Origin of the sequence: Streptomyces sp. NPDC004647 (assembly GCF_040609575.1) — a bacterium.
GTDB lineage: Bacteria > Actinomycetota > Actinomycetes > Streptomycetales > Streptomycetaceae > Streptomyces.
This window is the reverse complement of sequence record NZ_JBEXKU010000065.1, coordinates 1-45111: the sequence shown is the minus strand read 5'-3', so window position 1 is coordinate 45111 and position 45111 is coordinate 1. Positions and strand designations below refer to the sequence as shown.

The 45111-nt window shown below is 71.3% G+C and carries 34 protein-coding genes, 2 pseudogenes and 1 riboswitch; of the genes and pseudogenes, 11 read left to right on the top strand and 25 right to left on the bottom strand.

Annotation, left to right across the window (positions count from 1 at the left end):
• Positions 1 to 104: 104 nt before the first annotated feature.
• The 3 genes from ABZW18_RS25465 to ABZW18_RS25455 form a co-directional block, all read right to left on the bottom strand.
• Positions 105 to 1550 (bottom strand): aldehyde dehydrogenase family protein, encoded by a 1446-nt coding sequence (locus ABZW18_RS25465; protein ID WP_356191394.1) that lies wholly within the window; start codon positions 1548 to 1550, stop codon positions 105 to 107.
• A 401-nt stretch (positions 1551 to 1951) separates the two neighbouring features.
• Positions 1952 to 3601 (bottom strand): PucR family transcriptional regulator, encoded by a 1650-nt coding sequence (locus ABZW18_RS25460; protein WP_356191392.1) that lies wholly within the window; start codon positions 3599 to 3601, stop codon positions 1952 to 1954.
• 140 nt (positions 3602 to 3741) lie between these two features.
• Positions 3742 to 5877, bottom strand: coding sequence for an ATP-binding protein (locus ABZW18_RS25455; RefSeq protein WP_356191390.1), 2136 nt, complete (start codon positions 5875 to 5877; stop codon positions 3742 to 3744).
• A gap of 366 nt (positions 5878 to 6243) precedes the next feature.
• Here ABZW18_RS25455 and gabT point away from each other — a divergent pair, with 366 nt between their 5' ends.
• Positions 6244 to 7593: a 4-aminobutyrate--2-oxoglutarate transaminase gene (gabT, locus tag ABZW18_RS25450; RefSeq protein ID WP_356191387.1), complete on the top strand. Its 1350-nt coding sequence runs from the start codon at positions 6244 to 6246 to the stop codon at positions 7591 to 7593.
• A gap of 389 nt (positions 7594 to 7982) precedes the next feature.
• Positions 7983 to 8618: a phosphatase PAP2 family protein gene (locus ABZW18_RS25445; protein ID WP_356191385.1), complete on the top strand. Its 636-nt coding sequence runs from the start codon at positions 7983 to 7985 to the stop codon at positions 8616 to 8618.
• A 10-nt stretch (positions 8619 to 8628) separates the two neighbouring features.
• Here the strand turns inward: ABZW18_RS25445 and ABZW18_RS25440 are convergent, their stop codons facing one another.
• The 7 genes from ABZW18_RS25440 to ABZW18_RS25410 all read right to left on the bottom strand — a co-directional run bounded on the left by ABZW18_RS25440 (position 8629) and on the right by ABZW18_RS25410 (position 17036).
• The gene (locus ABZW18_RS25440) at positions 8629 to 10038 is read right to left on the bottom strand and encodes an FAD-dependent oxidoreductase (RefSeq protein ID WP_356191383.1); all 1410 of its coding nucleotides are present in this window, start codon (positions 10036 to 10038) and stop codon (positions 8629 to 8631) included.
• 5 nt (positions 10039 to 10043) lie between these two features.
• Complete coding sequence (locus ABZW18_RS25435) at positions 10044 to 10829, bottom strand: ABC transporter permease (RefSeq protein WP_356191381.1); 786 nt, start codon at positions 10827 to 10829, stop codon at positions 10044 to 10046.
• Positions 10829 to 11746, bottom strand: coding sequence for an ABC transporter permease (locus ABZW18_RS25430; RefSeq protein WP_356191379.1), 918 nt, complete (start codon positions 11744 to 11746; stop codon positions 10829 to 10831). Before ABZW18_RS25430 ends, ABZW18_RS25435 begins: the two co-directional genes overlap by 1 nt.
• Entirely contained in the window at positions 11743 to 12891 is a 1149-nt protein-coding gene (locus ABZW18_RS25425) for an ABC transporter ATP-binding protein (protein WP_356191377.1), read from the bottom strand. Before ABZW18_RS25425 ends, ABZW18_RS25430 begins: the two co-directional genes overlap by 4 nt.
• 41 nt (positions 12892 to 12932) lie before the next feature.
• Positions 12933 to 14180, bottom strand: coding sequence for a spermidine/putrescine ABC transporter substrate-binding protein (locus tag ABZW18_RS25420; protein ID WP_356191375.1), 1248 nt, complete (start codon positions 14178 to 14180; stop codon positions 12933 to 12935).
• A gap of 153 nt (positions 14181 to 14333) precedes the next feature.
• Positions 14334 to 15848 carry a gamma-aminobutyraldehyde dehydrogenase gene (locus ABZW18_RS25415; protein WP_356191372.1) on the bottom strand — a complete coding sequence of 505 codons (1515 nt, stop codon included), beginning with the start codon at positions 15846 to 15848 and terminating at the stop codon, positions 14334 to 14336.
• 495 nt (positions 15849 to 16343) lie between these two features.
• The gene (locus tag ABZW18_RS25410) at positions 16344 to 17036 is read right to left on the bottom strand and encodes a DUF4190 domain-containing protein (protein WP_356191370.1); all 693 of its coding nucleotides are present in this window, start codon (positions 17034 to 17036) and stop codon (positions 16344 to 16346) included.
• A gap of 120 nt (positions 17037 to 17156) precedes the next feature.
• Between ABZW18_RS25410 and ABZW18_RS25405 the strand changes: the two genes are divergently transcribed.
• Together ABZW18_RS25405 and ABZW18_RS25400 are read left to right on the top strand one after the other, a co-directional pair.
• Positions 17157 to 18179, top strand: a complete 1023-nt coding sequence (locus ABZW18_RS25405) for an adenosine deaminase (protein WP_356191368.1) — start codon at positions 17157 to 17159, stop codon at positions 18177 to 18179.
• Positions 18167 to 18856 carry a glycerophosphodiester phosphodiesterase gene (locus ABZW18_RS25400; protein ID WP_356191365.1) on the top strand — a complete coding sequence of 230 codons (690 nt, stop codon included), beginning with the start codon at positions 18167 to 18169 and terminating at the stop codon, positions 18854 to 18856. Before ABZW18_RS25405 ends, ABZW18_RS25400 begins: the two co-directional genes overlap by 13 nt.
• Before the next feature lie 57 nt (positions 18857 to 18913).
• On the opposite strand, the gene ABZW18_RS25395 is transcribed toward ABZW18_RS25400, so the two are convergent.
• Positions 18914 to 20353: a gamma-aminobutyraldehyde dehydrogenase gene (locus ABZW18_RS25395; protein ID WP_356191364.1), complete on the bottom strand. Its 1440-nt coding sequence runs from the start codon at positions 20351 to 20353 to the stop codon at positions 18914 to 18916.
• Positions 20354 to 20532: 179 nt separating this feature from the next.
• On the opposite strand from ABZW18_RS25395, the gene ABZW18_RS25390 reads away from it, so the two are divergent.
• Positions 20533 to 21021, top strand: a complete 489-nt coding sequence (locus ABZW18_RS25390) for an Lrp/AsnC family transcriptional regulator (RefSeq protein WP_356191362.1) — start codon at positions 20533 to 20535, stop codon at positions 21019 to 21021.
• Positions 21006 to 22385 carry an aspartate aminotransferase family protein gene (locus ABZW18_RS25385; protein WP_356191360.1) on the top strand — a complete coding sequence of 460 codons (1380 nt, stop codon included), beginning with the start codon at positions 21006 to 21008 and terminating at the stop codon, positions 22383 to 22385. The genes ABZW18_RS25390 and ABZW18_RS25385 overlap by 16 nt, the downstream gene beginning before the upstream one ends.
• 58 nt (positions 22386 to 22443) lie before the next feature.
• Here the strand turns inward: ABZW18_RS25385 and ABZW18_RS25380 are convergent, their stop codons facing one another.
• Positions 22444 to 24153 (bottom strand): PucR family transcriptional regulator, encoded by a 1710-nt coding sequence (locus ABZW18_RS25380; RefSeq protein WP_356191358.1) that lies wholly within the window; start codon positions 24151 to 24153, stop codon positions 22444 to 22446.
• A 145-nt stretch (positions 24154 to 24298) separates the two neighbouring features.
• Between ABZW18_RS25380 and ABZW18_RS25375 the strand changes: the two genes are divergently transcribed.
• The 4 genes from ABZW18_RS25375 to ABZW18_RS25360 all read left to right on the top strand — a co-directional run bounded on the left by ABZW18_RS25375 (position 24299) and on the right by ABZW18_RS25360 (position 29724).
• The gene (locus ABZW18_RS25375; RefSeq protein WP_356191356.1) at positions 24299 to 25774 is read left to right on the top strand and encodes a sodium:solute symporter; all 1476 of its coding nucleotides are present in this window, start codon (positions 24299 to 24301) and stop codon (positions 25772 to 25774) included.
• 94 nt (positions 25775 to 25868) lie between these two features.
• The gene (locus tag ABZW18_RS25370; RefSeq protein ID WP_356191354.1) at positions 25869 to 27503 is read left to right on the top strand and encodes a thiamine pyrophosphate-binding protein; all 1635 of its coding nucleotides are present in this window, start codon (positions 25869 to 25871) and stop codon (positions 27501 to 27503) included.
• Between the two features lie 296 nt (positions 27504 to 27799).
• Complete coding sequence (locus ABZW18_RS25365; protein WP_356191351.1) at positions 27800 to 28528, top strand: ATP-binding cassette domain-containing protein; 729 nt, start codon at positions 27800 to 27802, stop codon at positions 28526 to 28528.
• Positions 28510 to 29724, top strand: coding sequence for a hypothetical protein (locus ABZW18_RS25360; protein WP_356191349.1), 1215 nt, complete (start codon positions 28510 to 28512; stop codon positions 29722 to 29724). Before ABZW18_RS25365 ends, ABZW18_RS25360 begins: the two co-directional genes overlap by 19 nt.
• 228 nt (positions 29725 to 29952) lie before the next feature.
• On the opposite strand, the gene ABZW18_RS25355 is transcribed toward ABZW18_RS25360, so the two are convergent.
• From ABZW18_RS25355 to rpsB, 9 genes are all read right to left on the bottom strand, one after another.
• Positions 29953 to 30984, bottom strand: a complete 1032-nt coding sequence (locus ABZW18_RS25355) for an ABC transporter ATP-binding protein (RefSeq protein ID WP_356191347.1) — start codon at positions 30982 to 30984, stop codon at positions 29953 to 29955.
• Positions 30985 to 32649, bottom strand: a complete 1665-nt coding sequence (locus tag ABZW18_RS25350; RefSeq protein ID WP_356191405.1) for an iron ABC transporter permease — start codon at positions 32647 to 32649, stop codon at positions 30985 to 30987.
• A gap of 74 nt (positions 32650 to 32723) precedes the next feature.
• A complete protein-coding gene (locus tag ABZW18_RS25345; RefSeq protein WP_356191403.1) occupies positions 32724 to 33752 on the bottom strand; it encodes a thiamine ABC transporter substrate-binding protein in 1029 nt (342 codons plus the stop codon).
• A 149-nt stretch (positions 33753 to 33901) separates the two neighbouring features.
• Positions 33902 to 34011: riboswitch (TPP riboswitch) on the bottom strand.
• An 88-nt stretch (positions 34012 to 34099) separates the two neighbouring features.
• Complete coding sequence (gene rlmN, locus ABZW18_RS25340) at positions 34100 to 35206, bottom strand: 23S rRNA (adenine(2503)-C(2))-methyltransferase RlmN (RefSeq protein ID WP_356191344.1); 1107 nt, start codon at positions 35204 to 35206, stop codon at positions 34100 to 34102.
• 231 nt (positions 35207 to 35437) lie between these two features.
• Entirely contained in the window at positions 35438 to 36532 is a 1095-nt protein-coding gene (locus tag ABZW18_RS25335) for a phosphatidate cytidylyltransferase (RefSeq protein WP_356191342.1), read from the bottom strand.
• Positions 36532 to 37089 carry a ribosome recycling factor gene (gene frr, locus ABZW18_RS25330; RefSeq protein WP_356191339.1) on the bottom strand — a complete coding sequence of 186 codons (558 nt, stop codon included), beginning with the start codon at positions 37087 to 37089 and terminating at the stop codon, positions 36532 to 36534. The genes ABZW18_RS25335 and frr overlap by 1 nt, the downstream gene beginning before the upstream one ends.
• A gap of 154 nt (positions 37090 to 37243) precedes the next feature.
• Positions 37244 to 38011: a UMP kinase gene (gene pyrH / locus ABZW18_RS25325; protein WP_356191401.1), complete on the bottom strand. Its 768-nt coding sequence runs from the start codon at positions 38009 to 38011 to the stop codon at positions 37244 to 37246.
• 168 nt (positions 38012 to 38179) lie between these two features.
• Positions 38180 to 39016, bottom strand: a complete 837-nt coding sequence (tsf, locus tag ABZW18_RS25320; RefSeq protein WP_356191337.1) for a translation elongation factor Ts — start codon at positions 39014 to 39016, stop codon at positions 38180 to 38182.
• 127 nt (positions 39017 to 39143) lie between these two features.
• Positions 39144 to 40094 carry a 30S ribosomal protein S2 gene (gene rpsB, locus ABZW18_RS25315; protein WP_356191334.1) on the bottom strand — a complete coding sequence of 317 codons (951 nt, stop codon included), beginning with the start codon at positions 40092 to 40094 and terminating at the stop codon, positions 39144 to 39146.
• A gap of 467 nt (positions 40095 to 40561) precedes the next feature.
• Between rpsB and ABZW18_RS25310 the strand changes: the two are divergent.
• Positions 40562 to 41305 (top strand): annotated as a pseudogene (locus ABZW18_RS25310) (M23 family metallopeptidase); the annotation flags it as partial.
• Between the two features lie 159 nt (positions 41306 to 41464).
• Here ABZW18_RS25310 and ABZW18_RS25305 read toward each other — a convergent pair.
• The 4 genes and pseudogenes from ABZW18_RS25305 to ABZW18_RS25290 form a co-directional block, all read right to left on the bottom strand.
• Entirely contained in the window at positions 41465 to 42022 is a 558-nt protein-coding gene (locus tag ABZW18_RS25305; protein ID WP_356191399.1) for a helix-turn-helix domain-containing protein, read from the bottom strand.
• Positions 42023 to 42150: 128 nt separating this feature from the next.
• Positions 42151 to 42987: an RNA polymerase sigma factor WhiG gene (whiG, locus tag ABZW18_RS25300; protein WP_356191332.1), complete on the bottom strand. Its 837-nt coding sequence runs from the start codon at positions 42985 to 42987 to the stop codon at positions 42151 to 42153.
• A 242-nt stretch (positions 42988 to 43229) separates the two neighbouring features.
• Positions 43230 to 44333 (bottom strand): DNA-processing protein DprA, encoded by a 1104-nt coding sequence (dprA, locus tag ABZW18_RS25295; RefSeq protein ID WP_356191397.1) that lies wholly within the window; start codon positions 44331 to 44333, stop codon positions 43230 to 43232.
• A gap of 167 nt (positions 44334 to 44500) precedes the next feature.
• Positions 44501 to 45016: pseudogene (locus tag ABZW18_RS25290) on the bottom strand (ATP-binding protein); the annotation flags it as partial.
• Between the last annotated feature and the right edge of the window lie 95 nt (positions 45017 to 45111).

Below are 45111 nucleotides of genomic sequence, written 5' to 3'. Positions count from 1 at the left end.
CTTTTTGGTTTTACATTAACCGGGGGGGGGGGGGGCCCTGGTTGTGGGGCGCGCCCCCGGCCGCCGGAGTTACTGCCGGAGTTGCCGGACCTCGGGGAGGTGGCTCAGAGGTCGAGGCCGGTCAGGACCATGACCCGCTCGTAGGTGTAGTCGTCCATCGCGAAGCGCACGCCCTCACGGCCGACACCGGACTGCTTGACGCCGCCGTACGGCATCTGGTCCGCGCGGTACGAGGGGACGTCGCCGATGATGACGCCGCCGACCTCGAGCGCACGGTGTGCCCGGAAGGCGGTCTGCAGGTCGTGCGTGAACACGCCCGCCTGGAGGCCGTACTTGGAGTCGTTGGCGGCGGCGAAGGCGGCGGCCTCGCCGTCGACCTTCTGCAGGGTCAGCACCGGACCGAAGACCTCCTCGCAGGAGATCGTGACATCGGCCGGTACGTCGGCGAGCACGGTCGGGGTGTAGGAGGCACCGTCGCGCTTGCCGCCGGTGAGCAGCTGCGCGCCGGCCTGCACGGCCTCGTCGACCCAGGACTCCACGCGCTTGGCCGCGTCCTCGCTGACCAGCGGGCCGACATCGGTCGCGCCGTCCGAGGGGTCGCCGGTGACCTGGGCCTCGACGGCCGCGATCACCTTCGGCACGAGCCGGTCGTACACGGAGGCGTCGGCGATGACCCGCTGCACCGAGATGCAGGACTGGCCGCCCTGGTAGTTGGAGAAGGTCCCGATACGGGTCGCGGCCCAGTCCAGGTCGGCCTCGGAGGAGAAGTCCGGCAGGACGATGGCCGCGCCGTTGCCGCCGAGCTCCAGGGTGCAGTGCTTGCGCGGCACCGACTCCATGATCGCGTAACCGACCTTGTCGGAGCCGGTGAAGGAGATGACCGGCAGCCGCTCGTCCTGGACGAGAGCGGGCATGCGGTCGTTGGCCACCGGGAGCACGCTCCAGGAGCCTGCCGGGAGCTCGGTCTCGGCAAGCAGCTCGCCGAGGAGCAGACCGGACAGCGGGGTCGCCGGAGCGGGCTTGAGGATGATCGGCGCGCCGACCGCGATTGCCGGGGCGATCTTGTGCGCGCAGAGATTGAGCGGGAAGTTGAACGGTGCGATGCCGAGCACGGCGCCGCGGGGGAAACGACGGGTCAGGGCGAGCCTGCCGACGCCACCGGCGTCGGAGTCCAGCCGCTGAGCCTCACCGCCGTTGAAGCGGCGGGCCTCCTCGGCCGCGAACCGGAACACCGAGATGGCGCGGCCGACCTCGCCGCGCGCCCACTTCAGGGGCTTGCCGTTCTCGGCGGAGACAAGGCGGGCGATCTCCTCGGTGCGCTCGACGAGCCGGCGCGACACATGGTCGAGCGCGGCAGCCCGTACGTGGGCCGGTGTCGCGGCGAACTCGTCGCGCACCGCGTGCGCGGCGGCCACGGCCTCCTCGACCTGGGCCTCGGTGGGAACGCTCACCGTGCCGACGAGACTGCCGTCCCAGGGGGAAGTGACGTCGAACGTATCGTCGCCGGTCGCCTCGCGGCCGGCGAGCCAGAACGCGTGGTGTGTGGTCACAGCGGATCCCGGCCCTTCCGAAGTGGTGGGGATGTGCGGTGGGCTAGCGCAGAGCGGGTGTGCCGGCGTCGCGGGCCCGGCCCGAGCATCCGGACAACGCTCTGGCCCCCACCGTAGGGGTCGGGACGGCAAATGGCGTTTGTCCGAGGTGGAGTGATGGCGACGGGTTCCCGCGCCGCTTTGTCACCTGCGGTGGGCTTCGGGGTCTGAGCCTGTCCGGGCTGCTGCGCGGCGGACGATTCGCCGGGCCCCGCGAGATGCGGGGCGGGCCGCGGATGCGGGGCGGGCGGTCTGCGCCGGCCGCCCGGCGCACCCGGCCACCCGCTCCCGCACTCGCCTCGGCGGCCACCCGCACGCCACCGGCAGCGCGTCCGCCGGGCCGACGCATGGCCGGGCGCGGGTCAATCCGTTGGCGACGAGGTGGCCTTCAGGGCCAGCCAGAGCTCCATGCGGACGTCGGGGTCGTCCAGGGAGCGGCCGAGGATCTCCTCCACGCGGCGCATCCGGTAGCGCAGTGTGTGGCGGTGGACGCCGAGGTCGGCGGCGGCCGCGTCCCACTGGCCGTGGCGGGAGAGCCAGGCGCGCAGCGAGGCGACCAGGTCACCGCGGCCGGTCGCGTCGTGCTCGTGGAGGGCGCGGAGCATGCCGTCGGCGAAGGCCCGTACGGCGTCGTCCGCGAGGAGCGGCAGGACGGATCCGGCGGCGACCTGCTCGTGCTCCACCAGGACCCGGCCGCGGCGGCGGGCCACGGACAGGGCCTGTTCCGCCTGCCGGTAGGCGTTCGCCGCCGCTATGGGGCCCGCCGGGGCGGAGAGGCCTATGACCGGTTCGTGGTCCTCGGCCGCGCCGCTCGGCTCATGCGACCGGCCGGCCACGGCGCGCCGGGTCTCCAGGGCCGCGGCGTGCTCCGCGCAGGCCGCGACGGCCGCCCCGCCGTCGGGCGCCAGCACGGTCAGGCGTGTACCGGCCGGTACGGCCAGCACGGGTTCGCCGTTGCGGGCAGCGGCCGACTCCAGGGCATCGGCGAGCGTGCCGAGGGGGTCGGGGTCGGGCTCGCCCTCCCCGGACCTCGTGGCGCCTTCGGCCGAGGGTGCGGCGCCGGGTGCGACTTCGGCGGCGAGCACCCGGAACGGCGCGTCGAGCAGGCCGCCGTACAGCTCGCCCGCCACGGTCCGGGCGTGCTCGGGCTCGCCGGCCAGCAGCATCCGCAGCACGGCGGCGCCGAGCCGCTGTTCCGCCTCGAACAGGGCGCGCGAGCGCTCGGTGGTGAGGGTGAGCAGGGCGATCGCGGAGTGCACGGCGTACCGCTCGGCTGTCCCCAGCGGTGCGCCGGTGCCGACGGCGAGTACGCCGCGGGCCCGGCGGCCGGTCCCGAGCGACTGCAGTTCGACCCGGTCCTCACGGTCGTCGCCGACGCCGACCACCGCGCTGGCGGGGGCGGGCCGCTCGCGCAGCCGCTCGACATCGCCCGCGAGCCGGGCGGCGCGGCGGGCCGCCCACTCGGGGGCGGCGGCGACCACCGCGCCGGAGGCGTCGTACAGCGCCGCCCACCCGTCCGTGTGCGCGGCCAGCCGGGAGAGGAGAGCGGTCGGGCCCTCGGCGCTCAAAGCGGCCCGGGTCAGCTCCCGTTGGGCCTCGAACCCCGCGGTGACGGCCCGGTACTGGTCGGCGGCGATGGCCGCCGAGACGGCCTTGCTGATCGCGATGAAGGGCGTGCGCCGCGGGACCTCCAGCAGCGGCAGATCCTGCTCCCGGGCCGCGTCGACCAGTGCCTGCGGGATGTCCTCATAGTTGACGCCGACGGCGAAGCCGAGGCCGACGACGCCCGAGTCGGCGAGCCGCCGCACGTACCGGCGCATCGCGTCCGCGTCCGTGGCGTCGAGCTTCATGGCGGTGGTGAGCAGCAGTTCCCCGCCCTCCATGTACGGGACGGGATCGTCCAGCTCGCTGACGTGCGCCCAGCGCACAGCCGTCTCCAGCCGGTCCTCCCCCGCGCGGACGACCAGCTTGAGCGCGGAGTGGTGGACGAGGGAGGCAAGCGTGGGAGGCATGGCACCTTCAGCGACGATTTCGCCGTCCCGTATGAACGGCTGCTACCGATTCTGCCTCAGCGGATGAATCCGCGGGACCCGTCCACGGACTCGGCAGGCGAGTGCGCTTCGAGCGCGCTGCGCGTGCCCTTGCTTGCCCTTCAGGACCGCAGGTCGACCAGGACCGGCGCGGCGTGCGCGCCGCGGACCGTGGTCAGCGAGAGGACCCCATGGCCGGCGGGAACCGAGTGCGCCAGCTCGGAGGCGGACCAGCGCTCGCGCTCCACCTTCCGTACGGTTACGGACTCGGCCGTCACGGCCCGCCCGGTCACCAGCCGGCGCACGGTGTGCACCACCCGCGTGAACGGCTCGTCCGCGATGATCTGGCGGTTGGTGACATCGCGGGTCTCGACCCACTCCTTGCCCCACACCTCGGCGAACCGAGCGCCGTCCCAGGTCGTCACCCCGGCCAGGGCCATCCGGCAGCCCACCGCTCCGAGCAGCGCGGTGCGCAGCGTCTCGGGCACGTCATCGAGGGTCCGCAGGGTCAGCACCGCCCCGGCGTTGGCCGAGCGGAGCCGCTGGATGCCGCGCAGCGCGTCCGCGGTGACGGTGTGCGTCGCGTCGTCCAGGAGGACGCAGGCGAAGAGCGACCGGTCCGTACGGGCCGCGGTGCACTCGGTGAACTGGGCGAGCACCAGGCGGGCGAGCATCCTCGAGGCCTCGGCGTGGCCGCGCTCGGGCAGGTCGATACGGACCCGCAGCGGGTGTTCGAGGGCGCGCAGCGAGAACGGACGGCTCTCCCCCGTCGGGTCGAAGAAACCCGCGAAGGCGGGCCGGTCGAGGAGGGCGATCCGGTCGGCGAGCAGCGCCCCCGCGTCTCCCGGACGGCCCGACTGCCGCTCGCGCGCGTCGAGTTCGCGCAGCTGTGCGGCCTGCCCGGCCTCCTCGAGTGCGGTACGGAGGGCGTCCAGGGCCGCGGCCGAGCCGTCGAGGAGTTCCCGCAGCTCCGGCACGGACGGGAACCGGTCGTGGACGGCGCGGTACGGCCCGAGGAGTTGGGCGAGTGCGGTGGCGGCGCGGCGGCTGTCTGCCGCGGGATCGGTCGCGGCGAGGTCTCCGATGAGCCCCTCGGCGAGGACCGCGGCCGCCTCGTCGGGATCAGTGGTGCCGCCGTAGAGGTCGAGGTCGTAATCGGAGTCAGTCCGTCCGATCTTGATCACGACATCGAACGCGTCATCGGGCGCGAGTCCGGCCCCCGCGGCCCCGACGGCGACGACCGCCGCCTGACCGGCGAGCGCCTGGAGGCACAGCGACTCCAGTACCGGCCGCACCACATGGCTGGTCTTCCCGCAGCCGGGCGGGCCGACGGCCAGCAGCGAGGTGCCCAGGAGGCCGGGGTCGAGAGCGAAGCCCGCACCCCGGTGCTGGTGCGGGTTGCGCTGGTCGTCCGCCGCGGTGCCGATGCGGACCTGGCGGGCGAGCAGGTCGTGGCGGGCGGTGCGGAGGGGCAGGTCACGCGCGCCGGACGGGTGCGCGCACGCCGCCGCTCCGTGGCGCTGCACGGTGTCCGTGAAGGCCGCCAGGCGCGTCGGCCGGGCACGTACGGACTGCCAGGCGCGGTCGATCCGGGCGTGGTCCACATCGTTCATCCGGCCGGAGCGTGCCTCGTCCGCGAGCCGGTCGGCGGCCGCCCCGGCTCCGGCTTCCCGCAGCTCCGGCCACTCGGCGGGGTCGCTCTGCGGGCTCACGGGGAGCTGGGCGGAGGTGTCGTCCCACATCCGGTGCAGCACCGGCGCCCCGTACCGGCGCCAGATCTCCGCCCAGCGGCCGAGGCGAGCGGAGAAGACGGCCAGACCGGCCACCCACAGCGCGTAGTAGACGTACGTGACGACCGCGTAGGCCACCTCTTTGCCCGCTGTCTCCCCCACTTGCCACGCATGGGGAGTGAGGACCGCGAGCGGCCAGGTCCAGTACGACCCCAGATAGCCGTTCCACAGCAGGGACCAGATGAGCCACCCGATGAGAAAGGCGATGACCGCGCCGCTGATCAGCTGTCGGCCCGGGATGCGGTCCGGCTCCTCGCGGGGCCTGGGCCGGTGGCCGTACCTCCAGATGCCGGGCTCGGTCTCTGCACGCGGGGTGCGCAGCCACGTGGTGAACGCCTGGCCCGGGTGCTCGGGCGGGGCGGCCGGACGGGGCGGCGGTACGGGGCGCGGGGGCGGACCGGCGGGCCGGGGCCGTGGCACGTGGCTGGATCGCGTTTCGCGTGAGTCGTGGGTGCCCTCGGTGTCCATGTACTGCCCTCGTCCCCTCACCAGCCAGGCGTCTGCTTACGCGCCAAGCCTCAATCTAGTGCCCCTGCCAGGGGAGTTCACCGGTCCTGAAGGAGCGACGAGCGCCTGCCGGCCGCCGGCGGGAGAGGACGGGCCCGGCACCCGGCCCCGGGAGCGGCCGTGACGCCCAGGCCGGGACCGACGTGGATCCGGCCCCGCCGGAGAAGGCCCGGCGGCCGCCTGGGCGCCGGTATATCCGCCACGGACAAGGTGACACGCCCAGATCTACCGAACGGAGCATGCACCGCACCGCTCCCCGGCCCTAGCCTGCGTGAGTAAGACCACGTTCATCCCCGTACGAAGCACCCACGAGCACAGGAGATCACCATGACCGCAACCGCCGGAGGCCCCACGCTCCCGCAGGAGCGCCGTGTCGTCACCTCGATCCCCGGGCCCAAGTCCCAGGAGCTGCAGGCCCGCCGGAACGCAGCGGTCGCCGCCGGTGTCGGGTCCGTGCTGCCGGTCTTCGCCAAGCGCGCGGGCGGCGGTGTCCTCGAGGACGTGGACGGCAACTCGCTCATCGACTTCGGCTCCGGCATCGCCGTGACCTCGGTCGGCAACAGCGCCGAGGCCGTCGTACGCCGTGCCTCCGCCCAGCTCGCCGACTTCACGCACACCTGTTTCATGGTGGCCCCCTACGAGGGCTACGTGGAGGTCTGCGAGGAGCTGGCCAAGCTCACTCCCGGGGACCACGCGAAGAAGTCGGCGCTGTTCAACTCCGGCGCCGAGGCGGTGGAGAACGCGGTGAAGATCGCCCGAGCCCACACCAGGCGCCAGGCGGTCGTCGTGTTCGACCACGGCTACCACGGCCGGACGAACCTCACGATGGCGCTCACCTCCAAGAACATGCCGTACAAGCACTCCTTCGGCCCGTTCGCGCCCGAGGTCTACCGCGTGCCGGTGGCCTACCCCTACCGCTGGCTGACCGGCCCGGAGAACTGCGCCGAGGAGGCTGCGGCCCAGGCCATCGACATGATCACCAAGCAGGTCGGCGCGGAGAACGTCGCCGCGATCGTGATCGAGCCGGTCCTCGGCGAGGGCGGCTTCATCGAGCCGGCCAAGGGCTTCCTCCCCGCGCTGGTGAAGTTCGCAGGCGACAACGGCATCGTCTTCGTCGCGGACGAGATCCAGTCCGGCTTCTGCCGCACCGGCCAGTGGTTCGCGTGTGAGGACGAGGGCATCGTCCCGGACCTGATCACCACCGCCAAGGGCATCGCGGGCGGTCTGCCGCTCGCCGCCGTCACGGGCCGCGCCGAGATCATGGACGCCGCGCACAGCGGCGGCCTGGGCGGTACGTACGGCGGCAACCCGGTGGCCTGCGCCGCAGCCCTCGGTGCCATCGAGACCATGCGCGAGCTGGACCTCAAGGCCAAGGCCCAGCGGATCGAGCAGATCATGAAGCCGCGCCTCACCGCCATCCAGGAGAAGTACGACGTCATCGGCGATGTCCGCGGCCGTGGCGCGATGATCGCGATCGAGCTGGTGAAGTCCGGTTCGAAGGACCCCAACCCGGAGGCGACGGCCGCGCTCGCCAAGGCGTGCCACTCCGAGGGGCTGCTCGTCCTCACCACCGGCACGTACGGCAACGTCCTGCGCTTCCTGCCGCCGCTGGTCATCGGCGAGGACCTGCTGAACGAAGGCCTGGACATCCTCGAGAGCGCGTTCGCCAGGCTCTGATCCGCACGCCGCGCCGGTCCGGCCGCGCCCCGGCTTCCCGGGTCGTGGCCGGGCATCATGGGACTCGTGAAGAATGTGTGGGAAGCCCATGGTGGACGGGTGTTTCACCTGTCCGGTCCGCTCCTGGAAGCGTACGGTCTCAGCAGATGAGAGAAACACCCCGCTCGCAGGAGACTGCGGGCGATGTCGAGTCGGTGCATCCCCAGCTCCGGCCCGGCTGTGCCCTCGCGCACACGACTGGAGCCTCTGGCTCCGGAACTCCTCACCGATCGGATGGCCGCCCGCCCCACACCCCCCGGGGCGCGCGGCACACCGATCGCAACGGACGCCCCGGAACTCTCCCCCCTGTTCCGGGGCGTCCGGCATTTCTCCCTCTTCTGGTTCCGGCCTTGTGCGCGGTCCTCTTCACCCTGGTCACCTGGCAGGTGGCGGCCGATGGCCCACTGCTTGCCCCGGACGAGCGGGCGGGGCGGATCCTGTCCCGTCCGCACAGCTACTCGCCCATCGCCGAGTTCTGCGCCGACCTGGGCAACGCGCCGATCGCCGTGTCCGTACTGGGAGCGGCGATCTGCTGGGCCGCCTGGCGCGGCTTCCGCACCCGGGTACGCCGCTGGTGGCTGCCTCCCCTGGCCGCGGCCCTGGCGATGGGGGCCGTCCCGGCGGTCGTCGTCCCCCTCAAGCTCTGGATCGGGCGCCCGGGACTGCTGGGCCCGGCGGAGGGGTACGGCTGGTACCCCTCCGGCCACGCGGCGACGGCCACCGTCGCCTACGGCATGGCGGCCCTGCTGCTCGCCGCTGTGCCGCGGCGGCGGGCCCGGGCCCGCCGCCTGCTCGCGGCCGCGGCCGTCCTGCTGAACCTCGTGGTCGCCGCCGGACTGATCCGCCGTGGCTACCACTGGCCCCTGGACGTCCTCGCCAGCTGGCTCCTCTTCGGGGCGCTGCTGTACGCCGTCAGCCGTCCGGTCCTCGGACGAGCCGCGCCGCGGCCGCACACCTCACCCGCTCCGGAACCGTCGGACCGGTGAGATACGGGCCCTAGGAATCGAAGCCCAGACCGATCCGGTCCATCGTCCTGAGCCAGAGATTGCGCCGCCCGCCGCCCGCGTCCGCCCGGGCGAGCGACCACTGCGTGATGCCGATACCCGCCCAGCGCACCGGCTCCGGCGGGAACGGCAGCGGCTTCGAACGGACCATCTCCGACTCCGTGCGCTCGGTGCGCTCGCCGCTCAGCAGGTCGAGCATCACGTCCGCGCCGAAGCGGGTCGCGCCGACGCCCAGTCCCGTGTAGCCGAGGGCGTAGGCGACGCGGCCGCCGTGGGCCGTGCCGAAGAACGGTGAGAAGCGGGAGCAGGTGTCGATGGCGCCGCCCCAGGTGTGGCTGAAGCGCAGGCCCTCGAGCTGCGGGAAGCAGCGGAAGAAGTGCCCGGCGAGCTTGAGATACGTCTCCGGGCGCTGGTGGTAGTCCTCGGCGATCCTGCCGCCGAAGTGGTAGATGACGTCGTAACCGCCCCAGAGGATCCGGTTGTCCGCCGTCAGCCGGAAGTAGTGGAAGTGGTTGGCGCTGTCGGCGAGTCCCTGGCGGTTCTTCCAGCCGATCGACGCCAGCTGCTCGTCGCTCAGCGGCTCGGTCATCAGCGCGTAGTCGTACACCGGGACGATGTACGGGCGCACCCGCCGCACCAGGGACGGGAAGGCGTTGGTGCCGAGCGCCACCCTGCGGGCGAGGACCCGGCCGTACGGCGTGGTCACGGACATCCCCCCGCCGCGTGCGGTGAGTTCACCGGCGGGCGAGTGCTCGTAGATCCGTACGCCCAGGTCGAGGCAGGCGCGCTTGAGGCCCCAGGCCAGCCGGGCGGGGTTGAGCATCGCCACGCCCGTACGGTTCCAGACGCCGGCCCGGAAGGTCGGCGAGTCGACCTCGGCCCGTACCTGGTCCCGGTCCAGATACGACAGGTCGATGCCGAGCTCGGCGGCCTTTTCGGCCGACTCGCGCAACTCGGCGACCTGGTGCGGATCGGTGGCGAGGTCGATCTCACCCGTGCGTTCGAAGGCGCAGTCGATGGAGTGGCGGGCCACGGCGGACTCGATCTCGTCGAGGTTGCGGTGGCCGAGCAGCTCCAGCTTGGCCAGCTCGTCCGGCCAGCGGGCGAGCCCGTTGGCGAAGCCGTGGGTGAGGGAGGCTGCGCAGAATCCCCCGTTCCGGCCGGAGGCGGCCCATCCGGCCTCCTTGCCCTCGACGAGCACCACGTCCCGGGCGGGGTCACGTTCCTTGGCGAGGAGCGCGGTCCACAGTCCGGAGTACCCGCCGCCGACGACGAGCAGGTCACAGTGCTCGTCGCCGACGAGGGCGGGGCGGGCGCGCGGCTTGTCCGGGTCGTCGAGCCAGTACGGCACCGGCTGGGCGTCGGCCAGGGACATGGCGGGATTCATGGCGGCTGTGGCCATGATTTTCAGCTCCTCTTGCGGCGTTTGCCGAGCAGTTGACCGGTGAGTACGCACAGGACCGCGACCGCGAACATCGCCGTTCCGACGACGTTGACCTGCACGGGCGTACCGCGCTGCGCCGATCCCCAGACGAACATGGGGAAGGTCACGGTCGAGCCCGAGTTGAAGTTGGTGATGATGAAGTCGTCGAAGGACAGGGCGAAGGAGAGCAGCGCGCCGGCCGCGATGCCGGGCGCGGCAATGGGCAGGGTGACGCGCAGGAACGTCTGCAGCGGCGAGGCGTAGAGATCCTGTGCGGCCTGCTCGAGCCGGGGGTCCATGCTCATCACACGTGCCTTGACCGCCGTCACGACGAAGCTCAGGCAGAACATGATGTGCGCGATGAGGACGGTCCAGAAGCCGAAGTCGGCCCCGACGTTGAGGAACAGCGTGCCGAGCGAGGCGGCCATGACCACCTCGGGCATCGCCATCGGCAGAAAGATCAGGGTGTTCACCACGCCCCGCGCCTTGAAGCGGTAGCGGGCGAGGGCGAAGGCGATCATCGTGCCGAGCAGGGTCGCGCCGAGGGTCGCCCACACCGCGATCTGGAGGCTGAGGGAGAGCGATCCGCAGAGGTCGGCGACACCGCACGGGTCGGACCAGGCGTCGGTGGAGAACTGCTGCCACTCGTAGTTGAACCTGCCGCGCGGCTTGTTGAAGGAGAAGACCATGACGATGACGTTCGGCAGGATCAGATAGGCGAGCGTCAGCGCGCCCGCGATCACCACCAGATTGCGTCGGAGCCGGCGCATCAGACGAGGTCCTCCGTCCCGGACTTGCGGATGTAGACGGTCACCATCGCGAGGATCGCCGCCATGAGGATGAAGGACAGCGCGGCGGCCGTCGGGTAGTCGAGCACCCGCAGGAACTGCGACTGGATGACGTTGCCGACCATCTTCTGGTCGGTGGAGCCCAGCAGTTCGGCGTTGATGTAGTCACCGGTCGCCGGGATGAAGGTGAGCAGCGTGCCCGCGACGACGCCCGGCATGGACAGCGGGAACGTCACCTTGCGGAAGGCCGTGAAGGGCTTGGCGTAGAGATCGCCGGCCGCCTCGTGCAGCCGCCCGTCGATCCGCTCCAGGGAGGTGTAGAGCGGCAGGATCATGAACGGCAGGAAGTTGTACGTGAGTCCGCAGATCACGGCGAGCGGCGTGGCCAGTACCCGCTCGCCCTCGGTGACGCCGAGCCAGGAGGTGACATCCAGGATGTGCAGGGTGTTGAGCACCTCGACCACCGGGCCGCCGTCGGCGAGGATCGTCTTCCAGGCGAGCGTACGGATCAGGAAGCTGGTGAAGAACGGTGCGATGACCAGGATCAGCACCAGGTTTCGCCAGCGTCCCGCCCGGAAGGCGATGGTGTACGCGAGCGGGTAGCCGACCAGCAGGCAGAGCAGGGTGGCCGTGCCGGAGTACAGCACCGAGCGCAGGAACTGCGGGTAGTACTCGCCCAGCGCGTCCGCATAGGTCGCGAAGTGCCAGGTGACCTTGAACCCCTCTTCGAGGGAGCCGGTCTGCACGGAGGTGGAGGCCTGGTAGACGAGCGGTGCGGCGAAGAACACCAGCAGCCACAGGATGCCGGGGAGCAGCAGCCAGTACGGGACCAGCCGCTTGCGTCCGGAGGGCTTCCGTACGGCGGGCGCGGGCTCCGGGGGCGCGTCGGTGACGGTCACGAGCCCTCCTCGATGTCCGTGCCCGCCTCGATGTCCTGGGTGGCGTCGAGACCGAAGGTGTGGGCCGGGTTCCAGTGCAGGACGACGTCGGCTCCGGGCACGAGACGGGCGTCGCGCTCGATGTTCTGCTCGTAGACGGACAGCTCACCGGCGGCCGGGCTGTGGACGACGTACTGCGTGGAGTGGCCGACGAAGCTCGCGTCCGCGATACGGCCGGTGATCCGGTTCCGCCCCTCGGGTAGGGAGCCCTCCTCGTCGGCGTGGGCCAGGGACACCTTCTCGGGACGTACGCCGGCCAGGATCCTCCCGCCGGTGCGGGCCGCGGTGGAACAGCGCTGCGCGGGCAGCCGGAGCTTGGCATCCCCGGCCTTGAGCAGCAGGTCGTCGCCGGTGGCCTCGGCGACCTCGGTCTCGATGAGGTTGGAGGTGCCGAGGAAGTTGGCGACGAAGGTGGTGTTCGGGTTCTCGTAGAGATCGGCGGGGGCACCCAGCTGCTCGACGCGGCCGGCGTTCATCACCGCGACGGTGTCGGCCATGGTCATGGCCTCTTCCTGGTCGTGGGTGACGTGCACGAAAGTGATGCCGACCTCGGTCTGGATGCGCTTGAGCTCGAGCTGCATCTGGCGGCGCAGCTTCAGGTCCAGGGCGCCCAGCGGCTCGTCGAGCAGCAGCACCTGGGGGTGGTTGATGAGCGCGCGGGCGACGGCGACCCGCTGCTGCTGGCCACCGGAGAGCTGGTGCGGCTTGCGGCGCGCCATCGGCCCGAGCTCGACGAGCTCGAGCATCTCCTCGACCTGCTTCTTCACGGACTTGATGCGGCGGCGGCGCAGCCCGAAGGCGACGTTCTCGTAGATGTCGAGGTGCGGGAAGAGCGCGTAGTTCTGGAAGACGGTGTTGGCCGGGCGCTTGTACGGCGGCAGGGCGGTGACGTCCTTGCCGGCGATCTCCACCGTCCCTGTCGTCGGCTCCTCCAGACCCGCGATCATGCGCAGGGTGGTGGTCTTGCCGCAACCCGATGCCCCGAGCAGGGCGAAGAAGGAGCCCGCGGGCACGGAGAGGTCGAGCGGGTGGACGGCGGTGAAGGTGCCGTACGTCTTGCTGATCCCGGTGAGGCGGACGTCTCCGCCGGTGTTCTCTGTCGTCATGGGTGGCAGTCCAGGTTCGTTTGGGCGGGAAGTCCGGGCCGTCAGGCGCCGATGAGCTTGGCGAACTTCTCTTCGAACGCCGTCTCTTCCTTGGAGGAGAGGAGCCGGAAGTTGTGCGCCTTCTCGGCCATCGCCTTGTCGGGGAGGATCAGCGGATTGCTCGCGAGTTCCTTGTCGATCTTCGCCAGCTCTTCCCGTACGCCGTCGACCGGGCACACGTAGTTGATGTAGGCAGCGATCTTCGCGGCGACCTCTGGCTCGTAGACGTAGTCGATGAACCGCTCGGCGTTCTTCTTGTGCCGGGCCTTGTTGGGGACCAGCAGGTTGTCGCTGGACATCATGAAACCGGCGTCGGGGATGGCGAACTTGATCGCCGGATTGTCCGCCTGGAGCTGGACGAGGTCGCCGGCCCAGGCGATACAGGCCGCGAGGTCGCCCTTGTTGAGGTCGTCGATGTAGTCGTTACCGGTGAAGCGGCGGATCTGCTTGCGGTCGACGCCCTTCTGGAGCCGGTCGAGCGCGGCGTCGTAGTCGTCGGCCGTGAAGTCCTCGGGCTTCCTGCCCATGTCGAGAAGGGTCAGGCCGACGGTGTCGCGCATCTCCGTCAGCATGCCGATCCGGCCCTTGAGCCGGGGATCTTCGAGGAGCTGGGATATGGAGGTGACCTTGCGGCCGCCCGTGGCCTTCTCGTTGTACGCGACGACGGTGGGGATGCCGGTCCACGCGTAGGAGTGGGCGCGGACGGGGTCCCAGTCGGGGCTGCGGAAGGTCTCGGCCAGGTTCGCGTACGCGTTCGGCACGTTGGCCTGGTCCAGCTTCTGCATCCAGCCCAGCCGGATCATCCGGCCCGCGAGCCAGTCGGTCACACAGATCAGGTCGCGGCCGGTGTCCTGCCCGGCGGCGAGCTGCGGCTTGATCTTGCCGAAGAATTCGACGTTGTCGTTGATGTCCTCGGTGTACTTCACCGAGATCCCGGTGCGGCGCTTGAACTCCTCCAGCGACGGCCGGCGCTTGTTGTCGTCGCTGACGTCGATGTACTCCGTCCAGTTGGAGAAGGTGAGTCGCTTCTCCTCGTCGGAGTGGTCGTCGGACGCGGCCGCGTTCTCGCTGCGGCCCGCGGGCGGGATGCCGCAGCCGGAGAGCGCCCCGAGCCCGCCGAGAGCGAGCGCGCCGGCGCCGGTGGTGCGCAGCATCGACCGGCGGGTCATGGCCATACGGCCGTTGGTCATGCTCCGCCGGATGGCGGCGAGCTGGGGCGCGGACAGGGTCTCGGGCTCGTACTGCTCCATGTGCTGTGCCCTTTCACGGGTGTCAGCCGGTGGTCATCCGGTGGCTCGGGTCAGCCGGTCTCTCGGTTTCGGTGGCTCGGCGGGCTCGGTGGCCCGGCGCCTCTGTTGCTCGGTTCGGGTCAGCGGTCGGCGTCGGCGGGCAGCGGCCAGCGGTCAGCGGTCGCCGAAGACGGTGCGGTGCCAGTCCTTCCTGGCCACCGCGGTGTTGTCGTACATCACATGCTTGACCTGCGTGTATTCCTCGAAGGAGTACGCGGACATGTCCTTGCCGAAGCCGGATGCCTTGTATCCGCCGTGCGGCATCTCGCTGAGAATCGGGATGTGGTCGTTGATCCACACGCAACCCGCCTTGATGTCCCGGGTCGCCCGGCCCGTGCGGTAGACGTCGCGGCTCCAGGCGGAGGCGGCGAGACCGTACGGGGTGTCGTTGGCCAGCGCGATGCCCTCGTCGTCGCTGTCGAAGGGCAGGACGACGAGGACCGGGCCGAAGATCTCGGACTGGACGATCTCGCTGTCCTGAGCGGCGCCGGTGACCAGGGTGGGGCGGTAGTACGCGCCCTCGGCCAGCTCTCCCTGCGGTGCTTCGCCGCCGGTGACGACGGTCGCGTAGGAGCGGGCCCGCTCCACGAATGCGGCGACGCGGTCGCGCTGGGCGTGCGAGATGAGCGGCCCGAGGTCGGTCACCGGGTCGAAGGGGTCGCCGAGGCGGACGGTGGCCATCAGATCGGCGACACCGGAGACGAAGGCGTCGTAGAGCGGGCGCTGGATGTACGCGCGCGTGGCGGCGGTGCAGTCCTGGCCGGTGTTGATCAGGGCACCCGCGACGGCGCCGTGCACCGCGGCTTCGAGGTCGGCGTCGTCGAAGACGACGAAGGGGGCCTTGCCGCCGAGTTCGAGGTGGAGGCGCTTGACCGTGCCGGTGGCGATCTCGGCGACCCGCTTGCCGACCTGGGTCGAGCCGGTGAAGGAGGTCATGGCGATGTCCGGGTGACCGACCAGGTGTTCGCCCGCGTCCTTGCCCGCGCCGCTGATGATGTTGACGACGCCGTCCGGGATACCGGCCTCGGTGGCGGCCTGGGCGAACATCAGCGAGGTGAGCGGAGTCAGTTCGGCGGGCTTGAGTACGACGGTGTTGCCCGCGGCGATGGCCGGAAGGACCTTCCACGCGGCCATCTGGAGCGGGTAGTTCCAGGGGGCGATGGAGCCGACGACACCGATCGGCTCGCGGCGGATGTAGGAGGTGTGGTCGGCGCTGTACTCCCCCGCGGACTTCCCCTCCAGTTGGCGGGCGGCCCCGGCGAAGAAGGCGGCGTTGTCCACGGTGCCGGGCACATCGAACTCGGTGGAGAGCCGGATCGGTTTGCCGCACTGCAGCGACTCGGCGTCCGCGAAGTCCTCGGCCCGCTCGGCGAGTACGGCCGCGAAGCGGTGCATCGCGTCGGAGCGCTCGCCCGGGGTGGCACCTGCCCATCCCGGGAAGGCCCGCGCCGCCGACTCGACGACGGCGTCGACATCGGCCGTCCCGGCCAGCTCGTACTCGTACACCGAGTCGCCGGTGGCGGGGTCCACCACCGCGTGCTTGCGCCCGGACGTACCGGGGCGCAGCTCGCCGCCGATGTACTGGGCACCGTCCGAGAAGCGGTCCTCGGCCTGGAAGGGATTGCTCATGACGCTCTCCTCCGCCGGGCCCCCGTGCGGCGGGGGCCAGCGTAGCTCCGGCTCGATTTGAAGGCCGATCCTGACAGAGCAGTGCCCATTCAACAAGGGATTCCGTCGTTGCCTTTTGGTTACGCAACGGATTCGGTCAATGTGTCGGGGCGGGGCCTCGTTCCACATACGGATGGCCGGTGGCGGGTGCCGCGCCGTCGCCACGGAGAAAGGGGCAGCACTGAGCGCAGAGCGGAGCGTGGATAGCGCTTGTTCGAGGTCCGCGCGCCCGGGGCACCTCCGTTGCGCGCACACCGGACAGCTCGGAGGAACGGCCCGGCCGCCGAGGGATGGCCGCGGCGTCCGGTACGAGTCCCGTACGCGTCCGGTGCGGGGCCGCCGTCCGACGGGAGGCCGGGGAGCACGTCGCACCGTCCCTGCACTCCCGCTCCCACGACGACGTCAACAGAGACGTCGCCGGAGACGTCGCCGATGACGCCCCTTGCTACGCCGTGACTAGCGACCGGCCCCCACGACGAGTGAGGTGGCGAACGGGTCGTCGCCCGAGGCGCCCCCGTAGCTGTCGTTCTCGGCGTCGACGATGATCGCGGCCAGCAGGGCCCCGGCGGCGACGATCCCGACCACCCCGAGGATCAGCCCGGCCAGCGCCTGCCCGCCGTTGGTCGCCTCACCCCTGGAGGCCTTCCCCCGCCCGACCGCGCCGAAGACGATCGCGAGCACTCCGAGGATGATCGCGAGAACGGTGGTGACGAAGAGGACCGCGGAGATGATGCCCAGCACGAGCGCGGCGATGCCCATGCCGTTGCTCGGCGGCATCGGCATGGGCTGCCAGCCCTGGCCGTAGGCGGCGCCGGGGTGGCTCTGGTAGCCGTACGGGCTGCCGCTGCCGTAACCGGTGGTGCCGTAGGAGCCCGCGCCGTAGGGCCCCGCCCCGTACGGGGGCGTGCCGTACGACGGCCCGGAGCCGTAGCCGTAGCCGTAGCCACCGGGTGCGCCCGGTCCTGTGGGTGCGATCGGGGGCGGCGGCACCGCGCCGGTGCCCGCCGCACCGGGCTGAGGGGAGGCGGACGCCGGAGGCACGCCGCCCGGCCGGGGCTTGCCCAGCGGCACCGGCCGCTCCGGCGGGGCCCACGGATCGCGCGGCTCCGGCTGCTGCGGCTGCTGCGGCCTCTCGGCGTTGTCGGACATGGTCCCTCTCCCCTTGAACGTCCGACAATGCTACGGCCTGTGCACAGGCGGCGTCCGAGCGTCCCCGATCCCTGCCTACGATGATCCCTGCCGCAACCCGAACTGTCCCCAGGAGGACCGATGGCCGAGCTCCACACCTTCATCGCCGGGCTGCCCAAGGCCGAACTCCATGTGCACCACGTCGGGTCCGCCTCCCCGCGCATCGTCGCCGAACTGGCGGCCCGGCACCCCGACTCCAAGGTCCCCACCGACCCCGAGGCCCTGGTCGACTTCTTCACCTTCCGGGACTTCGCCCACTTCATCGAGGTGTACCTGTCGGTCGTGGACCTGATCCGCGACGCGGAGGACGTCCGGCTGCTGACGTACGAGATCGCCCGTGACATGGCCCGGCAGAGCATCCGCTACGCCGAGCTCACCGTGACCCCGTTCAGCTCCACCAGCCGGGGCATTCCGGACGCCGCTTTCGTCGAGGCCATCGAGGACGCCCGCAGAGCGGCCGAGGCCGATCTGGGTGTGGTCCTGCGCTGGTGCTTCGACATTCCCGGCGAGGCCGGTCTGGAGGCCGCCGAGGAGACCACGCGGATCGCCGTGGACCTGAAGCCGGAAGGGCTGGTCTCCTTCGGGCTCGGCGGGCCGGAGATCGGCGTCCCGAGGCCGCAGTTCAAGCCGTACTTCGACCGGGCCATCGCGGCCGGGCTGCACAGCGTGCCGCACGCGGGCGAGACGACCGGCCCGGAGACGGTCTGGGACGCCCTGACCGAGCTGGGCGCCGAGCGCATCGGGCACGGCACCAGCGCCACCCGGGACCCGCGGCTGCTGGCGCACCTGGCCGAACACCGCATCCCGCTGGAGGTCTGCCCGACCTCCAACATCGCGACCCGGGCCGTGGCGCGCCTCGACGAGCACCCGCTCATGGAGATGGTCGAGGCGGGCGTGCTGGTCACCATCAACAGCGACGACCCGCCCATGTTCGGCACCGACCTCAACACCGAGTACGACGTCGCGGCCCGTCTGCTGGACCTCGACGAGACGGGCCTCGCCGAGCTCGCCAAGAACGCCGTCGGGGCGTCCTTCCTGGACGAGTCCGCCAAGAACAAGCTGGCCGCCGAGATCGACGGGTACACCGCCGCATGGCTGCAGTAGCCGTCGCCCACCGCGGCGACCCGTACCGCGTCCGCGAGAACACCCTGCCCTCCCTGCGCTCGGCGCTGCGGCGGGGGGCCGACGCCGTGGAGATCGATGCACGGCTCACCCGTGACGGGGTGCCGGTGCTGCTGCACGACGCGACGCTCGAGCGGCTGTGGGAGCACGAGCTGCGGCTCGCCGACATCACCGCTCCCGAGCTGCGGGAGCTGACCGGCGGCGGGGTGCCGACCCTGCGCGCGGGCCTCGCCGCGATCTGCGAGACCCCCGCGGCCCGCGCCATGATCGATCTCCCCGACGCCGCCGCGGCGCCAGCGACCGTCGCCGAGGTCCGCACCTTCGGGGCCGAGGAGCGCGCCTACTACTGCGGCGGCGCGAACGCCATGCTCGCCGTCCGCGCCCGGGACCCGCACGCCGAGATCGCCCTCACCTGGACGACCCTCGCCCCGCCCCGCCCGTCCCTGCTGGCGGCCGTCCGCCCGCGCTGGCTCAACTACCGGTTCGGGCTGCTCGGTACGGACCTCGTCGACCGGTTGCACGCCGACGGACTGCTGGTCTCGGCCTGGACCGCGGACACCCGCCGGACCATGAGGCGCCTGCTGCGCAGTGGCGTCGACTCGATCACCACCAATCGGATCGACACGCTGCGCGGGCTGCTGGACGCCACCGCGCCATGACGACGGCGGCGCGCTCCGGCAGGATGCCGGGGCGCGCCGCCGCGAGGGGACCGTACGTCAGCCGTCCAGGGACGTCATCACGTGCTTGATGCGCGTGTAGTCCTCGAAGCCGTACGCCGAGAGGTCCTTGCCGTAGCCGGACTTCTTGAATCCGCCGTGCGGCATCTCGGCGACCAGCGGGATGTGGGTGTTGATCCACACGCAGCCGAAGTCGAGGTTCTTCGACATCCGCATCGCGCGGCTGTGGTTCTTGGTCCACACGGACGACGCGAGCGCGTACTCGACGCCGTTGGCGTAGGTGACGGCCTGTTCCTCGTCGGTGAACCTCTGGACGGTGATGACCGGGCCGAAGACCTCCTTCTGGATGATCTCGTCGTCCTGGTGGAGGCCCGAGACGACGGTCGGGGCGTAGAAGTAGCCCTTGTCGCCGACCCGGTGGCCGCCCGCCTCGACCTTGGCGTGCGAGGGGAGCCGGTCGATGAAGCCGGTGACCTGGGCCAGTTGGTTGGCGTTGTTGAGCGGGCCGAAGAGCACGTCCTCGTCGTCCGGCTGCCCGGTCTTGGTGTCCTTGGCGGCCTTGGCCAGCGCCGCGACGAACTCGTCGTGGATGGATTCGTGGACCAGCACACGCGCCGCGGCCGTACAGTCCTGGCCCGCGTTGAAGAAGCCGGCCACCGAGATGTCCTCGACGGCCTTGGGGATGTCGGTGTCCTCGAAGACGACGACCGGCGCCTTGCCGCCGAGCTCCAGATGGACCCGCTTGAGGTCCTTGGACGCGCTCTCGGCGACCTGCATGCCGGCTCGTACGGAGCCGGTGATGGACGCCATGGCCGGGGTCTTGTGCTCGACCATCAGCCGGCCGGTGTCGCGGTCGCCGCAGACCACGTTGAAGACGCCCTTGGGGACGATGCCGCCGATGATCTCGGCGAGCAGGACCGTCGACGCCGGGGTGGTGTCGGACGGCTTGAGGACGACCGTGTTGCCCGCGGCGAGCGCCGGGGCGAACTTCCACACGGCCATCATCATCGGGTAGTTCCAGGGTGCGACCTGGGCGCAGACCCCGACCGGCTCGCGGCGGACGATCGAGGTCAGGCCCTCCATGTACTCGCCCGCGGAGCGACCCTCCAGCAGCCGGGCCGCGCCCGCGAAGAAGCGGATCTGGTCGACCATGGGCGGGATTTCCTCGGACCGGGTGAGTCCGATGGGCTTGCCGGTGTTCTCCGACTCGGCGGCGATGAGCTCCTCGGCCCGTGCTTCGACCGCGTCGGCGATCTTCAGAATGGCCTTCTGCCGCTCGCCCGGTACGAGGTCGCGCCACGCCGGGAAAGCTGCCTCGGCGGCCGCCATGGCGGCGTCCACGTCCGCGGCCGCGGACAGCGGCGCGGTGGCGTAGGCGTCTCCCGTGGCCGGATTGACCACCTCGGTGGTCCGCCCGTCGGCGGCGTCCCGGAACTCACCGTTGATGTAGTTGCGCAAACGACGCAGCTCGGTGGTCACTTGCCACCCCTCCTGTCAGGTGTCCGATGGGTGAGACGTCCAGCCTAGCCATGGTGGCGACGCTTTCGACATACCCGCCACTCACGATCTACGAAATCAGTCATATTCGAATACCTCAACAACGAATTTCATCGATCCAGGGTTGCCAGACAGTCGAGTCCTCATGCAGAGTGTTGCTCGTGCCCCCACGAACTCGCGACACCAGAGCCGTCAACGGAAACACGCCGGTCGACTCCGTTTCCCTGGCGATCATCGAACAGCTCCAGGAGGACGGACGCCGTCCGTACGCTGCGATCGGGAAGGCCGTGGGCCTGTCCGAGGCCGCGGTCCGGCAGCGCGTACAGAAGCTGCTCGACCAGGGCGTCATGCAGATCGTCGCCGTCACCGACCCGCTCACGGTGGGTTTCCGGCGGCAGGCGATGGTCGGGATCAATGTCGAGGGCGATCTCGACCCGGTGGCCGACGCGCTGACGGGGATGGAGGAGGTCGAGTACGTGGTCGTCACCGCGGGCTCGTTCGACCTCATCGTGGAGGTCGTCTGTGAGGACGACGACCACCTGCTGGAAATGATCAACAAGCGGATCCGCACGCTTCCCGGCGTGCGCTCCACCGAGAGCTTCGTCTACCTCAAGCTCCGCAAGCAGACCTACACATGGGGAACCCGATAGCCATGAGCGCCGACCTCTCCCAGAAGGCGTACGACCACCTGTGGATGCACTTCACCCGCATGTCGTCGTACGAGAACGCCCCCGTACCGACCATCGTGCGCGGCGAGGGCGCCTACATCTTCGACGACAAGGGCAAGAAGTACCTCGACGGCCTGGCGGGCCTGTTCGTGGTACAGGCGGGCCACGGCCGTCGGGAGCTGGCCGAGGCCGCCGCCAAGCAGGCGTCCGAGCTGGCCTTCTTCCCCGTGTGGTCCTATGCCCACCCGAAGGCAGTCGAATTGGCCGAGCGGCTGGCGGACTACGCTCCGGGTGACCTCAACAAGGTCTTCTTCACCACCGGTGGCGGCGAGGCCGTCGAGACGGCGTGGAAGCTGGCGAAGCAGTACCACAAGCTCACCGGCAACCACACCAAGTACAAGGTCATCTCACGGGCCGTCGCCTACCACGGCACCCCGCAGGGCGCTCTGTCCATCACCGGCCTGCCGGCCCTGAAGGCCCCCTTCGAGCCGCTGGTCCCCGGCGCGCACAAGGTGCCGAACACCAACATCTACCGGGCCCCGATCCACGGCGACGACCCCGAGGCCTTCGGCCGCTGGGCCGCCGACCAGATCGAGCAGGAGATCCTCTTCGAGGGGCCCGATACCGTCGCCGCCGTCTTCCTCGAACCGGTGCAGAACGCCGGCGGCTGCTTCCCGCCGCCGCCCGGGTACTTCCAGCGGGTCCGCGAGATCTGCGACCGGTACGACGTCCTGCTCGTCTCCGACGAGGTCATCTGCGCCTTCGGCCGCCTGGGCACGATGTTCGCCTGTGACAAGTTCGGCTACGTCCCGGACATCATCACCTGCGCCAAGGGCATGAGCTCGGGCTACTCCCCGATCGGCGCCGCGATCGTCTCCGACCGGATCGCCGAGCCGTTCTACCGGGGCGACAACACCTTCCTGCACGGCTACACCTTCGGCGGCCACCCGGTGTCCTCCGCGGTGGCGCTGGCCAACCTCGACCTCTTCGAGCGCGAGGGACTGAACCAGCACGTGCTGGACAACGAGTCGGCGTTCCTGTCGACCCTGCGGAAGCTGCACGACCTGCCGATCGTCGGCGACGTCCGCGGCAACGGCTTCTTCTACGGAATCGAGCTGGTCAAGGACAAGGCGACCAAGGAGTCCTTCACCGCCGAGGAGTCGGAGCGGGTGCTCTACGGTTTCGTGTCGAAGAAGCTCTTCGAGTACGGCCTGTACTGCCGCGCGGACGACCGCGGCGACCCGGTCATCCAGCTCTCGCCGCCGCTGATCTCCGACCAGTCGACGTTCGACGAGATCGAGCAGATCGTCCGCCAGGTCCTCGCCGAGGCCTGGACCAAGATCTGACGCCGATCCGGCGTCCCGTCCACAGCTCCGGCCCTTCCCCGCACCTGTCGGGGGAGGGTCAGAGCCATTTCAGGGCGAACCACAGCTCCATGCGCACGTCCGGGTCGCCCAGATCGGTGTCGAGGAGCTCCGCGGCGCGGGCGATGCGCTGGCGCACGGTGTTGCGGTGGATGTCCAGGGCGACCGCGGTCCGGTCCCAACTGCCGTGCAGGGACAGCCAGACGCGCAACGTCTCGACCAGCGCAGGGGCACCTTCCAGCGCGGCGAGCCTGGTACGGGCGAGCGAGCGTGCCTCGTCCGCCGGGACGAGCGATCCGAGCCCGCCGACGGCGTCGGCCCGGTGCCGTACGAGGGGGGCGCGCTCGGCCAGCGCCCGGCGCAGCGCCCGCGCCGCCTCGGTGTCCCCGCGCGCCAGCTCCCCGGCGGGCACCGGCGGGCTCGCGCCCAGGCTCCAGCCGGGCTGAACCTCCACGGAACCGCCGCCCGGCACCAGCGCCCGCAGCTCATCCCCCTCGACGTCCACGAGCGAAGTGCCGAGCCCGGCCGCGAGTTCGGCCGCCCACAGCGGCTGCCCGGCCCGCGCCCGCCCCCGCCTGCGGCCGTGCACCACGGTCCACAGCGCGGCCGGATCCGGTGCGTCCTCGTCCCCTGCCGGCGCCCGCCCCGTCGCGGAGGCGTCGGCCCCGGACGGCCCGCCCCCGGACGGCCCGCGCCCGGCCGTACCGCGCCCACGTCCCGCCGCGCCACTGCTCCCCGGGCCGCCCCGTCCGCCGCCGGGCCGTGCCGCGGAATCGGCGCCTCGGGGAGCTGCTCCCGCCTGACCGGCCGGCGCCCCGGTGTCGCCCGCCGCCCCCGGCCCGGAGGCCACGAGCAGCGGCGCCACCGCCGCGGGATCGGTTCCCAGCATCAGCCGTACGAGCGCCGCCGAGCGGCCGGCGTCGGCGCCCGCGGTGCGGGGGCCCGTCAGCAGGGAGAGCAGGACGACGGCGACCCCGGCGATCGCGCCGTCGACCGCGTCGCGGCGGGCGGCGCACACACCGAGTGCGAGGCGGCCCTCCGCCGGAGCCGGGCCGGGCAGTCCGTAGACGCTCAGCTGCAGGTCCCCCGCCGTGTCGGCCGCGGAGGACGGACCGGGGCGCAGCCGTGCGGCCAGGGCGGTCAGGGCCGACCGGGCGTCGCGCTCGGGACGGATACCGGCGGCGGAGAGCTCGGCGCCGTCCTGGCCGAGCAGCACCGCCCAGCCGCCCACGTGCTGTGCCAGCTGCCGGAGCACGGCGGGCACCGGATGCGCCCGCGCCGCGGCGCTCGCCAGCGCCTGCTGCGCCTCGGTCATCCGGCGCAGCTCGTGGTGCCGCCGCTGGGCCATGGCCTGCCACATGGCGCGGGCCACGGCCGTGAACGTGGTCTGCCTGGGCACCTCGACCAGCGGCAGGCCGTGCTGGTCGCAGGCCTCCACCAGCGCTCGGGGCACCGTGTCGTGGACGGGGGCGATGCCGAAGCCGAGCGCCGCCGCACCCGCCTGGACCGTACGGGCCACATAGTGATCCCAGTAACTGCCGGTGCCCTCGGTGTCCGGACAGTGCACCCCGGCGCTGAGCAGCATCTCCCCGCCCAGCAGATACGGAACTGGGTCCTCCATCTCGCTGGTGTGCACGGCGTACACCGGCCTGTCCTCGCGCGGGCCCGCGACCTGGCGCAGACCGAGGCCGGGCAGGTCCAGCAGGACCGCGAGCGGTACGGGAACAGTCGGCGGAACGAGCTCGGTCATCGCCGGACTCCCATGGATGGTTCGTACGTCTCAGGACGCCTCGGTAGAAGAAACGTACACTTTCAGGCCACGTGGGCGACACCTAGGGTCACACCCCAGAACCCCGCCTTTCCGGCGGGAACGCCAATCGGACCGAGGAGCGCCCATGGCTGTCGACTACGCCGTAATCGTCGTCTATCTCGCGGGCATGCTCGCGATGGGCTGGTGGGGCATGCGCCGCGCCAAGTCCAAGAGCGACTTCCTGGTCGCCGGCCGGCGGCTGGGCCCGGCGATGTACTCCGGGACGATGGCGGCGATCGTCCTCGGCGGCGCCTCCACCATCGGCGGCGTCGGACTCGGCTACCAGTACGGGCTCTCCGGCGCATGGCTGGTTTTCAGCATCGGCTTCGGACTGCTGGCACTGAGCATCTTCTTCTCGGCCCGGATATCCCGGCTGAAGGTCTACACCGTCAGCCAGATGCTGGACCTGCGCTACGGCGGCACCTCCGGACTGATCTCCGGCATCGTCATGTGGGCGTACACCCTGATGCTCGCGGTCACTTCGACCATCGCGTACGCCACCATCTTCGATGTGATCTTCGGGCTCGACCGGGTCGTCGCGATCATCCTCGGCGGCGCCATCGTGGTCTGCTACTCGACCCTCGGCGGCATGTGGTCCATCACGCTCACCGACATGGTGCAGTTCGTGGTGAAGACGATCGGCGTGCTGGTCCTGCTGCTGCCGATCGCGGTCATCAAGGCGGGCGGCTTCTCCGAGATGCAGGCCCAACTGCCGGACAGCTACTTCTCCCCCATGAGCATCGGCGCGCAGACCGTCTTCACCTATGTGCTGATCTACTCCTTCGGCATGCTCATCGGCCAGGACATCTGGCAGCGCGTGTTCACCGCGCGCGGTGACAAGGTCGCCAAGCTCGGCGGCACCGCCGCCGGCGTGTACTGCCTGGTGTACGCCATCGCGGGCGCCGTCATCGGCACCGCGGCCAAGGTCCTGTACCCGAAGCTCGGCAGCGCCGACGACGCGTTCGCCACCATCGTCCGGGACGCCCTGCCGATCGGTGTGAAGGGCCTCGTCCTCGCTGCGGCGCTGTCGGCGGTCATGTCGACCTCCTCCGGCGCGCTGATCGCCTGCGCGACCGTGGCCAACAACGACATCTGGCAGCGGCTGCGCGCCAGGGTGACACCGGGCAGCGGTGACAGCGCCCCGCACGACGAGGTGAAGGACAACCGCGTCTTCATCCTGATCATGGGCGTCGCGGTGGTCGCCATCTCCATCATGCTCAACAACGTCGTCGAGGCCCTGACGGTCGCGTACAACCTGCTCGTCGGCGGGCTGCTCGTACCGATCCTCGGCGGACTGCTCTGGAAGCGCGGCACCGGCTCCGGTGCGCTCGCCTCGGTGGGCGTGGGCGGTCTGACCGTCCTGTCGCTCATGGCCTGGAAGGGCATCCTCGCCAACGAGCCCATCTACTACGGCCTGCTGGCCTCGCTCGCCGCGTATGTCGTGGTCAGCCTGGCCACGAAGCCGACCGACGCGGCGGTGCTGGCCGCCTGGCGCAAGCGGCTGGCGGGCGAGCAGCCCGTACCGGCCGAGACCGCGCAGGCCGTGCCGGCCGACGCCTGAGACCCCGCGCGCGGCGCCCGCCCCCCCGTACGGGCGCCGCGCGCGGCCTGCACCACCACTCCGCTTGCACCACAGCAAGGAAGGCTCCTCCACCATGAGCAGCGCGCAGCCGCGCAACGGCGGCGACCTCGTCGTCGAAACCCTCACCGCGCTCGGCGCGACCACCGTCTTCGGACTGCCGGGGCAGCACGCGCTCGGCACCTTCGACGCGCTGCGCCGCTCCTCGCTCGACTACATCGGGCTGCGGGTGGAGAACAACGCGGGCTTCGCCGCCGACGCCTTCGCCCGGGTGACCGGGGGCGTCGCACCGCTGCTCGTCTCGACCGGTCCGGGCGCGCTGATGACCCTCGCGGCGCTCCAGGAGTCGGCCGCCGCGTCCGCGCCCGTGCTGGGGATCAGCAGCCAGGTTCCGACCGCGGGCCTCGGTGGCGGCCGCAAGGGCTATCTGCACGAACTCGCCGACCAGAAGGCGTCGTTCCGCGACGTCGTGAAGTCCGTGCACACCGTCCGTACGGCCTCGCAGATCCCCTCCGCGCTCGCCGCGGCCTGGGCGTCCGCGCTCGAGGCGCCGTCCGGCCCCGTGTGGGTGGAAATCCCGCAGGACGTGCTGCTCGCACCGACGTCCGTACCGCCGGTGCTCCCCCTCGGCGCCGAGCCGCGCGCGCTGGCGCCCCGGCCGGAGCTGGTCGCCGAGGCGGTACGGCTGCTGGACGGCGCCGAGCGGCCGGTGATCCTGGCCGGCGGCGGGGTGGTACGCGCCGGGGCGCAGGAGGAACTGCGCGCGCTGGCCGAGAAGCTGGACGCTCCGGTGGCGACGACGTTCGGCGGCAAGGGCGCCTTTCCCTGGGAGCACCCCCTCTCGCTGCAGTCCTGGCTGGAGGACCGGCACACCACCGACTTCCTGGAGGAGGCCGACGTCCTGCTCGTCGTCGGCTCGGGGCTGGGCGAACTCTCCTCGAACTACCACACGTTCCAGCCGCGCGGCCGGCTCGTCCAGATCGAGGCGGACCTCGGCAAGCTGGAGTCCAACCACCCGGCGCTGGGCATCCACGCGGACGCCCGGCTCGCCCTGGGCACCCTCGCGGAGTCGGTCGCGCAGCGGCCCGAGGGGGACGCGGCCAAGGCGGCGTCCGGCCTGCTGACCCGGGTGCGGGACCGTATCGCCCGCCAGGGCCTGGAGGTGGAGCAGCAGGTCCTCGCGGCTGTCCGCGACGCGCTGCCCGACGGCGCCCCGAGCTTCTGGGACATGACGATCCTGGCCTACTGGGCCTGGTCCGCCTTCGATCCGCGCGGCGGCGCCATGCACTCCGCCCAGGGCGCGGGCGGCCTCGGCTACGGCTTCCCCGCCGCCCTGGGCGCCGCCGCCGCGGACCGCGCCAGGCCGGTGCTCGCCGTCTCCGGCGACGGCGGCGCGATGTACTCGATCGCCGAGCTGGCCACCGCCCGGCAGTACGGCCTGCCCGTCACCTGGCTGATCGTCGACGACGGCGGCTACGGAATCCTCCGCGAGTACATGGCCGACGCGTTCGGCGAGGCCACCGCCACCGAGCTGGCCCGGCCGGACTTCGTGGCGCTCGCCGAGTCCTTCGGGGTCCCCGCCGTGCGCACCTCGGCCGACCGGCTGGGCGACGATCTGGTGGCGGCTCTGGCTGCTCCGGGCCCGTCGGTCGTGGTCCTCCCGGCCCTGCTGCGGATGTTCGCTCCGACCCATCTGGCGGACCCGGCCTGACCAGGGCTCAGGTCCCCTCGGTGCTGGGCCCTGGTCCGGCGCCGGCCGGATCCCTGCCCGGGTCCGGCGCCGGTCCGGTCTCCTGCTCCGGTCCGGGACCGGTCCGGGACCGGATTCGCCCTGACAGTCGCACACCATCGGCTCATATGAGCCGTTCGAAGGAACCTGGCCGCCACCAGGTCCTACGAGCCGCCTCCCGCCTGCCCGAGTTCATACGGTGCAAGTGACCAATTGGGCTCGCGTCCGGTCACCCGGTCAGGGGAACGGACGGTCGTAGGTAAGCCGAGGTGTTCGCCATGGAGGCCCCGCCGGACAACGACGTGCTCTGGGCACGCTCCCTGCATTACGCGCACAGCGGGACCCCGGCCCTCACCGGGGTCTCCGTCGGCGCCCGCGAGGGCGAGATCCTCGCCGTCACCGGGGCACGCGGCAGTGGCAAGACGACGCTGCTGCGGTGCCTGGCGGGCCAACTGGTGCCGCAGAGCGGCGAGGTGTGGTTCAACAGCTCGCCGGTGCACACGCTGGGCCGGATGAGCCGCGAACGGCTGCGCCGGGACCGCTTCGGCTGGATCGACACAGAGCCCCAGCTGGTGCCGGAGCTGAGCGGCTGGGAGAACGCGGCGCTGCCGCTGCTGCTGCGCGGCACCCCGCACCGCGCCGCGAAGACCGCCGCCATGGAGTGGCTCGAGCGGCTCGACGTGGGCCACTGCGCCCGCAAGCGGCCCGCAGGGATGCTCCAGTCGCACCGGCAGCGCGTCGCGATCGCCCGCGCCCTGGCTGCCGAGCCGTCGGTGCTCTTCGCCGACGAGCCCTCCGCTCCGCTGCACCGGGCGGACCGCGCGCACGTGCTGCGCACCCTCACCACGGCGACGCGCTCGCACGGCATCACGGTCGTCCTCGCCACCCACGACGCGGACGTGGCGACGCTCGCGGACCGTACGGTCGTGCTGGTGGACGGCCGCCGGGTCGGCGGAATTCCCATGCCCGACACGGAGGGCAGGGCCGAGTGCTCGCTCTCCGTCTAGCACGCGGCACCCGCCCCCTGGTGCTGCTGCGCCGCCTGATGGTCGCCGCCGCCTCCGCCGGGGTCGGCTTCCTGCTGCTGTCCGCGCTCGGCCACGCGGTGGGGCACCCGGAGGAGGCGGCCGGCTCGGCCGCGCGGCTCCTGTGGTGCGTGGTGCCGCTGGCGGCGGTCGTGCAGCTCGCCGTCGCGGTCGCCCGTACGGACCCCGGGGCGCGCCCGCAGCCCGGGCTGTCCTCGGCCGGTTTCGGCCCGGTCGGGCTGGCGATGCTGGGCGCCGTGTCGACGGCGGTGTCCTGCACGCTGGGCAGCGTGTTCGCGCTGCTCGTCTTCCTGTACCTCCGCGGGGACCTGGCTGTCCTGCCGCTCGGCGGCGCCCGGGCAGACGCGCTCGGCGGGGGCGAGCCGATGCCCTTCGCGGCGGTGGTCACCCTGCTCTTCGTGGTTCCCGTGCTGGCCGGGACGGCCGCAGCGATCACGCTGCGGCCGAGGAAGCCGCGTCCCGGCGGCGCACCCGATCCGCAGCAGCCGGTGGCCGCCGGCGAAGCCACCGGAGCCAGAGCCCGGGCGACGATCTCCACGGGCCTTCCCTGGGGCGTTGCGCTGACGGCGGCCGGGATCGCCCTGGGGGCGTACGCGGGCGGCGCCACGCCGCCCTCGTCCCACAGCCTGCTGCCGCTCCCCGGCCGGCTGGACACCATTCCGCCGGGTGTCGTCGGCGGCTGGGTGCTCATCGCGACCGGTCTGGTGCTGGCCTGTCCCGGCATCACCCATCTGTGCGGAAGGCTGCTCTCCGCCGGCCGGCCGGGGTCGGTGCGCCTGCTGTCCGGCCGCGTACTCCAGGAGGAGGCCCCCCGCCTCGGCCGTCCGCTCGGCGTACTGTGCGCGGTCGCCGCGGGGGCGTTCGCCGCGACCCAGCTGTACGGAACGGCCCTCGACTCGACCGGCGACCGTCCGTTCGGCCCGCTGACGGGTATCGCGGCGGCGCTCGTGATGGCCTGCGCCACCGCGACGGTCCTGACGGCGGCGCTGGAGACCAAGGGCGCGCGCGCCGACATCACCGCGGCGCTGCTGCGGATCGGCGCCTCCGCCGGCCTGCTGCGCAGGGCGGCGGCTCTGCGCGCGACGGTGATGGTGGCCGTACTCGCCCCGATCACCTGGGCGGTCGCGGAACTGGCCGCGCTGCCGCTGTCCCACTGAGGCCGCAGTGCCCCGATGATGCTTCGGCGGTAGCCGCCGGACGGGCCGCCACCCCGGCGACAGCCACGTCCCCCGTCACGTCACTGCCACACGTGTGAATTCCTCGCCGGGTCACAACGGGCCGCGGCCTTCCGGCTGTTGACCGTCCAAGCCGTCGCCCTGTCTCCGTCGGCGCGGGGCCGCGCCCCCCGACGACCTCACCGGGGAGGCGTACGACAGTGAGGACCGTCACCCCTCTGAGCGCAGCACCACCACATCCGCGGCGGAAAACGCGGCGCCGACCCTCGCGCCCGGTTCCGGCGCGTCCCGCAGCGAGCACGCCGCTTCGAGCCGCGGGCCGCGGTCGGGCTCCAGCAGCAGCGCGACATGGTTGCCGCGGAACGTCCGTGCCGCCACCGTGCAGGGCAGCCCCTCGGTCACCGGGGCGAGCCGTACCCCGGCCGGGCGGACGAGCAGCCGGCACGAGCCCTGCGCGGTGCCGGCCGGTACGGGCACCTTGCCCCAAGGGGTCTCGGCGGCCTCGGCGTGCACCGTGGCCCCGACGACGTTGTCGAAGCCGAGGAACCGGGCCACGAATTCCGAGGCGGGCCGCTGCCACACCTCCAGCGGCGTACCCGTCTGTGCGATCCGGCCGTCCCGCATCACCACGACACGATCGGCGAGCGCGAACGCCTCCCCCTGGTCATGGGTGACCGCCAGCACCGTCGTACCCAGCCGGTGGAACAGCTCGCGCAACTCGACGACCAGCCGCTCCCGCAGGCTCCGGTCGAGCTGGCCCAGCGGTTCGTCCAGCATCAGCAGCTTCGGCTGCGGCGCGAGGGCACGAGCGAGGGCGACCCGCTGCTGTTCGCCGCCGGAGAGCTCCGCGACGCCCCGTTGCCGGGCGCCCGGCAGACCGACGAGTTCGAGCAGCTCACCGACCGTACGCTCCCGCTCGGCCCGCCCCGCCCCGTGCATCCGCAGGCCGAAGGCGACATTGCCGCCCACGTCGCGCTGCGGGAAGAGCTGGTGGTCCTGGAACATCAGGCCCACCCCGCGCCGGTGCGTGGGCACGCCGGTCTGGTCGCGGCCCGACAGCAGGACCCGGCCGGCGTCGGCCCGTTGGAGCCCGGCGACGACCCGCAGCAGGGTGGACTTTCCGCTCCCGCTCGGCCCCAGCACGCACAGCGTCTCGTGCTCGGCGACCTCCAGGTCCACCGCGTCCAGCGCGGTGCGCCCGCCGAACCGTACGGTCACGCCCTCCAGTCTCAGCAGCGCCATCTAGAACTCTCCCGAACGGTCGATGGGGGTTCCCCCGGGCGAGGACCGGGGGCGGATACGCTCCAGCGCCAGCAGTGCGGCCGCGCACACCAGCATCAGAATCGTGCTCAGGGCCATCGCCTGCCCGTAGTTCAGCTCTCCGGCACGCCCCAGGAAGCGGGCCACCGCCACCGGCAGCGTCGGGTTGCCGGGCCGCGCGATGAACACGGTCGCGCCGAATTCCCCGAGCGAGACGGCGAACGCGAAACCCGCCGCGACCAGCAACGCCCGCCGCACCAGCGGCAGATCCACCTCCCGCCAGGCCCGCAGCGGTGACGCGCCGAGCACGGCCGCCGCCTCACGCAGCCGGTCGTCCACCGCCCGCAGCACCGGCAGCATGATGCGTACGACGAAGGGCACGCCGACCAGGGCCTGGGCGAGGGGCACCAGCAACCAGGAATCGCGAAGGTCCAACGGCGGCTCGTCGAGGGTGATCAGGAATCCGAAGCCGACCGTCACGGCCGAGGTGCCCAGCGGCAGCATCAGCAGCACGTCGAAGCCCCGGATCAGCCGTCCCCTGTCTCCGCCCGCGGAGCCCGCGGACCGCCGGGTGAGCGCCGCGGCCGCGAGTCCTCCCACCACCAGGGCCATCACCGTGGCCACCACCGCGTACTGCAGTGAATTCCACACGGCCTGCAGCGGGGCCACGACGAAGGTCCCGCCGCTCGCGGCCGCCGACTCCAGCGCCCGGTAGAAGGTGAGTCCGTACCCGCCCGGGGCGGCGAGCGAGCGTTCCACCAGCACACCCAGGGGCAGCACGATCAGCAGTGCGATGACGGCCAGTACGCCCCCCAGCAAGGCCCATTGGCCGGTGCCCCGCGGTCGCCGCGCGGTGGAGCGCGCGTCCACCAGGGCCAGGGCCGTCTCGCGGCGCCGTACGGTCCAGGCGTGCAGCGCGAGCACACCGGCCACGGCGGCGAACTGCACCAGGGTGAGTACCGCGGCGGTCGGCAACTCCAGCAGCTGCGCGGTCTGCCGGTAGATCTCCACCTCCAGCGTGGCGTAGCGCGGCCCGCCGAGAATCTGGACGGCGCCGAAGGAGGTGAAGGTGAAGAGGAAGACCATCAGACCGGCGGCGGCCACGGCAGGTCCCAGCGCGGGCAACGTGACCCTGCGCCACGCGGCGAACCGGCCCGCGCCCAGAACCCGCGCGGCCTCCTCCTGGCGCGGGTCCAGCTGGGCCCACAGCCCGCCGACCGTACGGACGACCACGGCGTAGTTGAAGAACACGTGCGCGAGCAGGATCGCCCACACCGTGGTGTCCAGCCGGAAGCCCCAGAGCTCGTCCAGCATTCCGCCGCGCCCGAGCAGCGCCAGGAACGCGGAACCGACGACAACGGTCGGAAGCACGAAGGGCACCACGACGACCGCCCGCAGCAACTCCTTGCCGGGGAAGTCGAACCGGGCGAAGACGTACGCGCCCGGCAGCGCGATCGCCAGGGTGAGCGCGGTCGAGGCGGCCGCCTGCCACACGGTGAACCACAGCACCTGCAGAAGGTCCGGGTCGGAGAGCACCTCGCCGATCCGGCCGAACTGCCAGCGCCCGCCGACGCGTAGGCCCCGGGAGACGATGGCGGCCACCGGATAGGCGAAGAAGAGCCCGAAGAACGCGACGGGCAGGGCCATCAGCGCGAGGCGCAGCCCGGCCCCCGAACCCCGGGGGCCGCCCGCACCGCGCCGCCCGGGCTCCTTGGCGGCTGTTACTTCAGGACGAGCGAGGACCACTGCTTGACCCACTGCTCGCGGTTCTCGGCGATTTTCTCCGGGGCGAGGGTCGCCGGGTCGTCGATCTTCGCGCCGTACCGGGTGAACACCTCCGGCAACTTCGCGTCCCCGCGCGCCGGGTTGACGAACATCTGCAGCGGCACGTCCTCCTGGAACCTCTTGCTCAGCAGGAAGTCCAGCAGCGCCTTCCCGCCCTCGGCGTTCTCCGCGCCGTCCAGCAGCCCGGCGAACTCGGTCTGCCGGAAGCAGGTGCCGGTCGCCACCCCGGTCGGGCTCTCCTCGGGCTGCGGCTTCACACCCAGCACCTCGGCGGGCGGGCTGGAGGCGTACGAGACGACGAGCGGCTTGTCGCCCTTCCCCTTGCCGCCGCCGGAGCCGGAGAAGTGGTCGTTGTACGCCTGCTCCCAGCCGTCCACTACCTCGACGCCGTTGGCCCGCAGCTTCTTCCAGTAGTCCGGCCAGCCGTCGCCGTACTCCGCGGCCGTGCCGAGCAGGAACGCCAGCCCAGGGGAGGACGTGGCGGCGTTCTCGGTCACGAGCAGGTCCTTGTACTCCGGCTTGACCAGGTCGCCGAAGGTCTTCGGCGGAGCCAGCTTCTTGCCGGCGAAGTACTTGCGGTCGTAGTTGACGCAGATGTCACCGGTGTCGACGGGAGTGACCCGGTGCTTGTCCTTGTCGAGCCGGAGTTCCGGCCGGACCTGGTCGAGGCCCTTCGCCTCGTACGGGGTGAACAGGCCGGCGTCGAGGGCCCGGGAGAGCAGGGTGTTGTCGACACCGAAGAAGACATCGCCCTGCGGGTGGCCCTTCGTCAGGACGGCCTGGTTGACGGCCGCCCCGGCGTCGCCGCCGCGCAGCACCTTCACCGTGTAGCCGGTCTCCCGGGTGAACTGCTGCAGCACGGCCTTCGAGGCGTTGAAGGAGTCGTGGCTGACCAGGGTGACCGTCTTCGACTTCGAGCCGCCGGAGTCGGCTGAGTCTCCCGAGTCGCCGCAGGCGGTGAGCATCGTGATGCCCAGCGCGGCGGCCAGCGCGGTGGCGGTGGCTCTGATCGTGGTGGTGCTCACTGAAAGTTCCTCCTGGGTTACCAGGAAGAGACGCGGCCCCGCCCGGCGCTCGATGATGCGATGAGCGATGGCCGGGCGGGGCGCAACAGCTTGAGTGGCGACCGAACTCCCTACGCCGGAATGACCCGGTTCAGGTTCGAGGGTCTGCGGACTGACTGCTCCGCACTCTCAGCGCTGTGGCGCTCCCCTGTCGGAATGTGCATTTGTTCGAACACACACTAGCAACCGCGAGGGTGCTCCGACCCGGGGAGGGGACGGGGAACGGACGGGGTAGGGGCGCGAAGCGCTCAGCGCTCGGTGGCCGCCAGCTGCCCGCAGGCCCCGTCGATCTCCTGACCGCGGGTGTCCCGTACGGTCACGGGCACGCCGTGCGCCTCCAGCGCGGCGACGAACGCCTTCTCGTCCTCCGGCCGGGACGCCGTCCACTTCGACCCGGGAGTCGGGTTGAGCGGGATGAGGTTGACATGGACCCGGTGGTTCTTGAGGAGCCGCCCCAGCAGATCGGCCCGCCACGCCTGGTCGTTGATGTCCTTGATCAGGGCGTACTCGATGGAGATCCGGCGTCCGGACCGCTCCGCGTACTCCCAGGCCGCGTCCAGTACCTCGCGGACCTTCCACCGGGTGTTGACGGGCACGAGGGTGTCCCGCAGTTCGTCGTCCGGGGCGTGCAGCGAGACCGCGAGCCGGCACTTGAAGCCCTCGTCGGCGAACCTGTGCATCGCCGGCACCAGACCGACCGTCGAAACGGTGATCCCACGCTGTGAAATACCGAGGCCGTCCGGCTCGGGGTCGGTGAGGCGGCGGATCGCGCCGACGACCCGGTTGTAGTTGGCCAGCGGCTCGCCCATGCCCATGAAGACGATGTTGCTGAGCCGGGCGGGCCCGCCGGGGATCTCCCCGTCGCGCAGCGCCCTCATCCCGTCGACGATCTGGTGGACGATCTCGGCGGTGGAGAGATTGCGGTCCAGGCCCGCCTGGCCGGTGGCGCAGAACGGACAGTTCATGCCGCAGCCCGCCTGCGAGGAGATGCACATGGTGACCCGGTCCGGGTAGCGCATCAGCACGGACTCGACGAGCGTGCCGTCGAAGAGCCGCCACAGGGTCTTGCGGGTGGTGTCGTTGTCGCAGGAGATGTGCCGCATCACGGACATCAGCTCCGGCAGCAGCTCGGCCGCCAGCTTCTCGCGCGCCGCCGCGGGGATGTCGGTCCAGGCCGCCGGGTCGTCGGCGTACCGGGCGAAGTAGTGACGCGACACCTGGCCGGCCCGGAACGGCTTCTCACCGAGGGCCGCGACGGCCTCGCGGCGCTCGGCGGGAGTGAGGTCGGCGATGTGCCGCGGGGGCTTCTTGGCTCCGCGCGGCACGGCGAAAGTGAGTTCTCCGGGTACAGGCATGGTCCGACCAGTGTCGCAGATCGACCCGGGCGGCTCGGGCCACAGCGATGGGAGACCAGTCACCCTCGGGCCGCCTCGGTACCCGTCATCGTCGGCACGACCTCGTACGGCCCGGAGGCGGCCCGGATGTACGCGGTCATCCGCGCCGGCGGCGATCAGCCCGGTCCCCGAGCGCGAAAGCGGCTCGCCCCGGACAGTGTCCGGGGCGAGCCGCAAAGAGGCGCGCACATCTCAGCCGACGAAGATCACCATCAGCAGCCACACCACAGGCGCGGTAGGCAGCAGCGAGTCCAGCCGGTCCATGATCCCGCCATGTCCCGGCAGCAGCTTGCCCATGTCCTTGATCCCGAGATCCCGCTTGATCATGGACTCGCCCAGGTCGCCGAGGGTCGCGCTGGCCGCGACCGCCAGCCCGAGGATCAGCCCCTGCCACCAGGAGCCGCCGTCGATCAGGAACTGCATGCACAGCGCCCCGGCCACCATGGCAAAGGCCACCGCGCCGAGCAGCCCCTCCCGGGTCTTGCCGGGGCTGATGCGCGGCGCGAGCTTGTGCTTGCCGAACTGCCACCCCACCGCGTACGCCCCGGTGTCGCTGACGACGGTGAGCAACAGGAAGGTGAGCACCCGCCAAGCCCCGTCCTCTGCGGCCAGCATCAGAGCCACGAAGGTCGCGAGGAACGGCACGTAGAGGGCAGCGAAGACACCGGCGGTGACATCCCTGAGGTAGTCCTCGGGCGGCTCCGTCATGCGCCATACGAGGACCGCGAGCGCGGTGAGAGCCATCGCCACCGACGCGCCCTCGGCTCCGCGCACATAACCGGCGACGATCATGGCCGCGCCGCCGACGGCGAGAGGCACCAGGGGGACCCGGATGCCCTTCTTCTCCGAGAGCCGCGACGTCAGCTCCCAGAGTCCGACGACCACCGCGGCGGCGATCACCGCGACGAAGAGGGCCTTCACGATGAGCAGCGACGCGACGATCAGCGCGCCGAGGCCCACGCCCACCCCTATGGCCGCACGCAGATCACGCCCCGCGCGCTTCTTCTGCGCCGACGAGGGCGAGGACGACGCGGCGGGCTGCTGCGGCTGCCTGTGCACTGGGTGTTCCTCCGGCTGCCGCTGCTCGTCGCGGAACAGGGGGCCGCTCAGCCGAGCGGCCCCCCGGTCGCGGTCGTCCTGGTCTCGGCCTGCGCCGGGCACGATGGGCATGGGCCGAGTCTGCGCCGCGTCGGCAGCCCCGTACGCGGGACCCGCCGGGGGGAAACCCTGGTCGGACGCCCCCCAGAAGCCGGTGCCCGGCGGGGCACCCCAGGAAGAGTCGTTCATCAGACCTCGAGCAGCTCGGCTTCCTTGTGCTTGAGCAGCTCGTCCACCTGCGTGACGTACTTCGCGGTGGTGTCGTCGAGCTCCTTCTCGGCGCGGCGGCCTTCGTCCTCGCCGACGTCGCCGTCCTTGATCAGCTTGTCGATGCTCTCCTTGGCCTTCCGGCGGACGCTGCGGATCGAGATCTTCGAGTCCTCGCCCTTGTTCTTCGCGACCTTGATGTACTCGCGGCGGCGCTCCTCGGTGAGTTCGGGGAACGTCACCCGGATGATCCTGCCGTCGTTCGACGGGTTGACCCCGAGGTCGGAGTCGCGGATCGCCTGCTCGATGTTGCGCAGTGCGCTCTGGTCGAACGGGGACACCACCGCCATGCGTGGCTCCGGTACTGAGAACGAGGCCAGCTGGTTGATCGGCGTCAGCGCACCGTAGTACTCCGCCACGATCTTGTTGAACATCGCCGGGTGCGCACGCCCGGTGCGGATCGCGGCGAAGTCCTCCTTGGCGACCACGACGGCCTTCTCCATTTTCTCCTCGGCCTCGAGGAGGATCTCTTCGATCACCACTTGCTCCTGGTCTTTTGAGTGAGCACAGCTTCGCCCCTGCGCGCGTCTTCTCCTGCACGGTGTCCGACCGGCAGGCCCTTGTCCATCCCCGTGCCGGGCTGTTCGTGCGGCCCGGAGTTGCCCTTCCCCTCTCGGGGCACCGGCCGGAGCGTCAGGCCCGCGTCCCTTGGTCGCTGACGAGCGTGCCGATCTTCTCACCCTTCACCGCACGCGCGATGTTGCCCTCGGCGGTCAGCTCGAAGACGAGGATCGGAAGCTTGTTGTCCATGCACAGAGTGATGGCGGTGGCATCGGCAACCTTGAGGCCGCGGGTGAGCACCTCGCCGTACTCCAGAGCGTCGAACTTCACCGCGTCGGGGTTCTTCTTCGGGTCGGAGTCATAGACCCCGTCCACACCGTTCTTACCCATGAGCAGCGCCTCGGCATCGATCTCCAGGGCACGCTGCGCGGCTGTGGTGTCGGTGGAGAAGTAGGGCATGCCCATACCCGCGCCGAAGATCACAACGCGCCCCTTCTCCAGGTGCCGTACGGCCCTCAGCGGGATATACGGCTCCGCAACCTGTCCCATGGTGATGGCCGTCTGGACACGGGAGTCGATGCCCTCCTTCTCCAGGAAGTCCTGCAGAGCGAGGCAGTTCATCACCGTACCCAGCATGCCCATGTAGTCGGACCGTGCCCGGTCCATACCGCGCTGCTGAAGCTCGGCACCACGGAAGAAATTACCGCCGCCGATGACGACGGCGATCTCCGCCCCGCCCCGGACCACCGCGGCGATCTCCCGCGCCATCGCGTGCACGACGTCGGGGTCGACGCCCAGTGCCCCTCCGCCGGCGAATGCCTCACCGGACAGCTTCAGCAGGAAGCGGCGGCGTTTGCTGCCGTGGTCGCTGTTGTCGGCCTTGTCGGCGCCCTGATTCATGGAGATCTCCTCGTGCACATACGAGAAGGCCATTGCCGGTGGGATCTTGTCGAGCCCTCTGCGGCAATGGCCTCCTCGTCACATCTGCGGTCGTCCGGCGCATAGGCGGCCGACTGCACCCGACCCTAGCGGGTCGGGCGTATTCCGTCGCGAACGGAGCTGCTCGGGTCAGACGCCGACCCGGAAGCGGGCGAAGCGCTTCAGGGTGACGCCGGCCTCGTCCAGGACCTTCTTGACGGACTTCTTGTTGTCCTTGGCGAACGCCTGGTCGAGGAGCACGTTCTCCTTGAAGAAGCCGTTCACCCGCCCCTCGACGATCTTCGGCAGGGCGCCCTCGGGCTTGCCCTCCTCGCGAGCGGTGGCCTCGGCGACGCGACGCTCGTTCTCGACGGTCTCGGCGGAGATGTCCTCACGGGAGAGGAACTTCGGCGAGAACGCGGCGATGTGCTGCGCGACGTCCTTGGCGACCTCGGCGTTCTCCTTGTCCAGCTCGACCAGAACGCCGACCTGCGGGGGCAGGTCCGGGCTGGTGCGGTGCAGGTAGGAGGCGACGAAGCCGCCGGAGAACTGCGCGAAGCGGTCGAGGACGATCTTCTCGCCGAGGGTCGCGTTGGCCTCGTCCACGTACGCCTGGACGGTCTTGCCGGCCTCGATCTCGGAGGCGAGCAGGGTCTCCAGGTCAGCCGGGGAGGTCTTGGCGACGTGGGCGGCGATCTCGTCGGCGACGACGATGAACTTGTCACCCTTGGCGACGAAGTCGGTCTCGCACTTGAGCTCGACCAGCACGCCGGATTTGTTGTCGTCCGCGAGACGCGCGACGACCGCGCCGTTCTCGGCGCTGCGGCCCTCGCGCTTGGCGACGCCCTTCTGGCCCTTGACGCGCAGAATCTCGACGGCCTTGTCGACACTGCCCTCGGCCTCGTCCAGCGCCTTCTTGCAGTCCATCATGCCGGCGCCGGTGAGCTCGCGGAGCTTCTTGACGTCAGCGGCGGTGAAGTTCGCCATGGTCTGTCAATCTCTTCTCGGAAAGTCGATTGGATCTACGGGTGGACGGCGGGGGCACCTACCCCCGCCGTCATCAGCCGTGACGCTGCGGTGGTCCGCGGGGTGACCCGCGGACCGCCGCAGAAGGTCAGGCCTGCTCGGCGTCCGCCGCCGGGGTCTCGGCCGGGGCCTCAGCCGGGGTCTCGGCAGTGGCCGCGGCGGGGGTCTCGGCAGGAGCCTCGGCCGGGGTCTCGGCAGAAGCCTCGGCGGTCTCGGCCGGGGTCGCCGCGGGAGCCTCGGCGGCAGCCGGCTCGTCGGCCTTCTTGTCGCCCTCGAGCAGGTCGCGCTCCCACTCGGCGAGCGGCTCGCCGGCCTTCTCGCCCGGCTTGGTGTCGCCGGTGGCGGCGCCGGAGCGGGCGATGAGGCCCTCGGCGACGGCGTCGGCGATCACGCGGGTGAGCAGGGTGACGGAGCGGATCGCGTCGTCGTTGCCCGGGATCTTGTAGTCGACCTCGTCCGGGTCACAGTTGGTGTCGAGGATCGCGACGACCGGGATGTGGAGCTTGCGCGCCTCACCGACGGCGATGTGCTCCTTCTTGGTGTCCACGATCCAGACGGCGCTGGGCACCTTCTGCATCTCGCGGATACCGCCGAGGGTCTTCTCGAGCTTGGCCTTCTCGCGGGAGAGGACCAGGAGCTCCTTCTTGGTGAGGCCGGACGCGGCCACATCCTCGAAGTCGATGAGCTCGAGCTCCTTCAGACGCTGCAGGCGCTTGTAGACGGTCGAGAAGTTGGTGAGCATGCCACCCAGCCAGCGCTGGTTGACGTACGGCATCCCGACGCGGGTCGCCTGCTCGGCGATGGCCTCCTGGGCCTGCTTCTTGGTGCCGACGAACATGACGGAGCCGCCGTGCGCGACGGTCTCCTTGACGAACTCGTAGGCGCGGTCGATGTACGACAGCGACTGGAGCAGGTCGATGATGTAGATGCCATTGCGCTCCGTGAAGATGAAGCGCTTCATCTTCGGGTTCCAGCGACGGGTCTGGTGCCCGAAGTGGACGCCGCTCTCCAGCAGCTCCCGCATCGTGACGACGGCCATGGCCGTACTCCTTGCAATTCTCGGTTCCACGCCGGCCGGGCGGCCGCCGTGCTGCCTGACGCCCCGACGCGCCTGCCACGGAAAAGAGCTTCCGAGGACCGAGGGGCGCGGCCGCCGTGCTTCCCGAGAGGGATTGATGCAACGGCGGCGGGGCGTGCGAAGTCGACCCGGTGACCCGGATCGCCACCAGAAGTGTACGTGACCGCCGAACCACGGAGCGACACGCATAGAGGGCCCGGAACCGGACTCCGGGCGGACTCGGGGCACGATCGACTCGGAACGGGAGGAGCCGCCGTGGTTGCCATGGCACCAGCGGTGACACCGGCGCGCGGGTGCGGCTGAGCGCCTCGGACTCACGCTGCCTTGCGCTCACCCGCACGGGTGGCCGGGCTGTCCACAACCGGCCGGTAGTCCACAGATTGTTCCCATGATCCCCGCGAAGCCGGGGCGTGGGACATCGTCCGCTCATGGGACACAAGGACACTTCCCCCGCCCGAGGTCGTCGCCCTGCCGGCTGCCTCGCGCGCAGCGCACCGGGCATCCGGCCTCCGGTAGCCGGCGCCCGCCATCAGGCCGGTTCATGGCGGAGCTGTGCCGGGCCGTCGCGGTCCTGCTCCGGATACCGAAGACGCGATGCCCTGCTCACGGCGCCTGCGGCAATGCGCTTGGTCATGCCGCTCCTGCTCGGCGCCGTGCTCGTCGCCCCGCTGATCGCCTCGCTGGTCGCCTCGCTTGCCGCGCCTGTGGCGCCTGTGGCCTGGGCTGTGAGTGGTCCCGGTCCAGGGGAGGCAGCGCGGCGCCCGGCGGTCTTCGATGCGGTGGCCGCTACCGCGGCCGGCACGGTGTCCGGGACCGCGGCCACCCGCTCGGCAGAACACGGCGCCGAGGGCCGGGCGTGGCCCGTGGACGGCGCCGGAGGCAGCCTGCGCCCCATGATCGTCAAGGGCTGGGAGCCGCCGCCCTCCCCGTACGCGGCGGGCCACCGTGGGGTGGACCTCGCCGCGCGACCCGGCCGGACGGTACGAGCCGCCGGCGCGGGCCGGGTGGCTTACGCAGGCAGCGTCGCAGGACGCCGGGTGCTCTCGATCGAACTGGACGACACAGGCGCTCCCCCGCTCCGCATCACCTACGAGCCGGTACGGGCGAGCGTGCGGAAGGGTGACCGGGTGACGGCGGGGCAGCCGGTCGGAACGCTGGACGACGGTCCCTTCCACTGCCATTCCGGCTGCCTGCACTGGGGCCTGCTGCGGGGGAAGCGTTATCTGGACCCGCTGTCGCTCCTGCCGGCCCGGCTGCTGCGCGGCGGCCCCTCCCGGCTCCTGCCGGTCTTCGGCATTCCTGAGCCCTCGCACACCTCGCCGGTCGGAGGATCAGCCCTGCACACCGCGCAGAGCCATCGACACGGCGGCCTCGGTGATCCGCTCCGGGTCCTCGGCCGCGCCGAGCTCGATACGGCGAACCGCGGCGTCCACCACACCTTGCAACAGCATCGCGGCCAGCCGAGGCTGTTCGTGGCCGAGCTCTCCGAGTGCCTCGACGATCATGGCGATCAGGCCGCCGTGGGCGGCGCGGATCTTCTCGCGGGCACCGGCGTCCAGCTCGCCCGCGGAGATCGCGACCACCGCCCGGTGCCGCCGGTCGCCGACGAGCGCCAGCTGCTGCCGTACATACGCCTCGATCTTTCCCTCGGGCGTGTCCACCCTCTCCATGGCGGCTTCGACCTCCGCCGCCCAGATCGGGAAGTCGACGGCGCACAACTCCTCGACGACTGCCGCGCGGGAGCGGAAGTACTCATAGACGGAGGACCGAGCCAGCCCGGTGCGCTCGGCGAGGGCCGGGAAGGTCAGGGCGTCCGTACCGCCTTCGGACAGGAGGGAGCGGGCGGCGTCCAGCAGGGCGCCGCGCTGCATGGTCCGGTGCTCGGCCACTGAGGCCGCTCGAATCCTGGGCACGCATCCACTCTACGGACGCGGCGTCCGGTGCGGCACTCGGTGGCACGAAGACCCAGGAAGGGACAGGGAGGAGACCAGGAAAAGTGAAACGCGGAAGGGACGATTCAGCGTCCGACGTCAGCCAGCTTCGCCCGCAGCTGCAGCACGGACTTCGTATGGATCTGGCTCACCCGGCTCTCGGTGACACCGAGGACCTGCCCGATCTCCGCGAGGGTGAGCCCCTCGTAGTAGTAGAGGGTGACCACGGTCTTCTCCCGCTCCGGCAGGGTGTTGATGGCCCGGGCGAGCAGCCGCCGCAGCTCGCGGTCCTCGGCCACCTCCACCGGGTTGTCCGCGGCGGTGTCCTCCAGTGTGTCCATCAGACTCAGACGGTCGCCGCCCTCGCCGCCGACGTGCAGCAACTCCTCCAGCGCGACCACATTGGCCAGGGACAACTGGCTGAACACGTTGTGCAGTTCGTAGAGCCCGATCCCCATCTCGGCGGCAACCTCCGCCTCGGACGGGGTACGGCGCAGTGCGGCCTCCAGCGTGGCGTAGGCGCGCTCCACGGCGCGCGCCTTCTGCCGGACCGAGCGGGGGATCCAGTCGAGCGCCCGGAGTTCATCGATCATCGCCCCGCGGATCCGGGTGATCGCGTAGGTCTCGAATTTGATGGACCGGCCGGGGTCGAACTTCTCGATGGCGTCGATGAGCCCGAAGACGCCCGAGGACACGAAGTCCGCCTGATCGACGTTGGGTGGCAGGCCGACGCTGACTCGGCCCGCCACATATTTCACCAGTGGTGAGTAGTGCAGGATGAGCTGTTCCCGCAGCCGGCTGTCGGCCGTGGCCTTGTACGACCGCCACAATTCGTCGAGCGACGAGGGCGCAGCGGGGCGCACGCCGCCGCGAGCGGCGGGTGGTACTGCCGCGCGGTCAGACCCGGAGGTGTGCTGAGGCATGCGTCGCCTTGAGCCGTTCTGACGTCACCGGGGTGAGGACGTCTGTCTTGGTCGGAACGCTTGTGAGCGTAGCGTGACTGGAGCGTCGCAGTGTGCGAAGACTGCGGGGTCGGGCCTGCGCAGATACGTTCCGTTGACCGCACCCCAGGGTTAATGCCACAAGGGCGCGTGTCGGCCGTGAACAGAACACAAAGTCGGCTGTTGCGGTCATCGGGCCAACCCTGTCACCCGGTCGCAGCAGGTCAAGGACCGCCTCGCCGGTCAATGCCGGAACCCCGGGGATACCGGGCCAACTGCCACCGTTCGCCGTGCCGTTCGACGAACCCCAGTGACTGCAGTTCGTACAGTTTTGCCAACGCGTCGTCATATCCCGTGCAGGCGCCCCGGGCGATCCGCCCCGGGTCCGCTCCTGTCCACGCGGGCAGCGCCTCCAGCACCCGCGCCGAGACCGGGTCCAGCAAGTCCCGCGGGACGACCGGCCCGCGGCCCTCGGGAGCCAGGTCACCGATGCTTCCCACGAGTTCGGTCACTTCTGCGGCGTCGGTGACAAGCGCCGCCTCTCCGCGCAGCAACTTATGGACGCCGGCGGACAACCCGGAGGTCACGGGCCCGGGGACACCCATCGTGAACCGGCCCAGCTTCTGCGCTTGCCGCGCCGTCACCAGAGAGCCGCTGCGGTACTTCGCTTCGACCACGACCGTCCCCCGGGTGAGCGCGGCGATAACGCGATTGCGCAGCACGAACCGGCTGCGCGTCGGATGCCCTCCCGGCGGCAACTCCGCGACCAGCAGTCCCTGTTCGGCGATCCTGCCGATCAACTCGGCGTGGCCGCGCGGATAGGCCACGTCCACACCACAGGCGAGAACGCCGACGGTCGCGCCACCCGCGCCGAGTGCCCCCCGATGAGCGGCACCGTCCACTCCATAGGCAGCGCCGGAGACCACGGTCCAGCCGGTCTCGGCGAGCCCCGCGCCGAGCGTGGCGGCCACATGGGCACCGTAATCCGTGCAGGCACGCGCCCCGACGACCGCCACGGACCGCAGCGCCCATATCCGCAGCGACGGGCGCCCGCGCACCCACAGCCCGATCGGACGGGCATCCCCCAAGTCGTCGAGTTGCCGGGGCCACTCACGGTCGCCGGGGCAGACGAAACGCCCTCCGACCGCCTCGACGTCGGCAAGGTCCGCTGCCGGGGCGAGCTCGGCCGCCCGGCTGCGGTATCCGGCCATCCGCTCCGCGCTCACCTCCGACGGAGGCTCTCCCGACCCGGCGAGCAGCCGCAGCACGCCGCGGGGTCCGAGCCGTCTCAGCCACGCGCCGATGAGCTCATCGCCCGGCTCGACGATCCTGGTGAGCGCCGCCCGCGCCCAACGGTTCTCGTCGCTCTCACCCGGGTCAAGCCCACCCCGACCGGCCTCACCCCAGTCCGGCTCACCCCCGTCGAGCTCACCGTCGATCTCAACCGCCCGCCGCCCCTCATCGGTCACGGTCTCAGCAGCACGCGCGCTCCCCCTCATCGCGAACCTCCGGCCATGACCACACCGCGGCTGATCCCGGTGCGCAGTTGCAGGGCGTGAGCCACGTCCTGCGCCTCAGGGTTGTCCCGCCCGGCCAGGTCTGCGACGGTCCAGGCGACCCGTAGCACGCGGTCCAGCCCCCGGGCGGTGAGCATGCCTCGCTCCATGTCGCACTCGGCCTCCCGCATCGCCCCCCGGGCCGGCTGCCAGCGCGTGCGCAGCTCGTGACCGGGCACTTGGCTGTTGAGCCGCCAGGGAGTGTTGGCCAGTCGTGCCGTGGCGCGCTCCCGGGCCTCCCGCACCCGACCGGCCACCACGCGGGTGGATTCGCCCGCGGTGCCCTCGCCCATCAGCTCCGTCCGACTGACGGCCTCCACTTCGACCCGTAGGTCCACCCGGTCCATCAAGGGCCCCGACAGTCTCGACTGGTAGCGGCGGACCACGGAAGGCGGGCACTCGCAGCCGGTGCCGTGCAGCGAGTGGCGCCCGCACGGGCACGGATTCGCGGCGAGCTTGTGGACGGGGTTGAGAACTGACCGTTGACCGCTTCAGTGCCTTGGCCCCGACGGCGGTGGCGACCTAGCACAGTTCCTTGTCGTTGCTGCCT

Coding starts and splice junctions, on each gene's coding strand:
- ABZW18_RS25460 (WP_356191392.1), bottom strand. CDS start 3,601: ATGCCTCCCACGCTTGCCTCCCTCGTCCACCACTCCGCGCTCAAGCTG.
- ABZW18_RS25455 (WP_356191390.1), bottom strand. CDS start 5,877: ATGGACACCGAGGGCACCCACGACTCACGCGAAACGCGATCCAGCCAC.
- gabT (WP_356191387.1), top strand. CDS start 6,244: ATGACCGCAACCGCCGGAGGCCCCACGCTCCCGCAGGAGCGCCGTGTC.
- ABZW18_RS25440 (WP_356191383.1), bottom strand. CDS start 10,038: ATGGCCACAGCCGCCATGAATCCCGCCATGTCCCTGGCCGACGCCCAG.
- ABZW18_RS25435 (WP_356191381.1), bottom strand. CDS start 10,829: ATGCGCCGGCTCCGACGCAATCTGGTGGTGATCGCGGGCGCGCTGACG.
- ABZW18_RS25425 (WP_356191377.1), bottom strand. CDS start 12,891: ATGACGACAGAGAACACCGGCGGAGACGTCCGCCTCACCGGGATCAGC.
- ABZW18_RS25420 (WP_356191375.1), bottom strand. CDS start 14,180: ATGGAGCAGTACGAGCCCGAGACCCTGTCCGCGCCCCAGCTCGCCGCC.
- ABZW18_RS25415 (WP_356191372.1), bottom strand. CDS start 15,848: ATGAGCAATCCCTTCCAGGCCGAGGACCGCTTCTCGGACGGTGCCCAG.
- ABZW18_RS25410 (WP_356191370.1), bottom strand. CDS start 17,036: ATGTCCGACAACGCCGAGAGGCCGCAGCAGCCGCAGCAGCCGGAGCCG.
- ABZW18_RS25405 (WP_356191368.1), top strand. CDS start 17,157: ATGGCCGAGCTCCACACCTTCATCGCCGGGCTGCCCAAGGCCGAACTC.
- ABZW18_RS25400 (WP_356191365.1), top strand. CDS start 18,167: ATGGCTGCAGTAGCCGTCGCCCACCGCGGCGACCCGTACCGCGTCCGC.
- ABZW18_RS25385 (WP_356191360.1), top strand. CDS start 21,006: ATGGGGAACCCGATAGCCATGAGCGCCGACCTCTCCCAGAAGGCGTAC.
- ABZW18_RS25380 (WP_356191358.1), bottom strand. CDS start 24,153: ATGACCGAGCTCGTTCCGCCGACTGTTCCCGTACCGCTCGCGGTCCTG.
- ABZW18_RS25375 (WP_356191356.1), top strand. CDS start 24,299: ATGGCTGTCGACTACGCCGTAATCGTCGTCTATCTCGCGGGCATGCTC.
- ABZW18_RS25370 (WP_356191354.1), top strand. CDS start 25,869: ATGAGCAGCGCGCAGCCGCGCAACGGCGGCGACCTCGTCGTCGAAACC.
- ABZW18_RS25365 (WP_356191351.1), top strand. CDS start 27,800: ATGGAGGCCCCGCCGGACAACGACGTGCTCTGGGCACGCTCCCTGCAT.
- ABZW18_RS25355 (WP_356191347.1), bottom strand. CDS start 30,984: ATGGCGCTGCTGAGACTGGAGGGCGTGACCGTACGGTTCGGCGGGCGC.
- ABZW18_RS25350 (WP_356191405.1), bottom strand. CDS start 32,649: ATGGCCCTGCCCGTCGCGTTCTTCGGGCTCTTCTTCGCCTATCCGGTG.
- ABZW18_RS25345 (WP_356191403.1), bottom strand. CDS start 33,752: ATGCTCACCGCCTGCGGCGACTCGGGAGACTCAGCCGACTCCGGCGGC.
- rlmN (WP_356191344.1), bottom strand. CDS start 35,206: ATGCCTGTACCCGGAGAACTCACTTTCGCCGTGCCGCGCGGAGCCAAG.
- ABZW18_RS25335 (WP_356191342.1), bottom strand. CDS start 36,532: ATGAACGACTCTTCCTGGGGTGCCCCGCCGGGCACCGGCTTCTGGGGG.
- pyrH (WP_356191401.1), bottom strand. CDS start 38,011: ATGAATCAGGGCGCCGACAAGGCCGACAACAGCGACCACGGCAGCAAA.
- tsf (WP_356191337.1), bottom strand. CDS start 39,016: ATGGCGAACTTCACCGCCGCTGACGTCAAGAAGCTCCGCGAGCTCACC.
- rpsB (WP_356191334.1), bottom strand. CDS start 40,094: ATGGCCGTCGTCACGATGCGGGAGCTGCTGGAGAGCGGCGTCCACTTC.
- whiG (WP_356191332.1), bottom strand. CDS start 42,987: ATGCCTCAGCACACCTCCGGGTCTGACCGCGCGGCAGTACCACCCGCC.